The sequence below is a fragment of the Enterovibrio makurazakiensis genome (genome assembly GCF_050336585.1).
Taxonomy (GTDB): Bacteria; Pseudomonadota; Gammaproteobacteria; order Enterobacterales; family Vibrionaceae; genus Enterovibrio; species Enterovibrio gelatinilyticus.
In genome coordinates this window covers 173014-230684 of sequence record NZ_JAKJSE010000005.1, presented here as the reverse complement: position 1 = coordinate 230684, position 57671 = coordinate 173014, and the positions used below count along the sequence as shown (strand labels likewise).

General features: G+C 45.5%; 49 protein-coding genes and 2 pseudogenes (1 of these 51 running past the window's edge). 28 read left to right on the top strand and 23 right to left on the bottom strand.

The annotated features are described in order from the left end of the window. Positions 1-1662, bottom strand: the 5' portion of a protein-coding gene (locus L4D06_RS03215) for an eCIS core domain-containing protein (RefSeq protein WP_429737846.1). It extends 348 nt beyond the left edge of the window; the window shows 1662 of its 2010 coding nt (coding positions 1-1662); its start codon is at positions 1660-1662; the stop codon falls past the left edge of the window. A gap of 383 nt (positions 1663-2045) precedes the next feature. Further along, a complete protein-coding gene (locus L4D06_RS03210) occupies positions 2046-2957 on the bottom strand; it encodes a LysR family transcriptional regulator (protein ID WP_429737845.1) in 912 nt (303 codons plus the stop codon). Between the two features lie 283 nt (positions 2958-3240). On the opposite strand from L4D06_RS03210, the gene torT reads away from it, so the two are divergent. The 11 genes from torT to L4D06_RS03155 all read left to right on the top strand — a co-directional run bounded on the left by torT (position 3241) and on the right by L4D06_RS03155 (position 15606). Continuing rightward, entirely contained in the window at positions 3241-4332 is a 1092-nt protein-coding gene (gene torT, locus L4D06_RS03205; RefSeq protein WP_429737844.1) for a TMAO reductase system periplasmic protein TorT, read from the top strand. Between the two features lie 14 nt (positions 4333-4346). Further along, positions 4347-5864 carry a sugar ABC transporter ATP-binding protein gene (locus L4D06_RS03200; protein WP_429737843.1) on the top strand — a complete coding sequence of 506 codons (1518 nt, stop codon included), beginning with the start codon at positions 4347-4349 and terminating at the stop codon, positions 5862-5864. A 106-nt stretch (positions 5865-5970) separates the two neighbouring features. Further along, a complete protein-coding gene (locus L4D06_RS03195) occupies positions 5971-6969 on the top strand; it encodes an ABC transporter permease (RefSeq protein WP_429737842.1) in 999 nt (332 codons plus the stop codon). Between the two features lie 61 nt (positions 6970-7030). Beyond that, on the top strand, positions 7031-7777 hold the full coding sequence (locus L4D06_RS03190) for a LamB/YcsF family protein (protein ID WP_429737841.1): 747 nt from the start codon (positions 7031-7033) through the stop codon (positions 7775-7777). 31 nt (positions 7778-7808) lie between these two features. Next, positions 7809-8051 carry an acetyl-CoA carboxylase gene (locus L4D06_RS03185; RefSeq protein WP_429737840.1) on the top strand — a complete coding sequence of 81 codons (243 nt, stop codon included), beginning with the start codon at positions 7809-7811 and terminating at the stop codon, positions 8049-8051. Positions 8052-8130: 79 nt separating this feature from the next. After that, complete coding sequence (locus tag L4D06_RS03180) at positions 8131-9558, top strand: acetyl-CoA carboxylase biotin carboxylase subunit (protein WP_429737898.1); 1428 nt, start codon at positions 8131-8133, stop codon at positions 9556-9558. Positions 9559-9560: 2 nt separating this feature from the next. Beyond that, a complete protein-coding gene (locus tag L4D06_RS03175; protein WP_429737839.1) occupies positions 9561-10436 on the top strand; it encodes a 5-oxoprolinase subunit B family protein in 876 nt (291 codons plus the stop codon). Then, positions 10426-11403: a 5-oxoprolinase subunit C family protein gene (locus tag L4D06_RS03170; RefSeq protein WP_429737838.1), complete on the top strand. Its 978-nt coding sequence runs from the start codon at positions 10426-10428 to the stop codon at positions 11401-11403. Before L4D06_RS03175 ends, L4D06_RS03170 begins: the two co-directional genes overlap by 11 nt. An 11-nt stretch (positions 11404-11414) precedes the next feature. Continuing rightward, complete coding sequence (gabT, locus tag L4D06_RS03165) at positions 11415-12710, top strand: 4-aminobutyrate--2-oxoglutarate transaminase (RefSeq protein WP_429737837.1); 1296 nt, start codon at positions 11415-11417, stop codon at positions 12708-12710. After that, positions 12707-14155 carry an NADP-dependent succinate-semialdehyde dehydrogenase gene (gabD, locus tag L4D06_RS03160; RefSeq protein ID WP_429737836.1) on the top strand — a complete coding sequence of 483 codons (1449 nt, stop codon included), beginning with the start codon at positions 12707-12709 and terminating at the stop codon, positions 14153-14155. The genes gabT and gabD overlap by 4 nt, the downstream gene beginning before the upstream one ends. A gap of 284 nt (positions 14156-14439) precedes the next feature. Beyond that, positions 14440-15606 carry a porin family protein gene (locus tag L4D06_RS03155; RefSeq protein WP_429737835.1) on the top strand — a complete coding sequence of 389 codons (1167 nt, stop codon included), beginning with the start codon at positions 14440-14442 and terminating at the stop codon, positions 15604-15606. Positions 15607-16134: 528 nt separating this feature from the next. Here L4D06_RS03155 and L4D06_RS03150 read toward each other — a convergent pair. The 4 genes from L4D06_RS03150 to L4D06_RS03135 all read right to left on the bottom strand — a co-directional run bounded on the left by L4D06_RS03150 (position 16135) and on the right by L4D06_RS03135 (position 23819). Next, entirely contained in the window at positions 16135-19224 is a 3090-nt protein-coding gene (locus L4D06_RS03150; protein WP_429737834.1) for a calcium-binding protein, read from the bottom strand. Positions 19225-19508: 284 nt separating this feature from the next. Further along, on the bottom strand, positions 19509-21170 hold the full coding sequence (locus L4D06_RS03145; RefSeq protein WP_429737833.1) for a mechanosensitive ion channel family protein: 1662 nt from the start codon (positions 21168-21170) through the stop codon (positions 19509-19511). Between the two features lie 61 nt (positions 21171-21231). Then, entirely contained in the window at positions 21232-21981 is a 750-nt protein-coding gene (locus L4D06_RS03140) for a DUF4344 domain-containing metallopeptidase (protein WP_429737832.1), read from the bottom strand. Between the two features lie 557 nt (positions 21982-22538). Further along, positions 22539-23819 carry a CHASE3 domain-containing protein gene (locus L4D06_RS03135; protein ID WP_429737897.1) on the bottom strand — a complete coding sequence of 427 codons (1281 nt, stop codon included), beginning with the start codon at positions 23817-23819 and terminating at the stop codon, positions 22539-22541. 615 nt (positions 23820-24434) lie between these two features. On the opposite strand from L4D06_RS03135, the gene L4D06_RS03130 reads away from it, so the two are divergent. The 4 genes from L4D06_RS03130 to L4D06_RS03115 all read left to right on the top strand — a co-directional run bounded on the left by L4D06_RS03130 (position 24435) and on the right by L4D06_RS03115 (position 26470). Next, on the top strand, positions 24435-24947 hold the full coding sequence (locus tag L4D06_RS03130) for a DUF2589 domain-containing protein (protein ID WP_429737831.1): 513 nt from the start codon (positions 24435-24437) through the stop codon (positions 24945-24947). 48 nt (positions 24948-24995) lie between these two features. Beyond that, complete coding sequence (locus L4D06_RS03125) at positions 24996-25691, top strand: DUF2589 domain-containing protein (protein ID WP_274165362.1); 696 nt, start codon at positions 24996-24998, stop codon at positions 25689-25691. A gap of 112 nt (positions 25692-25803) precedes the next feature. After that, the gene (locus tag L4D06_RS03120; RefSeq protein WP_274165361.1) at positions 25804-26025 is read left to right on the top strand and encodes a hypothetical protein; all 222 of its coding nucleotides are present in this window, start codon (positions 25804-25806) and stop codon (positions 26023-26025) included. Between the two features lies 1 nt (position 26026). Further along, positions 26027-26470 carry a hypothetical protein gene (locus L4D06_RS03115; protein ID WP_274165360.1) on the top strand — a complete coding sequence of 148 codons (444 nt, stop codon included), beginning with the start codon at positions 26027-26029 and terminating at the stop codon, positions 26468-26470. 61 nt (positions 26471-26531) lie between these two features. Here L4D06_RS03115 and L4D06_RS03110 read toward each other — a convergent pair whose 3' ends face one another. From L4D06_RS03110 to L4D06_RS03100, 3 genes are all read right to left on the bottom strand, one after another. Beyond that, entirely contained in the window at positions 26532-27722 is a 1191-nt protein-coding gene (locus L4D06_RS03110) for a hypothetical protein (RefSeq protein ID WP_429737830.1), read from the bottom strand. Positions 27723-27755: 33 nt separating this feature from the next. Further along, complete coding sequence (locus L4D06_RS03105) at positions 27756-28658, bottom strand: hypothetical protein (protein ID WP_429737829.1); 903 nt, start codon at positions 28656-28658, stop codon at positions 27756-27758. A 129-nt stretch (positions 28659-28787) separates the two neighbouring features. Then, positions 28788-29567: a hypothetical protein gene (locus L4D06_RS03100; RefSeq protein ID WP_429737828.1), complete on the bottom strand. Its 780-nt coding sequence runs from the start codon at positions 29565-29567 to the stop codon at positions 28788-28790. A gap of 360 nt (positions 29568-29927) precedes the next feature. Here L4D06_RS03100 and L4D06_RS03095 point away from each other — a divergent pair, with 360 nt between their 5' ends. Next, positions 29928-30848: a LysR family transcriptional regulator gene (locus L4D06_RS03095; RefSeq protein ID WP_274165356.1), complete on the top strand. Its 921-nt coding sequence runs from the start codon at positions 29928-29930 to the stop codon at positions 30846-30848. 4 nt (positions 30849-30852) lie between these two features. Here L4D06_RS03095 and L4D06_RS03090 read toward each other — a convergent pair whose 3' ends face one another. Together L4D06_RS03090 and L4D06_RS03085 are read right to left on the bottom strand one after the other, a co-directional pair. After that, positions 30853-31302: a hypothetical protein gene (locus L4D06_RS03090; RefSeq protein WP_429737827.1), complete on the bottom strand. Its 450-nt coding sequence runs from the start codon at positions 31300-31302 to the stop codon at positions 30853-30855. A 459-nt stretch (positions 31303-31761) separates the two neighbouring features. After that, positions 31762-33063, bottom strand: a complete 1302-nt coding sequence (locus L4D06_RS03085) for a serine hydrolase domain-containing protein (protein WP_429737826.1) — start codon at positions 33061-33063, stop codon at positions 31762-31764. A gap of 104 nt (positions 33064-33167) precedes the next feature. On the opposite strand from L4D06_RS03085, the gene L4D06_RS03080 reads away from it, so the two are divergent. From L4D06_RS03080 to L4D06_RS03060, 5 genes are all read left to right on the top strand, one after another. Further along, positions 33168-34055 (top strand): LysR family transcriptional regulator, encoded by an 888-nt coding sequence (locus L4D06_RS03080; protein WP_274167058.1) that lies wholly within the window; start codon positions 33168-33170, stop codon positions 34053-34055. Positions 34056-34176: 121 nt separating this feature from the next. Continuing rightward, on the top strand, positions 34177-34788 hold the full coding sequence (locus L4D06_RS03075; protein WP_429737825.1) for a Crp/Fnr family transcriptional regulator: 612 nt from the start codon (positions 34177-34179) through the stop codon (positions 34786-34788). 129 nt (positions 34789-34917) lie between these two features. Continuing rightward, on the top strand, positions 34918-35649 hold the full coding sequence (locus L4D06_RS03070) for an SDR family oxidoreductase (RefSeq protein ID WP_429737824.1): 732 nt from the start codon (positions 34918-34920) through the stop codon (positions 35647-35649). After that, positions 35650-36096: a DUF2141 domain-containing protein gene (locus L4D06_RS03065; RefSeq protein WP_429737823.1), complete on the top strand. Its 447-nt coding sequence runs from the start codon at positions 35650-35652 to the stop codon at positions 36094-36096. Between the two features lie 8 nt (positions 36097-36104). Next, positions 36105-36767, top strand: a complete 663-nt coding sequence (locus L4D06_RS03060; RefSeq protein WP_429737822.1) for a TVP38/TMEM64 family protein — start codon at positions 36105-36107, stop codon at positions 36765-36767. Positions 36768-36917: 150 nt separating this feature from the next. Here the strand turns inward: L4D06_RS03060 and L4D06_RS03055 are convergent, their stop codons facing one another. Then, complete coding sequence (locus L4D06_RS03055) at positions 36918-38486, bottom strand: toxin-antitoxin system YwqK family antitoxin (RefSeq protein WP_429737821.1); 1569 nt, start codon at positions 38484-38486, stop codon at positions 36918-36920. 412 nt (positions 38487-38898) lie between these two features. Next, on the bottom strand, positions 38899-39378 hold the full coding sequence (locus L4D06_RS03050; protein ID WP_429737896.1) for a GNAT family N-acetyltransferase: 480 nt from the start codon (positions 39376-39378) through the stop codon (positions 38899-38901). Between the two features lie 82 nt (positions 39379-39460). Between L4D06_RS03050 and L4D06_RS03045 the strand changes: the two genes are divergently transcribed. Together L4D06_RS03045 and L4D06_RS03040 are read left to right on the top strand one after the other, a co-directional pair. Next, entirely contained in the window at positions 39461-39604 is a 144-nt protein-coding gene (locus L4D06_RS03045) for a hypothetical protein (protein ID WP_429737820.1), read from the top strand. Positions 39605-39999: 395 nt separating this feature from the next. After that, the gene (locus L4D06_RS03040; RefSeq protein WP_429737819.1) at positions 40000-40665 is read left to right on the top strand and encodes a protoglobin domain-containing protein; all 666 of its coding nucleotides are present in this window, start codon (positions 40000-40002) and stop codon (positions 40663-40665) included. Positions 40666-40839: 174 nt separating this feature from the next. Here the strand turns inward: L4D06_RS03040 and L4D06_RS03035 are convergent. Continuing rightward, a pseudogene (locus tag L4D06_RS03035) lies at positions 40840-41282 on the bottom strand (alpha-amylase family glycosyl hydrolase); the annotation flags it as partial. Between the two features lie 443 nt (positions 41283-41725). Here L4D06_RS03035 and L4D06_RS03030 point away from each other — a divergent pair. Then, complete coding sequence (locus L4D06_RS03030) at positions 41726-43843, top strand: hypothetical protein (RefSeq protein ID WP_429737818.1); 2118 nt, start codon at positions 41726-41728, stop codon at positions 43841-43843. A gap of 95 nt (positions 43844-43938) precedes the next feature. Here the strand turns inward: L4D06_RS03030 and L4D06_RS03025 are convergent, their stop codons facing one another. Beyond that, the gene (locus L4D06_RS03025; RefSeq protein ID WP_429737817.1) at positions 43939-44412 is read right to left on the bottom strand and encodes a hypothetical protein; all 474 of its coding nucleotides are present in this window, start codon (positions 44410-44412) and stop codon (positions 43939-43941) included. 413 nt (positions 44413-44825) lie between these two features. Between L4D06_RS03025 and L4D06_RS03020 the strand changes: the two genes are divergently transcribed. After that, on the top strand, positions 44826-45467 hold the full coding sequence (locus tag L4D06_RS03020; protein ID WP_429737816.1) for a glycine-rich domain-containing protein: 642 nt from the start codon (positions 44826-44828) through the stop codon (positions 45465-45467). 348 nt (positions 45468-45815) lie between these two features. Next, on the top strand, positions 45816-47078 hold the full coding sequence (locus tag L4D06_RS03015; RefSeq protein ID WP_429737815.1) for a hypothetical protein: 1263 nt from the start codon (positions 45816-45818) through the stop codon (positions 47076-47078). A 59-nt stretch (positions 47079-47137) separates the two neighbouring features. Here the strand turns inward: L4D06_RS03015 and L4D06_RS03010 are convergent, their stop codons facing one another. Continuing rightward, entirely contained in the window at positions 47138-48100 is a 963-nt protein-coding gene (locus L4D06_RS03010; protein ID WP_429737814.1) for a transposase, read from the bottom strand. A gap of 189 nt (positions 48101-48289) precedes the next feature. After that, on the bottom strand, positions 48290-48724 hold the full coding sequence (locus L4D06_RS03005) for a hypothetical protein (protein WP_429737813.1): 435 nt from the start codon (positions 48722-48724) through the stop codon (positions 48290-48292). Positions 48725-49191: 467 nt separating this feature from the next. Between L4D06_RS03005 and L4D06_RS03000 the strand changes: the two genes are divergently transcribed. Next, positions 49192-49422, top strand: coding sequence for a hypothetical protein (locus L4D06_RS03000; protein WP_429737812.1), 231 nt, complete (start codon positions 49192-49194; stop codon positions 49420-49422). Positions 49423-49611: 189 nt separating this feature from the next. On the opposite strand, the gene L4D06_RS02995 is transcribed toward L4D06_RS03000, so the two are convergent. The 6 genes and pseudogenes from L4D06_RS02995 to L4D06_RS02970 form a co-directional block, all read right to left on the bottom strand. Then, positions 49612-50148 carry a hypothetical protein gene (locus L4D06_RS02995; protein ID WP_429737811.1) on the bottom strand — a complete coding sequence of 179 codons (537 nt, stop codon included), beginning with the start codon at positions 50146-50148 and terminating at the stop codon, positions 49612-49614. Between the two features lie 254 nt (positions 50149-50402). Then, a pseudogene (locus L4D06_RS02990) lies at positions 50403-50564 on the bottom strand (alpha-amylase family glycosyl hydrolase); the annotation flags it as partial. 398 nt (positions 50565-50962) lie between these two features. Beyond that, a complete protein-coding gene (locus L4D06_RS02985; RefSeq protein ID WP_429737810.1) occupies positions 50963-51556 on the bottom strand; it encodes a hypothetical protein in 594 nt (197 codons plus the stop codon). Positions 51557-51922: 366 nt separating this feature from the next. After that, on the bottom strand, positions 51923-52399 hold the full coding sequence (locus tag L4D06_RS02980; protein ID WP_429737809.1) for a putative periplasmic lipoprotein: 477 nt from the start codon (positions 52397-52399) through the stop codon (positions 51923-51925). A 272-nt stretch (positions 52400-52671) separates the two neighbouring features. Next, on the bottom strand, positions 52672-55722 hold the full coding sequence (locus L4D06_RS02975) for an efflux RND transporter permease subunit (protein WP_429737808.1): 3051 nt from the start codon (positions 55720-55722) through the stop codon (positions 52672-52674). A gap of 3 nt (positions 55723-55725) precedes the next feature. Then, positions 55726-56841 carry an efflux RND transporter periplasmic adaptor subunit gene (locus L4D06_RS02970; RefSeq protein WP_489685840.1) on the bottom strand — a complete coding sequence of 372 codons (1116 nt, stop codon included), beginning with the start codon at positions 56839-56841 and terminating at the stop codon, positions 55726-55728. A gap of 206 nt (positions 56842-57047) precedes the next feature. Between L4D06_RS02970 and L4D06_RS02965 the strand changes: the two genes are divergently transcribed. Then, positions 57048-57644, top strand: a complete 597-nt coding sequence (locus L4D06_RS02965; RefSeq protein ID WP_429737806.1) for a TetR/AcrR family transcriptional regulator — start codon at positions 57048-57050, stop codon at positions 57642-57644. The last annotated feature ends 27 nt before the right edge of the window (positions 57645-57671 follow it).

Here is a 57671-nt window from a genome sequence, read left to right as displayed (position 1 = left end):
ATCACCTCGTACTGCAGTTCTCGGGATCGTTGTTCGACCGGGACCTACTGCATTCGTGCCTTCAGGTACAACGTCGGGGCGACGATGACCAGACTGCGCGTCGGCAAATTCTTCCAATATTTCAAGACGCCTTGCCTCATCACGGGTGAGTTCGGGCGGTGTTTCTGGCTCAGTGGTTCTTCTTCTGCGTGTTGATGATGATCCTGATGTACTGGATGACGATCCAGCTTCCTCTGCCACTTCTCGCGCTGCACGATTACCGCTGCCAAGTTGTGCTGAGTGTGCGGCCATTTGTGCACTTTGTTGAGCGAATGGCCCTAATCGACCCAGATCTAACGCTATGGCTCCGCCTCCACTCATTGCGGCTGCGCCTCGGCCTGAGGCTACTACAGCACGTGCAGGAAGAGGGGCTAATACGCTCGATGCTCTTGCAGGGGCAGCGGCTCCGCCTGTTCCCATTGTAGCGATGAAAATTTCAGCCTCACCAAACAGCCGTCCGATGTACCTTGCTTGTTCTTCCGGTGAAGCAGCCATAAAGGTGTTTAAGATCTGACGTCGATTCCGCCAGAATGACGCAATGGTTTGAGGCAATTCACCAATGCCACGAATAAAGCCGACAGGGTCTCTCACAAGATTAATCATGGATTCAGCCATCGCGACACCGGCCTGTCCCATTCCATGGAAGTAGGCGAAAATCTGATCGCGAATTTGACCTTCGGACAAATCTGTCCAGAAGCTTTGTCCGAAGGTTAATTCCTCGGGAGCCTCGAAATCGCGATAGTTTCGGGTACGGTTACGAAGAAGATAACGAAAGCGTCGTCCTCGAGAACCTTCAAGCTCATGGATCACGGCGGTAATACCACTGCGAAACTTGTAGCCACCAAACGCACCGGCAAAGTAGTGACGATTGTCTAGGGCACGGAGAAACAATTCGAATCGATAACGCGATGTGGCATAGCGTTCAATCGTCATCAGAATGACGGTTTCCTCTGTATCGCTCACGTGTGTTTCCTGAACCAAATCCATGATGCGCTGAATATCTCGCCGCATGGTTTCAGGGTTCGGTGTTTCTAGTCGTCTTCTTCTCGCTCTGCGCTCTTGTGGTGTGGGTTCTGGCTCGGGCTCTGAGGTCGTCATTCTTGCCAATGCTTCTGATGCCGTGTTTAGGTTTTCTTGTAATGCATCGCGATCGACCGAGCCCTCTGGAAAGTTCTCTATGTACACAACCAGTGCCTCTACCAATCGCTCGACAGTATCGACGTTCAGCCCTTCAAAGTCGGACGGTAAGAGTTGCTGTGTGAGTGATTTGTCGAAAATATCCGCTTGAAGGGTTGGCGGAGCGCCAGCTTGCCATTGCAGTACGTGAGAAAGTTCATGGGCAAGGGTGACATTCGGCTGAGTATTCACTCGCGAGCCTAGCCAAATGTGGTTTTCAATCGCAAAGGCCTGTGCGCCCAAGGCGCGAGTGGTGAGATCTGACGTGTGGTCACGATGAATTTTCACGCTGCTTAGGTCTTTCCCCATACGAGACTCATAGAAGTCTCTTGTTGTTGGGGGAATTTCAATACCACCAGACGTTAATGACCCCAAAGACGTATGACGACGCCTTGGTTCAGTCGGGTAGTGGATATGGCTGTCGCTTGGCTTGTAGATGGGTGCCATTAGATGAGTGGTCTGAGCTATCTGATCAGCTTGGTGTTCATAGTCAGACTTAGTGTTCCCCTGACCCAAAAAAAGAGGTGATGCCGCAGATGTTCTGGGCGAATTCGGTAGTGACCTGCTTCTAATGATAGGGCGTTGTTTTGGCGTTAGGGGGCGAATATCTTGTGTTTGATAAGAAAGTGAACGCGAAGAGTGACTCCCTGCGATTATCGCAGGTTTCGTGGTCTCACGACCGTGTTGTTTCGATTGCGGTTTCGAATGTGGTTTTGGTTGAAAGGCTAACACCTAAAAGTCCAAAGCTGCGGACGTACTCTTAAGCATATGCCATACGTTAAAAGTATGTGTCTTTTTTTGCGTGCTAGAAATGCCAATAGACATGAATGTCAGGAATTGATGCCTGCGACAACGGTAAGGCGCACGAACTCACAAAACGCCATTTCGGCGGGAGTGAGTTCTTTTTTCTTATTCCACGCAATCCCCACGTCCATGCCTGGAACAGAATCTTCAAGCGTATGCACTTCAACACGTCGACCTTCAAGTGACCAAGGTCGGTAAACCATGTCTGAGAGAATAGAAACCCCATAGCCATTTGCTACCATACTTCGAACGGCCTCAACAGAAGACGTGCGGAACACAACATTCGGTCGATATGACGTTTGATTCCAATAGCGCTGTGCCGTATTACTGGCTTCATCAACTGCCAACATGATGTAGGGTTCTTCAGCCACATCTTGCAAAGAGATATGCTTCTTTTCACGCAGAGGGTGGTTGGTGCTGAGCCAGAGTCGTCTCCTTGAACTGAGCAATACTTCAAATGCGATGTCCTCTTGATTAACAAGGTTTGACGTTAGCATCATCGCTAAATCGTATTGCCCCGATGCGAGCCCTTCTTCTATTTGCTCTCGCTGCGCTTCAAAGAGTTGTATTTCGACTTGCGGAAAGCTTCGTTGAAACCTGACAAGATAAGGGGGCGCAAAATACCCTGCCACAGTGTAAGACATCGCAATGCGTATTTTCCCCACAATCTTTTCATGGCTGCGGCTTGGAATTCTCATCGCTTCTTCTACTGCTGACATGATGTAGAGCGCATGTTGGAGGAACTGATTGCCCTCATAAGTGAGCGCCATACCTTGGGAGTGCCGCGTGAATAATGAGGTATCTAGCATTTCTTCGAGGGATTTTAATGACGTTGTAATGGCGGACTGAGAGACGTTCAAATCCATCGCTGCTTGTGACACCTGACCGGTGTTCGCGGTGGCAATAAAATATCGAATTTGGCGTAGTGTGGGCATCATTTCTGAAAAATCCTCTTAATAATTTCGAAAATTTGATATCTCAATTTTTAATCAGCGTATCGAATTCTTTGTAATTTTTTTCTTACCTATTGATATTTATGCTTATAAGTTAAATGTCTATATTTTCATTGATGATGTATGGGTATCTAAAAAATTAATAAAACTATTCAATTCTTAGAATTATACATATCGACATCGAAATAATAACATCTATTTAACGTTTGGTGCGAGTCTCATGCGAAATGAACAACCGAACTTTTTCGTTAATAAATGGATGGATGTTATGAACAGGAAATCTCTCTCTCAAATAGTAAGTGGTACGTGTTTATCTGCGGGTCTATTGTTTACCCATGTTGGGATCGCTAACGCAGATAATTGGTTTCCATACCCTGTTGAAGTTTGGAAACCCGCGTTTGATATGGAAAGTCCAAGGTCGGCTGAAAACTATACGCCGCAGGAATCAGCCGCTTCTGCATGGGATATCTGTGTTTCTTTTCCTCACTTGAAAGACGCCTATTGGACGTCGGTTAATTACGGTGTGATTGACGAAGCGCGTCGTCTGGGTGTGAAAGTACAATTGGTTGAGGCGGGCGGATACACCAAGCTGAACAATCAAATCTCACAAATTGAAGACTGCGTTTCCTCGGGAGCCGAAGCGGTTGTGATAGGCGCGATTTCTTTCGATGGTCTGAATAACCTCGTGGGCACGCTAGCTGAAAAGAACATTCCTGTTATCGATATTGTTAACGGTATGTCGTCATCGGATATTCACGCTAAATCCTTGGTTTCCTTCGGTGAAATGGGCTTTAAAGCGGGCGAGTACATTGCAGAGCGACATCCTGCGGGATCTGACCCCGTTAAAGTGGCGTGGTTTCCAGGACCTCCGGGCGCTGGCTGGGTAGAAGCAGGCAACGCGGGTTTTCAAAAAGCCATCCAAGGCAGCGCGATTGAGTTGGTTGAAACCAAATATGGTGATACCGGAAAAGAGGTTCAACTCAAGCTTGTTGAGGACACACTCGAAGCACATCCAGACCTTAAGTACGTCGTTGGCACAGCGGTAACCGCGGAAGCAGCAACAGGCTTACTGCGCGCGCGTGGTCTTTCTGATGATATCAACATCGTTTCCTACTACTTCACTCCCGGTGTTTACCAAGGTATTCGTCGCGGTCAAATCCTTGCTGCGCCTACAGATTCTTCCGTTATCCAAGGTCGAATCGCCATCGATCAGGCTGTTCGCATTCTTGAAGGAAAACCTTACTCAAAACACGTTGGTCCCAAGCTGTATGTCATCGATGAAAGCAACATTAATGACTTTGAAAAAACGACATCGCTTGCGCCGGATGGCTATAGACCGACGTTCTCTGTCGATCAGTAAAAGGAGTTCTGATCATGGGTGAGTTGCTTCGACTTGAGCATGTTTCTAAGCAATACCCAGGTGTGCTGGCATTAGATGATGTCAGCTTAACCCTGGAGCCTGGCGAGGTGCACGTGCTGTTCGGTGAAAACGGGGCGGGCAAATCCACACTGATTTCCATGGTGGCAGGGGTCATGCCACCTTCCAGTGGACAACTGATATTCAATGGGAAGCCCGTGCGTTTTAACTCGGTGTATGACGCTCGCTTGAACGGAATTAGTGCCGTATTTCAGGAGTTTTCTTTGGTTGAATCGCTGACGGTGGGAGAGAACTTGTTGCTGGGTGATGAACCCGTGACATGGCGCTTTATTGACCAAAAGGCCAGTCAGCAGCAAGTAGAGAAAGAGTTGGAAAAATTTGACTTTGATTTGTCGCCGACACAAGTCGTCGGGCAGCTTTCTCGGGCTGGCCAGCAAATGGTAGAGATTGCCAAAGCGTTACGCAGTGATGTGTCGGTACTGATTCTGGATGAACCGACAGCATCGTTGACAGAGAAGGAAACCGAACAGCTCTTTGAGCTTGTCGATGAACTCAAAGCGAAAGGTGTTGGCATTTTCTATATCACGCACCGTATGGCAGAAATCCACCGTATTGCCGATCGCATCTCTGTATTGCGTGATGGAAAACACATTGGGACGGTAAACGCCGAGGAAGTGACAGACGACGAGCTGGTGGAAATGATGACAGGAAGAGTCATCTCCCAGCTTTATCCGAATATTCCGTGTAGTCGAAAAGAAACTGTCTTGCAGGTGTCGGCGCTTCGTACGTCAGATGGCTTAGTGCAGAACGCCACATTTAGCGTGGCAGAAGGGGAAGTGGTTGGATTCGCAGGGCTAGTCGGGTGCGGAAAATCAGAAGCTCTCAGAGCGTGCTTTGGTATCGAAGCTATCGAATCTGGTCAGGTGACCTTCTACGGCGAAAACGTAACAGGTTTTCCGCCTCGGGAAATGCTGGAAATGGGCATGTTCTACAACTCTCGAGATCGTAAAGAAGAAGGTTTGATGATGGGGCGAAGCGGGAGAGAAAACATCGGTCTTGCCTCGTTAGATACAGCTCCGTTTAAAGCATCGGGTCACTTGGTGAATCGTCGCCATGAGAAAGACATCGCCGAACGTTTAGCATCACGTTTACGCCTCTACCCGATGGACACCGAAAGGGATGTTTCCCAATTCAGTGGCGGCAATCAACAGAAAGTATTGTTGGCCAAATGCCTAACACGTGGCGTGTCGTTGTACATCTTCGATGAGCCAACGGTGGGTGTTGATGTCGCCACACGTTCAGAGATCTACGCCTTTATCGGTGAGTTATGTGAACAGGGCGCAGCGGTCGTAATCATTTCTTCCGACTTGCCTGAAATCCTTCACTTAACCCATCGCGCGTATGTGATGCATGAAGGTGAAATCAAAGCACATTTTACGGGTGATGACATCACTGAGCAGAATATTTTGGGTCACTTTTTTCATCGAGAAGAGACCGAAGAAGCAGCAAGTTGAGCTCTCGACAAGTTGAGCATGGGACAGACAGGAAGTGAAGATCATGAACATACAAAACAATGCCTCGACGGGAAATGAACGTGTCGAGATAGGGCAAGGAAAGCCAATGAATAATATCAAATATCTTGCAAAAAAATGGTTTGTCACCCTTGGGGTTTTACCCTTCCTTTTAATCGCAGCGGTGGCCATTTTTGCCTCGGTATCAGACAACTTCCTCACTGTGCGCAATCTACTCAATGTTGTGCGTCAGTCCTCTTACCTCACGTTGGTAGCGGTGGGGCAAATGGTGGTGTTGCTGACGGGTGGTTTTGATTTGTCCGTTGGCACCATGATTGCGTTGTCATCGGTCGTCGGCGCAACAGCGATGGCTGCGAGCTATGCCGCCATGCCAGACATGGTTTGGCTGTGTATCACGATAGGGCTGATGGCGGGCATGTTGGCCGGCATGACCATTGGTGTTGTGAACGGTGTGGGTGTGGCTGTGTTGGGCGTATCACCGTTCATGATGACCTTGGGGATGGCGTCTGTCGGCTTCGGTGCGGCGTTATACCTCACCGGGGGAACGCCGGTTTACGGCATGCCACAGGCGTTTGGGGATTTATTTGGGTTTGGCAGTTTCTGGGGAATTCCAGCGCCAGTGTGCGTAGCGGCTATTGCTATCTCCCTTGCCGCCATTTTGGTGAACCGCACTCGACTAGGGCGTTATTTCTACGCCGTTGGCGGCAACATCAAAGCCGCACGTTTGTCTGGGATTAATACAAAAAGAACCCTGTTCTTTGCCTACACCATATGCGCAGCTTTCGCTGCACTGTCAGGGATGTTGCTGACGGCGCGTCTGGATACGGGTGAAGCGAATATTGGTTCTGCGATGCCGCTGGAATCCATCGCGGCGTGCGTGATAGCAGGGGTGAGTTTACGTGGTGGCGTAGGTCGTTTAGGAAATGTGGTTCTAGGTGCGATCTTTATCGGTCTCGTGCAAAACGGCATGAATCTGGCGCGGGTTGAATCTTATCTACAAACCGTTGTGATTGGGGGCTTATTGATATTTGCCGTGGTTGTTGAACAGGTACGTTTACGCATGATGCAAAGCCTTCACCAAGATTAATCGTGTCGGTATGAGCAGCAAAGTGGCAATGCATTTTTTGCGAGCAGGAGATAGAGAGTCAATGATTAATATTAATAGTGACATGGGTGAAAGCTTCGGCATATGGAAGCTAGGTGATGATGAGGCACTCATGCCGTTTATCACGGAAGCAAATATCGCATGCGGCTTTCATGCGTCGGATCCGAATCATATGCAGGTGACGGTGGCATTGGCGAAAAAGTACAACATTCGCGTCGGCGCGCATTTCTCTTTACCGGACTTACAAGGTTTTGGTCGACGTGAAATGAAAATGGAGAGGGCAGAGCTTTTCAACGTGATTGCTTATCAGGTTGGTGCGTTGAAAAGCTTCCTCGATATGGCGGGGGTTCCTCTGAACCACTTAAAACCGCACGGTGCGCTTTATGGCATGGCAGCCAGGCAGTCAGACATTGCGAATGCCATTGCAGATGTGGCGCTTCACTATCAAGTGCCAGTGTTTGGTTTAGCAGGAACGTGCCATGAGCAGGTATATACCGAGCGCGGTGTCACCTTCGTGCCTGAATTCTATGCCGACCTTGATTATGACGAAAAGGGAGGGTTGATCATTACTCGAAATCACCCTCACACAGACCCAGATGAAGCAGCAGAGAAATGTCTTCGTGCAGTGGATGAAGGCAAGGTTAAAACAGTTAATGGAAATTGGGTTCCTGCCACCGTGAGCACAATTTGTGTTCATTCAGACACACCAAACGCGGTGGATGTTGCTAGGGCGGTAAGAAAAAAACTTGGCGACCGCGTTGTATCGCCTTCTCCTGAATTCGTGCAATAAAACTTATTAATACCCAAACAAGGAGTTGTTTATGGACAAATCAGTGATCGTTTCTCCGCTACCGGGCATTTTTTACCGGACCCCTTCGCCTGACCAGCCGAATTACTGCGAGGTTGGGGACACTATCAAGGCTGGCAGTGTGATTGGCGTTGTGGAGGTCATGAAGTCATTCCACGAAGTACGTGCTGATGTGGGAGGCAAGATAGATGCCTTTCTTATAGAGAACGAAGATCCGGTGATGGCTGGGCAACCTCTAGTCAAATTAGAACGTTAGACGCGTTGAGTATGCCGGTAAACCACACTTTAAAAAGACACATGAATGAAGTAAGGAGGCCAACGTGGCTATTAAAAGGATGCTTGTTGCAAACCGAGGAGAGATTGCCGTTCGGATCATTCGGGCAGCACGAGAGTTAGGCATCGAATCTGTGCAGGTTTACAGCGATGCAGATGCAGATTCGCTTGCTGTGAAATTGGCGGACAAAGCGGTATGCATTGGTCCGCCTAAAGCGGCTAAATCATACTTAAACATCGACGCAATCATGGAAGCTGCCCATCGTGAAAACGTGGATGCGATTCACCCTGGGTACGGCTTTCTATCTGAAAACGCGGAATTTGCTGATGCAGTGGTCAAAGCGGGCATGACTTTCGTTGGTCCTTCTGGCCTTATCATGCGAAAAATGGGTGACAAAGCCACGGCGAAGCAAACCGCAAAACAAGCAGGTGTTCCCACCGTACCGGGTAGTGATGGTCGTGTCGAATCACTCGATGTCGCCACTGCTGTCGCTGCAGAAATTGGCTATCCCGTGATGATCAAGGCATCCGCAGGCGGCGGTGGTCGCGGCATTCGTGTTGTGCATTCGTTAGAAGAATTGGCCGAACAATTCCACCCAGCTCAAGCTGAAGCGGCGGCCGCATTTGGCGATGGTGGCTTGTATGTGGAAAAGCTAATTACTGGCTCACGTCATATTGAGTTTCAATTGTTGGCTGATGGAAAGCGTGCGGTGCATTTGTTTGAACGAGAGTGTTCACTTCAGCGTCGTCGTCAAAAAGTGTGGGAAGAAGCGCCGAGTGCCGTCCTGTCACCGTCGGTTCGCGCCAATATGGGAAAAGCGGCAGCGGCATTGGCTGAGTCGGTGGGGTATTGCGGTGCTGGAACGGTTGAGTACTTGTACAACGAAAAGAATGGCGAGTTCTACTTCATTGAAATGAATACACGCATTCAAGTTGAACATCCAGCAACAGAATGGATTACCGGCGTCGATCTCGTCAGAGAGATGATTTTAGTTGCTGATGGGCAACCGTTGCCGTTCACTCAAGATGAACTGTCGATTAAAGGTCATGCCATTGAAGTACGTATCAATGCCGAAGACCCAGCAAAAGACTTTATGCCGTTTCCGGGGAAGGTTGATCATCTCTCTATCCCCCAAGGCCCCGGTATTCGCTTCGATAGTTTGCTCTATCCCGGCTACACGATTTCCCCCTTTTATGATTCGTTGCTAGGAAAGCTCATTGTTTGGGATACGGACAGAGAAAAAGCGATTGCTCGTCTTGATCGCGCACTGGGCGAACTGTCTCTTGGTGGACTAAAAACCACCAAGCCGTTATTTGTTGCGTTGTCACGAGATCCGGATGTTCAGGCTGGCCGATTTGACACTAAATGGTTGGAACGTTGGCTGAGTAACTACGGTGCAACGCTTGATGACTCTGACATTATTGATAATACGGCAACCGATGACGAGCAAGCGTTCGATGCGTCAAATACACAGTCGATGAGGGCTTAGGGATGAAGAATCGTTATTCCTTTGGTGGAGATGAACACCTCTTTGTTGAAGTGGATGAAGAAATGTCGTTGGCAGCATTTTTCAAAGCGTTATCGATGACAGAGGCGCTGAAAACCATGTCGTTGGATGGTGTGGTTGAAATATGTCCGGCGAACGCTTCTTTCCAAATTAAATTCAACCCTGATGTTATTTCACCAGACGAGATCCTTACCGTGATGAAAGGCATTGAGAAAGCCGCGGGTGAAGACGAAAAAGCGATTGATACCCGTATCATCGAAGTACCGGTTTTCTACCAAGATCCTTGGACGCAAGAAACCCTGATGCGCTTTAGAGAGCGCCATCAAACACCGGACAAAACCGATTTGGAGTTTGCTGCACAAATCAACGGGTACGATTCGGTAGATGCGTTTATTGATGCGCACTGCGGGTCGCCATGGTTTGTCACCATGGTGGGTTTTGTCTCTGGTCTTCCGTTTATGTACCAAATGGTTGAAAGAGAGAAGCAGATCCAAGTGCCGAAATACCTACGTCCACGCACGGACACGCCAAAACATACCGTGGGGTATGGCGGTTGTTTCAGTTGTATCTATTCCGTGAGAGGCGCAGGGGGTTATCAAATGTTTGGGGTGACACCACTGACCATTTTCGATCCTAGCCAAAAGATCAGTTATCTGAATGACTTCATGGTGTTCTTTAAGCCGGGTGACATTATTAAATATGTTCCTGTTGATCATGCGGAATTCGACCGGATAACGGCTGCAATTGAAGACGGCACGTATCAGCCAAACATTCATTCCGTGCGCTTTTCTCTTGATGAATTCGAAGCGGATATGCCCGCTTATAACCGTTCTTTGTTGGAGGTGTGTCATGGCGGTTAATGTAATCAACCCTGGTTTGGCGACCTCGGTACAGGATTTGGGTAGACCTGGATATTTCCACTTGGGTATTCCGGTGTCAGGTGCGATGGATCATTTGTCCCTTCGTTGTGCAAATTTGTTGGTGGGTAATCCTGAAGATGCGGCGTGCTTGGAAGCGGTTTTTGTTGGGCCAACCCTGCAGTTCGAAAAAAACTGTGTCGTTGCTGTGACGGGCGGAGACATGACGCCATTGGTTGATGGTGTGGCGCAAGAAACATGGGCTGGCTTTGACGTACTGGCAGGGCAAACACTGTCTTTTAGTCACCTTAAATCCGGAGCGCGTATTTACATCGCTATCTCGGGTGGCATTGATGTCCCAGTGGTTCTTGGCAGCCGTTCGACCTACACCTTGGGAGCTCTTGGCGGTTTTCAAGGGCGGCTTTTGGCGAAAGATGATTGTTTGCCGCTCGGTGACAGCGCCTCATTCAGTCAAACCGCAGGCGCTCAACTTCCGGAAAACTTGCGCCGACAATTCCCGAAAGAACAAACGTTGAGAGTGTTACCTGGCTTGTACTGGCATCGAATCACAGAGGCCTCTGGTAAGCAGTTTTTCCAAGACTCTTGGACGGTTGCACCTGAAGCTGATCGCATTGGCTACCGTTTCAAAGGCGGCACCGCACTGGAATTTGTGGAGCGTGAACAGCCCTTTGGTGCCGGTTCAGACCCGTCAAACATTGTTGATGGTTGTTACCCTTATGGGTCGATTCAAGTCCCTGGTGGAACTGAGCCCATCATTTTGCATCGAGATGCTGTGTCCGGCGGCGGCTACTTCATGGTTGGCACGGTCATTTCGTCTGATCTTGACTTGATCGGTCAAATGCAGCCGAACACGAAAGCCCGCTTTGAATCGGTGTCGATGGAACAGGCACTGTCTGCTCGACGAGACTATCAACTTAACCTTCAAAAAATCCGCGAAATACTTATCTGACAGGAGTCATCATGACCACAAATCAACAACTGCTACAGCGGCGTCAAGCGGCTGTGGCACGGGGAGTTGCGTCCGCACATCCAGTCTTTGCCGCTCGAGCAGAGAATGCAGAGCTGTGGGATGTGGAAGGGAAACACTTTATTGATTTCACTGCGGGCATTGCGGTGACGAATACGGGGCACTGTAATGTTGCAATAAATCAGGCGGTTGCTGACCAAATGCTGCGCTTTAACCATACTGCGTTTCAGGTGTCGCCGTATGAAACTTACATCTCGTTGTGTGAAAAGCTCAATCAGGCCGCACCTATGCGAGATGCTAAATCGGTGTTGCTGACTACGGGGGCAGAGGCGGTAGAAAATGCGGTGAAAATAGCCCGCCATTACACAGGTAGAAGCGGTGTCATTTCGTTCACTGGCGGATTTCATGGACGCTCTTTACTGACCATGGGGCTAACTGGAAAAATTCTTCCGTATAAATCCGGTTTCGGCCCGTTTCCCAATGACATATATCACGTGCCGTTTCCGGTTGAGGTACATGGTGTCACGGTAGAGGAGAGTATTGCTGCGCTGTACAAACTCTTTAAAACTGACATTGAAGCGAGCAAAGTGGCCGCGATTATTCTTGAACCGGTTCAGGGAGAAGGGGGGTTTTACAAAGCACCCGAAACCCTCATGACGGCGCTTCGCGATATTTGTGACCTGCACGGTATTGTGCTTATTTTTGATGAAGTGCAGACAGGGTTTGGTCGAACAGGAAAGCTGTTTGCCAGCGAGCATTTCAGCGTGAAGCCAGATTTGATCACCGTTGCCAAAGCCTTGGCCGGTGGCTTCCCACTCTCAGGGGTTATTGGTAAACGCGACATTATGGACAGCCCAGGGCCGGGGGGATTAGGTGGCACGTATGGTGGCAGCCCAATCGGCTGTGCGGCAGCGCATGCAGTATTAGATGAAATTGAACGTTTGGATCTGTGTCAACGCAGTGAACAAATCGGCGAAATCATCAGGCAACGACTGACCAAGCTAAAAACCGCTTGCCCTGCATTGCCTATTGGTGACATACGAGGTTTGGGCGCAATGTCTGCATTTGAGCTGGTGACGACAGATGGACAAGTATCTGCGCCGGAATTGATAGGGCGTTTGGTGGCCCAAGCGCGAGAGCAGGGTCTATTGCTACTTTCTTGTGGATACTGGGGGAACACCATTCGTTTGCTTCCTCCACTCACGATTGAAGACACAACGTTAATGAAAGGTCTCGACATCCTTGAATCTGCACTGTTGGCGGAGTTTGTGGAAAAGGAGGAGGCATGAAATTAACGGATCATCGTTTGCTCAAACAGAGAGCTTACATTGATGGTGAATGGTGTGACGCAATCAGTGGTCTCACGTTTCCGGTATTGAATCCAGCGACAGGTAATGTGCTGGTGAATGTGCCACGTATGGGGCGAGAAGAGACAGAGCAAGCCATTCGCGCCGCAGAAAAGGCCCTGTCGGTTTGGCAAAGAAAAACTGCTAAAGAGCGTTCAGCGGTGTTGCGACGTTGGTTTGATTTGATGCTGGAGCACCAAGACGACCTCGCACAAATATTGACGGCTGAACAGGGTAAGCCCATTGCTGAAGCAAAAGGCGAAATTGCCTACGCCGCATCGTACATAGAGTGGTTTGCTGAAGAGGGTAAACGTATTTATGGCGATACCATTCCAGGACATCAAAGCGATAAACGTCTGACGGTGATTAAGCAGCCTGTTGGGGTAACAGCTGCCATTACACCATGGAATTTCCCCGCAGCAATGATTGCGCGAAAGGTAGCACCTGCGTTGGCGGCGGGTTGCTCAATGGTGGTGAAACCTGCTGAGCAAACACCACTCTCCGCGTTTGCCTTAGCGCAACTTGCTGAGTGGGCTGGCGTGCCAGCCGGTGTGTTCAATGTAGTCACAGGCGACCCGCGCGAAATAGGGGCTGAAATTTGTGAAAGCCCTGTGGTGCGCAAGCTATCGTTTACGGGCTCAACGGCTACAGGGGTTACCTTGATGTCGCAAAGTGCGCCAACGGTAAAAAAACTTTCCATGGAGTTGGGAGGCAATGCGCCGTTCATCGTGTTTGATGATGCGGATCTTGATGCGGCTGTGGAAGGAGCGATGCTTTCTAAGTTTCGTAACGCGGGGCAAACCTGTGTGTGTGCGAATCGGATATATGTTCAGCTTGGTGTTTACGATGCGTTTGCAGAGAAACTAACTGCGGCCGTGAAAAAGTTACAAGTTGGGCAAGGAACGGTGGAAGGTGTTACGACTGGGCCTCTTATCAATGAAAATGCTGTACTGAAAGTAGAGAAACACATTGAAAACGCGGTGAGCCAGGGCGCAGTCATTGCCACTGGCGGTCAACGGCATGCACTCGGAGGTACGTTCTTTGAGCCGACTGTATTGACCAATGTGCAATCTTCCATGGACGTAGCACGAGAGGAAACCTTTGGCCCGCTCGCCCCGCTGTTTTGCTTTGATGATGACGATGATGTGGTCGCCATGGCAAATGATACTGAGTTTGGTCTTGCTGCGTATTTTTATGCCAAAGACATTTCTCGTATTTGGTGTGTTGCGGAAAAGCTCGAGTATGGGATGGTCGGTATTAATACTGGCATGATTTCGACTGAAGTCGCGCCATTTGGCGGAATCAAAGCCTCGGGTTTTGGTCGCGAGGGTTCTCGCTACGGTATAGAAGATTACCTGGAAATAAAATATCTCTGTTTATCGGTGTAACTTATAAATTTAAACGCCTACTAATAATTAATTATATAACGATCCTGTATTTCAATTTCCCTATTTTAATTAGTTGATTCTCTCGCTGGGTTTTGACTGTTGAAGGTGTTTTATTGAATGCATCTAAGGGTTAAGTGTGACCGTTTTTAATTGAATGGTTGTTGTGCGGTTATTGAGTGGTTATTAGTTGGGTGTTTATTTTTGAGTGGGTGACTGCCTTTATTAGCATAAGGCGGGCGGTTTACCTGTATGTAAATGTTAGTGAAAAATAAATGGAATTAACAATGAATCATATTAATTATACTCTTAGTTCATGCGCTCTCTTTCTATTTTCTCACCATGTGTCGGCAATAGAAATTGAAACAGACTCTTGGATTTTCAGTGTTAACGGCAATGTAAATGGATTTTATAGCCACATTCAATGCGACGACAGTAACAGGGTTGTGAATGGCAACCCATTACTTTGCAGCGGCGATAATGCCTCGGCAGTGACTAATGGTTACTTGCCTGCAGCATTGGATATCGGTGTTGCTAGAGAAGTCTCAGGTTACAACATCAGTGCGCATATCATTTATGAAGGTGGCACAGTCAGCAATGAAGCCTTTAACAACGGCAGTTCCCAAGAAGCTTTTCGTGCGTACATGAACGTCGGAAATGACACAATTGGTAGCATCAAAATTGGCAAAGACTTCGGTCTATTTGGCATCGATTCCGTTTTCAATGATATGTCCGTGGTCGGCGTGGGTGCGCATGCGGTGGCGAAGAGCCCCCTCAATACAAGTTTAGGGGCTGTCGGGTATGGCTATATCTTTGCAGATCGCTTGACCATGATGAATTACACCTTGCCAATTCCTGGTGATTTCACTGCGACTGTAGGTGTATTTCAGCCCCTGGATCTTCTCACTTTAGGCGCACAAAATTCTACGACGGGTGACAGTGGTTCAACGGCACCGGGTTATCACGGAAAACTCAAGTATGGGTTTGATGGTGGCTTCGTCTCCACGTCGTTACTGACGCAGAAAGTCAAAAACCAGAGTGTGGATGATAATGCACTTGGTTGGGATGTTGCTGCGAAAATCACCTTGTTAGAGAACCTGAGTGTGTTTGGTTCTTATACTTCTTCGGAAGGCGTAGGTAACACGGGATTATTCTTTGATGCTTATGACGCACAAGGTGAGGCTCGAAAATCAAGCGGCTACTTTGTGCAATCAATGTATGACTTCGGGGGAACACGTTTAGGCGTTAATTATGGCGTGACGGACATTAAACGAACTGCCACTGATCCCGTCGATAACGTTAATAAGAACAGTAAAGTGACGCTTGGTTTATACCATGATCTATTCGAAGGCTTTATTTTGAGTGCCGAAGTTTCTCGTTACCAATCAGAAAGCTTTGCGGGCAATGAAATTGAAAATACAGGGCTGAGTGTCGGTGCCGTGTATTTCTTTTAATTACTCATAACGCTTTTATTGGACCCTGCATCTTCGGGTGTTTACCGTAATACGTGAATCTCATGGGTGTTTGGTGTAAAGGGCACTTAATGCGTGTTGACTGACATCGTTCTGTGCCTGTTTTTATGTTTTATCCCGCATTATTTTGATGACAATACTGGTGAAATGAGTCCCTTAACCACGAAACCAGTGAGTCATATTGATACCTGTATCACTGAGTCTATTGGGTATATGAAAAACCTCTGTGGTGATCAGAGGTTTCTTTTTTACGATAATCCTCTAGCAACTTGTGCCAGGAACTAAACGTCAGGCTCAATAACTGCAACCCCTTAATCTACGGGACAAATTTCCACTCGGCCTGCGGGAATTCAAGGGAATCACGCATTCCCACACAAAAAATGTGACTAATCTGAACTTGTTTTTTTCCGTTAACGAGTCGGTGTTGTTTGTTATGACGACATACATAAGCATAAATTACGCCATCCCCTTTAACGGAGGATGGCGAGTGGTTAGACATTGAAATGGTTATCAGGCTGAGTAAAAAAATTCAAAGTCATTGGCACTAACGTCACTGGCGTCTATCCCTTTGAGAAGCACGTTGACGTGGTCAGCTGTTACTAATTCGTCCCAAGCGGTGTATTCGCGGAACATCTGCACCAGAGTGTCACCTCCTTGTTGGGTGATGATGAAGTCATTGAAGTCCATTTGTTTGTGGAAGTAATCATCAAACGCGATTTTGTCTTCGCCGATGACGAAATCGGTGATGATGTCGGTTTCTACGCCGCTGGTGTAGTTGGCTCGTTCGTCACTCACCACGAAAGTATCGGCACCTTCACCGCCAGTGAGCGTATCTTCGCCAGCGTCGCCTTGAAGCCAATCATTGCCCTTGCCTCCTTCCAACGTATCATTGCCGCTACGGCCCATGAGTGTGTCGTTACCATCCCAACCGATGATGTGATTGGCGCTGTTTCGTCCGACGAGTGTAAAGTTGAATTGGTCACCAGAAATATCCGCCAGGTCGATGTTCTCGAGGGTCACTGTCACGTTCTTCGAAGCGTCTAGTAAGACGTCATCACCCACTTGCTCGAGAAAACTACTTGCTCGGAAAATGCCTTCGTCATCCAGGTATCTGGAAAGCGTTGTATTGTCTAGCACGTGCGTCATATTGATGGTGTCGCTACCTGCTTGAAAGTCAGTGATGGTGGCGTCGTAAATGATGTTTTGGTCAGCGGAGTTGTAGGCTCCAATTTCAAACGTATCTTCACCATCTCCTCCTGTTAGGGTGTGATTTCCTTGTTTTGTCACAAGAAGGTCGTTACCTGCACCACCGTCGAGTTCGTTGTAGCCACCTCCGGTATCGTAGATCTTGTCATCGCCATCGCCACCATAGAGCTTATCGCTGCCTGAGTCGCCCCATATTTGGTCGTTACCTGCACCACCAAAAATCGTGTCATTTCCACGTCCGCCATCGATAATGTCATCACCACCGTAGCCATGAATCGTGTCATGGCCATCGCGCGCCTCTATTTCGTTAGCTGCATCGTTTCCTAAAATCTCCTCGCTCCCGGAATTGCCGATTATGCCGAAAGAGATTTGCTCGTTTGAGATAGAGGAAATATCGGTGTTTTTCAGTACGACCTGGAAATAATCACTAAACGTAAACACAGTCGAAGAGCCGACTTGCTCAGGCGTGATGGTAGACAGATCGATGCCTTTTCGGTCAAACGAATAGAAGTTGATCGTTAGCGTGTCTACGCCAGCAGAATAATCTTCGACTTGCGTAATTTGCGTGTCATGCGAATCGCCATATTTTTCGATGCCGAACCTTTCGGAGATGACAAAGGCATCATTTCCTTCACCACCAACGAGTATGTCGTTTCCGCCTGCGGACACTAAATAATCGTTGCCTGCGCCCCCATCCAAGTATTCGCTACTATGGGTGCCGCTCGATAAACGATTGTCCTGATGGTTACCGAACAGCTTTTCCCCTTGGCTATGACCCAATGAAATATCTTGTTTGTTTGCGGTGGCGTAGTGCCAGTTTTCTTCTAAGTGAGTTTGCCAACCCGCGAGCAGATCGCTGTAAGTCGCAGTGGCTGTAAAGGCGAATGCAGAAGCACTAAGGTCAGTGGCGTCGGTATTGTTTAGGGTGATGGTTGAACTGTCACTCAGGGTAATGCGTGTTGTGGCGCCATATTGCTCAATGGCAAGATCATCCATACTTTGCGCTAGGCGGGTATGAATGCTGATGGTATCGACACCTAGCTCAAAATCGACAATTCGATCATCGCCGATGACAGGGGTTTGCGTTGTGGTTGTTTGGTCGGCGCGAAAGAGAGAATGGCCGAAATGAAACGTATCGGCGCCGCTGCCACCAAACATAAGCTGATCACCGCTGTTTCCTGAAAGGTAATCATTGCCTGTACCACCATAAAGGCGGGAGTTGCCCCCAACGGAGCCATCTGCTTGTAAGACATCGTTACCAGCGCCGCCGCGCAGTGTGTCGTCACCTCCCAAGCTGATCAGGACATCGTCGCCACTGCCGCCGCGAAGTTGGTCATTGCCATGACCTTCAAGCCAGTCATTACCCGCGCCACCAATCCCAATGTCTGCCGATTCTGAGTTTGTTGAGATGATGTCATTACCGCCACCACCGATGGCGAGTTCAGTTTCGCTGATGGTATCTTGACCTGACGAGCCATAAGCGAGATCGTCGCCAGAGCCTCCAATCAATATGTTAGTGCCTTTGCTCGCATAGAGAATGTCATTGCCTTGGTCGCCAAAAAGCACGTTATCCCCGCCTTGCCCATCAAGACTGTCATTTCCTTTGCCGCCATAGAGCCTATCGGTGCCATTGCCACCAAAGAGTGAATCGTTCCCGTCTTCGCCAAGCAATCTGTCGTTACCGTCGCCGCCGTAGAGCGTATCGTTTCCGGTTCCACCTTGGAGGCGGTCATTTCCTGTGCCTCCATCGAGATGATCATCACCCGCTTCGCCTAAAAGTGAATCATTTCCATCATCACCCCATAAAGAATCATCGCCGTCGCCTCCTTCCAATAAATCGCCATCGGAACCGCCATGTAATTCATCTGCGCCTTCGCCGCCGTACATATCGTCATAACCGCCGCCGCCGTGCAGGATGTCATCGCCTTCATTTCCATAGAGGTCGTCGCTTCCTTCTTCACCATAAAGCGTGTCGTTGTCTTCACCGCCGTGCAGGTAGTCGGTTTCTGTACCACCATAGAGGGTATCGTCGCCAGCTTCGCCATAGAGTCTGTCATTGCCATAGTAGCCATACAGCTCATCGTTGCCATTGCCGCCGTAAAGAGAATCGCCGTAGTTATAAACGTCGGAGGGGGAGTGTTCGTCATCGCCATAGAGCTTGTCATTGCCGTCGCCGCCATACAGGTAATCTCGCCGATTTCCTCCATATAGCTCGTCATCTCCTCCGTATCCATAGAGCTTGTCATTGCCCCCTAAGGCAAGAATGCGATCGTTTCCCTCTGTTCCTTCTAAGGTGTCAGGTTGAATTGTTCCGATGATCTCGTTGAACGATGCGCTTGTCGTGCTCACTGACATTGAATGTGTTTCTGTTGAACCTTCGTTTTCGTTGGACATACCTTTCTCCATGTGACGAGTTCCGCGCTGCGCGAGATGGGAAGCTGAAGACGCGAAAATAAATGCTGGAAATCGTGGCTGACAATTCTTGTTATGTTTACCACTCATTCTATTTGACGAAAGCAGAGGGTGTAGGTCTGTACTATTTGTTGGACAAAGACTGATCGCACTGTTTAACTTCACAAAATGAAGTCCATGGGGAGCACAAGAGGCACAAATCAAAACGGGCAGTTTGCTGCCCGTTTGTCAGAGAAATTACTGTGTAGTTTTGTTGACGACGCTTTCTACTCTGTCGATTTGTGAAGGTGAACATCGTGTTGAGGATAGGGGATAGTAATGCCTTTTTTCTCAAACTCTTCTTTTACCTCCCACGTGATATCCCAAAGAACATCCCAGTAGTCATCGGTTTTTACCCATGGTCTGACAATGAATTCGACAGAAGATGCGCCGAGCTTTTCTAGTTTGATGATGGCCTTAGGTGACCGGAGTATTGATGGGTGATTGTCCACAATGTCTTGTAGGGTTTGCTTAACGAAAGCAGATGAGTCGCCATAGCCAGCATTGAATGTCATGTCGACACGTCTAACACGTTCATGTGTCATGTTCTTGATGACGTTTCCCCAGATGCTGTTGTTGGGAATAATGATGATTTGGTTGTCAAATGTGCGGATAGTCGTATTGACCAAACTCATGTGGCCCACTTTCCCTTCAACACCTCCCGCAGAGACAAAATCACCGACATCGAAGGGGCGATAAATCAATAACATCATGCCTGAAGCGAAGTTAGACAGCGTATCTTGTAATGCAAACCCTACAATCACGCCCGCAATACCAAACCCTGTGAGAATGGGCAGAAAATCTATTCCTAATTGAGACAATGCCACGACAAAACCAATCAGGAAGATAAGTCTTCCGGTCATCGATACGAGGAAATCTTTCATCAGTTGAGGTATGTCGATGTTGTCTGAGGCAACCAACTTTGTCATGGATCGTTTAGCAATCAGTGACAAGTAGTACGTTAGAACGACGATGAAGACGATAATTAATATTTGAATGAAAAGTTTGGCTAGGTGTTCGGTAAAAAACTCTGAGATCGCGTCGAGTGAGTGCTGGAAGATGACTTTGATTACAGAGATAGAGAAAAGCTCTTTAGTGATTTCTCTTGTGGTTTCGAAGTGAAAAACGCGAAACTCGGTGGTGTCGATGTGTTGTTTGTCTGCCACCTTAATCATTTTATTGAGGCTTTTTGCGAGCATTTCTACTCGATACGTCAAGATCACTTTGTCGACTTCGATTAAGCTCTTTTCTTTGTCTGGTGCGACATCGAATTTTACGTCATAGATTCTTCTTTCCTGTTCAAGAAATTTAAGCGTTGTTGTAATGCTATTTAAACGTTTTAGCAAAACTTGATTGAACGCCAATGTTTCTTGAGCTGTGTCTTCACCGAGTCGTTGTAACCAGATGATATTTTCCGATGTGTCGACAAAAATACTATCGAATAAGGTCAAAACTTCGTTGTACTCGCCGAGAAAAGAAAGCTTATCTTGGCTTTCTGCGGCGTAAAGGTCGTCTGCAATTTCGTTGAGGAGTGAGGGCGCTTCGGCAAAAGCATCTGCTGAATCTGCTTGCTGGAAGGCGATTGCATCAAGCAAAATCTGTTTGTCTGCTAGCTCTAAAGTGATCGCTTTCTCAATTGCATCTCTTAGTTTTTCATTGACCGCATTCGCGTCTAAATACTTTTTTATCTCTTCCTCACCTGCCAGTGATTCTCTTGCATCTAGTGTATCAAGTAGTTGCTGTTGTAGGGTTTCAATTTCAGTGATGATTGGGTGCGATTCAGAAGGCGGAACAGTGGATTCTTCGCTGAATGCGAATAAAGGAAAAAAAGAAAGAAGAGACAATAAACAAACAAATAAACACCACTTGTTCGCTAAATAACTAGGCATAGGGTTCGACTCCTTTGCTTTGAGAGGAATACACAAAGAGCGTCAGCTCTTAGGTGAGACTTCACTGATTGCTGAGAATGATTTTGCCGAGATTGTAATTTTTGAGGTGAAACTCTTCGATACAGAATGTATCGCGTTCAATGCCTTTTAGTTCTTTATCCATAATGAAGGCGTACTTTTCTGGATCGCTACCGTAAATCAGACAGAGTGACTGGGTGTATCGTTGATAATCCAAGCTGTGCTCACCCCAAAGGTCGAGATCCGCTATCGTTTCTGTTTTTGTGTCTAACAATGCGTAAAAATCGACAGCAATATATGCCATGTCAGGGTCGTCAAAGACATTAAGCATGAGAAGTGTTGCAAATACGTCTGCAGCATCTTCTTCTTTCCCCAACAGGGGGACATCCCAATTTGCGAAGTATGCATGAGCATATTCGTGGAGCAAGACATGCACGAATATGTTCATTACCGTTTCGTCGAAAGTGGTTTCCTCGATTGCGAGCTCTTCGTTTTCGAAGGTATCAGAAATGAAGAAAAAGAATGAATAGGGGAAGTAAATCTTGTTTTCTTGAGGGTCAAACAGTGGGCCATCATCACCACCAATGACAATGGTGACATCTTGTTTTATCGGCACTTCGCTGTTGAGTACCTCGATCATGTCTTTCACGAGTGGCTCAAAGAGTATCCTAGCCTGTTTTTCTTCTTCTGTTGCTGGTTCAAATTGATAGAAGGTTTTTGCGGAAATGTGAAGAGGAAAGAGAAAAATGAACAAGGTGATAGCGGCAGTAAGAACTTGATTTAATAGCCTCATAGCAGTGCCTCTAATCCTTGAGTATCGGAATTCCACATGACTGGAATAATGGGTTCCAAATTTATTGCATGATAATTAACGGGTTGTTTTTGCCATTTATTGATGAGTTTACGACTTATCAATACTGGCGAGAAAGGAAATGTTATGTGTGTAAATGCATTTTCTCATTAAAGACACTACTGGCCACCAATAAGACAAAAACCACTCATAAATGAAGGGTTTTCTGTATCTTATTGTCTGAAAAAATGATTCTAGGCGGAATTATCCCCACTACTAGTCAGTGATAGTTGAAATATCATATTCATTTACAGTATGAGATGAAAAAAATGCAACGTGTCAGTATTTTGAGATGGCATATACCTTCTCTCAAGTTTGTTGACGTGTTGATAGACTGACACACGGTTTGAGCAGGCCAAAGCGACATACCCAAACAACCAATATCTTGCACCTTCAGGTCGTTTGGGCGTAACCCCCGAACGAGGGGGCTTTGTCGATCAGGAGTTCAACGCAGCCTGATGTCACACCGATTGAAGAAAGTGACATCGGAGGTGGCGACGCTAGGCAACATCGTCCTTTTTGTTCAGCATGTCTTCACGAAATGATTTGAAATGTGTGCTTTTGTCTTGTTTTGCTGCGTACATGGCGACATCAGCGTACTTAACCAATTCATCACTATCTGTTGTGTTGTCAGGAGAAACGGCTACACCAATGCTGGTTGATATATCTATTGCGTTACCGTTAATCATTGCTGGGGGTTCAAATGCACTGAGGATGTTTTGGATAACGCCTTCGGCATCTTTGGCACTTTTGATATTTCGAACGATCACAACAAACTCATCGCCACCGAGACGGAATACCGAATCGCTTGATCGCACTGAATCGTTTAGTCGGTCTGCGGTTATTTTTAGCACTTCATCACCCACATCGTGACCCAATGTATCGTTGATGTGTTTGAATAGGTTCAGATCTAAGAAGAGAACGGCCAGTTTATCTCCGTATCTTTTTGCATCGCCAATGGATGAGTCGAGTTCATCATAGATAGACAAACGATTTTTTAAGCCAGTTAACTCGTCATGGTGCGCTTTGTATTCAAGCGTTTTTTCTCTGTGATGCACCTTTTCGCTCATGCTAAAGAAGGTTGTGAGCAGGTGGCCCATTTCGTTATTTTCAACAATGTTTTTCACCTCTAGGCGTTTGCCTCTTTCAACAAGTTGAGTACTGGCAACGAGTAACTGTAAAGGTACGAAAAAGTTACGCTGTAGAAACAAGAGGGTAAATATGGCAAGGCCGACAAAAAATGATATTTCTACTGTGACCAATGTTGTTATCTGTGCTCTGTTCTCTCTGAAGTCACCTTTTCTTTGCTCTAGAAAGATTTGCTCTGTTTTGGTGAACTCATGGAGGTTGCGACGAATGTTGTCCATGTATTGTTTACCAATATCCTGATTGACAAGAGCAATAGCTTTGTCTTTTTCATTGTTCTGTGCCAACTTGATGGTTTGTTCCATCTCTTTGAATTTTGAGGAGATATCTTTTGAAACAAGATCCAGGATTTTCTGTTGTTCAGGATTACTTGTCGTTAGCGATTTGAGTGACTCTAGGTTTTCTTTTACCTGTGATATTCCGTTATGATACGGCTCCAAATAAGAGAGATTAGACGTGAGAAGGTAACCACGCTGGCCAGTTTCCACATCTTTCATTGCGCTCAGCAGGTCGTGTGTTTGATCCAGCACATCGTGAGTGTGTACAACCCAGTTTAATTTTTCCTCTCCTAGATTTTCTAACCTGAAAATAAATGCGGAGTTTGCTATTGCAGTTATAAATAAAAACGATAACAAGAGTGTGAGTTTAAACCGAATGCTCAACTGTATTCTCCTTTTATATTTTCACTTGATGCGTGACTGTGTTCAACTACAAGCTTTGTCTTGCTCTCTCCACCCACCACTAAGTGGCTTTCTGTTGGCTGAAACTCAATATATTCATGTGATAAATCAATGACAAAGCGGGTATGCGCCTCTTAGGTGTAGTTTAGTTTATAGTGCGCAATTTGTGCAGGGTATTATAAAAAAACAGATTCCAGCCACATATTTATATGTGAATCCAACCTAGATGCTACGACTAGAGCTGTTCTGAACTCACATGGCAACTATTATTATTCTCCAACCAAAATTGCCAGACGCCATACGCTAAATATTGTTCAAGCTGAGTGCGGCTTAATGTTGTTATACGCTGTTTCTCGGATGTGTTTCGGCATGTTCCAAAAGGTATTATCTTTCTGTTTATTTCTCATACTGCCCAATGATAATTTTTAGAGATGTCTTTGGGTATAATTCTATATTTCATCGCCTTACCGTCGAGTTTCTAACCTGTTATACCCGCCATTCCAAATCCGATTTGTGTTAATTGGATTTAAATTCAAAACTGACAGTGTCGAATTACATAAAGGAACAATCATGATTAATTTAAACTCTTTGGTTTCAGCCGTTCATCTGAGCGTGACTAAAGCCAATCAGGCTCTACAAAACGAAAACCAAGAGTTGATGAATCGTTTCTTTGACGCGGTGCCAAGCGATGATTCAGGAAGGGTTGATGGCAGTGAAGACTCTGAAAATAATAATAAAAATGTCTATCGCCCTAAATATGTCACCATCGAATATCCGACAGAAACATCTGATGGCATTCAGACAATTAGTGTCGATGTTCCCTTGCTCACTCTTGTTCCTTTGGCTAGCCCTCGAGTGAGTGAGGTGAAATTTAAAACGAATTTGGAAGTGAATGTGAATGAAGATAATGGGCTTGATGTTTCATTCTCTGGAAATAACAAAGGTGGTTTATTTAAATCGGGAGAGAATAAAAGTCCCACGGCTGAGTTGGAAATTACCATTAACGCCGATGAGCCGCCTGAAGGCCTGAAGAAATTAATTGAAGGCTATGAAAGAGCACTAAGAGCGCAGATCCCCGGTTAAATGGGGAAGGGCTTCATTTTGTAAATATCATCAATCAGGAGAAATATCATGCCAGACGTCAGCACAGGACCAGCACTAGTCTCCATGGCGCAGCAATTCGCAGGATTGCCAATGCGTTCATTAATCGGTGGCCCACTCAATGCCGCGGCACAAGCCAATAGCATGATGGCCGTAACCCAAACCAAGTTCATGTTGGACACTTGTTTCAATAAGAAATCCGATACCGATGGCAAAGGTAATGACTCGCTTGAACCCATTATGGTGACAATGCAAATTACTCGAGGAGTGATCTCCGAAGGTGAAGCGAAAGAGGGAGAACCGCCGGAAGTTAACGTAACAGAAGTCACTACCCAATTCGATGTGCCTCTTTTGACAATTGTTCCGCTTAACTCTTTAGGTGTCGATAATGTGCAGGTCGATTTTGAGATGGAAGTGAAATCGAGCTACTCAGACGAATCGTCTCAATCAACGTCCAGTAAAACCAGTGAACAAGGCAGTTTCTCCGCCAAACTGGGTGAGGGATGGTGGTCTGTGGAAGTGAAAGGCAGCATTAGTCATGACAGTCAGTCTGCTTCTGCCCAAAAGTCATCCTACCAAAAGAGCAACAACGCAAAATACACAGTGAGCGTTCATGCAGGACAGCTTTCGCTGCCTCAAGGCGTCACAACCATAATTCAAGCATTCACCAATAGTATCAGTCCTATCACGCTGGGCTCAGCAAAACCAGCAGAAAAATCGTCGTAATCTCGTCTTTATTTAATTGAATCCACTGTGTGATTTTATCCCCCGGCTGACCTCCGGACCGAGTATTACGCTCTTTTGTCAGCCGGGCTTTTTCTTCATAGGAGCATCATCGATGAAAAGCCAATTACCTTGCCCTGATTGCCGCACTAGCATCTCCTTTGATGTCAGCATGTTGTTGTCAGGCACTGCATTCTCATGTCCTTGTTGCGAATTGAGTTTTAGTTTGGACCCTAGTAGCAAACCACAATTGAGCAAAGCCGTGGAAGGGTTCGCGGAACTTAAGCGACTAAACCATGAAGCAAAACACTCGTCCGCTAGCGTGATGGGAGGCTGATATGAAACGTTCTTGTACTTCAAATCTACTCATTTTTGTCGCACCTGTTTTTGCCCTGGTGGTTTCGGGTTGTATCAAACAGGAAAGTGACGTTGAAAATATGGTGCTCGGTGCGAATCCGTCCTTGAAAACGGGATTGGTGATTCGGGCTGGGCAATGTTCAGCAACAGCGTTTAAAAACGGGAGTGGTGTTCATGTATCTAGCGATGGCGATACCATCTCTGGTCTGAGTGTTAACTGCACGACAAATACGAGCAATAAAAGCGTCTACTCCAATTACCTGACGGGTATTGGCGGATATAGCCAATATTGTGTTTCAACCGTGGCGGGGTTAAACGGGGTCGGTGCAAAGGTGGTGAAAGATCCAATAAAAGGAAATTCGGAGCACTGCTTGTTATCAGGAAAAGCGAGTAAAATTGCGGGCAAACTAACTAAATACCCCTAATCCGAATGTCGAGTTATCAAACGACGTTTAATCCTTTGGGTTAAACGTCGTTTGCGTTACGTCAGTAAACCTCGCTGAATCCTGCATTTTCAGGTTGTTTGAGTATATTGGTTTGTTCACCGGCAATCGCGGCCCAACTCATCATCACGCTGTTAAAACTGCTGTAAAAGCCACAGCGCTTATAGATGATGCCAGACCAATTACCACGAACAACATCCGATATTGGTAGGCCTGAAGCCGTGTGGGTCACAACGATAGGATCAGAAACATTTCGAATAAACGCATAACTGATGCCTGCTTGCTCAGCTTGGTGCGCTATCACTGCGTCATCCATTTCCAAAAAACAATAGGGTTTGCTCGGCTCTTTCCCTTCAATGAAATAAAAGTCAGTGGTCAACAACGCTTGGTCTTTACATACCTTTATCTGTGCTTGCTGAAGGTTTTCCGGATTAAGCGGTGCATTGATCAAATCATCATATGTGTAGGGTTTGGTCTCAGCAGTTTGATCGTTTTGAGAAGATTGATTCAGCTCGTTGATCGCTTCGTTGATGGTCGAATCGTTCCACACTTTGTCCATTGAAAACATCAAAGCATTCTGCGTTGCTTGGTACAAACTCTCTGAGGGAAACCAGCTATTGCATGTGAAAGTTTGGTGGTTGTAACCGCAATCTTCATTTTCTGGTTTCGCCAACAGGATATGGGCTTTGTTGGTCACAATGGCTGCGCCCAGCATGTCTGTGATGGCTCCCCCGCCAGCGGTACCGGTCGAAAGAATGTACTTTGCGCCCACATTTTTCAGCAGTATGTCGATGGCAGCCTCCAAACCTGAAATCCAAGGAGGGTGGGCGAGATGAACCTGAGATTTAACCAACAGCACGCGTTGTTGGTGACCGTTTGTGCTGCCAATCCCTACCAATTGGAAATAAAAAAGAGGGTCGATCTCAGGGTTTTCGCAATACGGTGTAATTTCTTGACTATCCGTGTAGCTATGCCAGTTGTTTCGCCAATCAATGTCTTCCGGATAGCGCGGTTTAGCGCTGTTCAGCATGACGTGATCCAGCGCTGACCACTCTGCGGATGTCCAAGTCATCAAGATAAAGTCGGCGTGTGGGAGTTTGCCATCTTCAATAGAGAGTGGCACAGGCGCTTCATGGCTAATGGTATGCCAGTCAATGACCGGCAGGGGCAGCGAGTGGGTTGTTGTCGCGAGCAATTGGGGGGAGCGTATGTCGATGTCGTCAAAACGGTTCACTGTGTTATCTCCCTATTGGAGTTTATGGATGGTTCAGTTTTGGAGTAGCAGGATCAACGTTCGGCTGCTGAGCTGAACGTTGTGTATTAGCGTAACGTCCTCAGCCTGCTGGGTTGATAGCGCCAACTTCCAGTCTTCGCAATTACCGTCAAAGCGATTGAATGTCATGACACCATCTGGCTGATACGTAAAGAAAAATGGGTTTTGGTTTGCATCATAAAAGGTTTGAACGTCAGACTGAGCTAGCATGGTAGGGGACGCAGCTTCGTTCAATACCGGATGTGAGCCCAACTCTATGCTGTCCATAAAATGGTCGATGTTGACTTTGAGGTACTTCTCGTTGGTTTTGATAAAGAAGTTTTCAGCGCCAAGACGGAAAAAAGCAAACCGAGTCCAGCCTTGAGCCCATGTAGCGGACCATACTTGTTGCGCATAGAGCGGCGAGTAGGCTGGGGCGACAATTTGGAACTTCACCACGTCGCCCGACGTTTTGTTGTAGGCAACAAAGAAGACATCGTTTCGGTAGTAGAGTGGCTGCACTGTCGTGAAGCCTTTTCCTATACGTATGGCGGTAACGGGCGTGATCGTTTTGCCATCAAAACGGTAAAACTGAACATAGTCAGAATCTTGGTGATACGAGAGTAACCAAGGTTGCCCGCCAAAGTAAAAGCTATGTAAAGTATCAATGGGGTATTCGCATGGGATAGAGATTTGATGCGAAAAGTAGGATTGTGACTTTGCGTCAAATGTTTTGCTGACAATGAGAACGCTTGGGTTCTGCAACGTAAAAATGGAATACGAACACTCGTTAATGTCGACACTGGTACTTGCAGTCACGGTTTGATCCTGAGACGCAATCTTAACTTGCGGTAACGGGGTCAACTCTAGTGTGTTGTCGGGCTTTACCTTAACCTCTATCAGCGTACTTGCTTTCATGATTCACTCCTTTTCCTCTTGGTGGAGATACCTATTGTGGAACGGTGATTAGCGGGTGCAGCCCTTAAGAAGAGCAGAGCCCTTAAGAAGAACAGAGCATTTAAGAGCGCACTTTTTTAGCGTGAATACTCAAGAGGACAGGCGTACATCCAGTGCTTGCCCTGCAGACACCTGAATACCGCTATCATCTTCACTAAATAGTGGTGAAATATTTGTCGTGTCGTGAAATGCCTGCATCACTACTGAGCATTGATTATCAGTAAGGGCTTGAATAATCGTGTCTGGCCAACTCAGTACGTCGGACGCGAACCAAATAATGCCGTAATTTTCCTGCATGACCGCGATCACTTCGAACAGATGATGGTTACTTGATATCGCTTTATCACAGGCGTTTAAAATGGTGGTGCTGCTTCGATAGGGGTCACACTTGCCGTCTTCTGGCCATGTCCACACAATCACGCCGATATACAGATCGTGCCAATCGATCGCTTCGCCAGAGAAGTAGTAGGGTGTTTTCCACTGAGATTGGGTGTGGTTGGAATAGGCCATGGGGAAACTGGAAAAACTGGACGGGACATCGCCTGGCGTAAAGTTAAAAACGGTTTCATGAAGGGAGGAGTAGGCTCGGCCTGCAACGGTTTGGTGGCTCGCTTCCTGGTAAGTTTCTTGCGAAGGATACCCAACCAAGGCGATTTCATCTGGGAGCTTTACAGTGTGAGAGACGTTAGGCGAAGAAACGACGGCGGGGTAATACATTCTTAGCCCCATCGGAGTCATAAGTTGTACGGTAATGGGAATGAATATTTGCCCCAACTTATTTAAGAATCCCTCTGTATTATCAATGAATTCTGGACGTCGATAGCCTTGCCAAACACGGATACCATTCGGTGTGATGAGGTTTGTTTTCATATTTAATTTCCGTGTTTTATCCAATAAATGCACGTCCAAGTATTGTTAGCATGCGAGTTGGAACGCAAATCCGATTTGTTATAACCCCTATAACCCCTGAGTGCCGACTTACTAAGCCAAATCCATACAAAGATCCATTACAAGGATCGATTACAAAGGTACCAATTCGCTTTCAGGCTGCACCGAAATTTAGAAAATGTATCTCTTTAGCGACACTGAGTGTATTGAGTAAATACTACACTCAGTTGAGGTGTTGCTTGGTGTCGATGTGATACAGCTTCTTTGTATTGCTAGATGTATATCGAGGCACACAAAATGCTCAGTGGCGCTCTTATATGAAAGCATATGAAGGAAGAGAAAATGATGCATTTAGACCCACGGCTTTTTCGCGCATTTAAAGCGGTGGCAGAATCGCGCAGTTTTAATGATGCAGCTGAAATGGCGGCAATGACACAGGCAAACATCAGCAAGCACATCCGCAGCTTGGAAGAGCAAGTGGGTTATGAGCTGTTTATCCGAACCCCTAAGTGCCCAATAATGACGGATGCGGGTAAGAAGCTCCTACTGCACATAAAAAATATTGAAGACCTCAATAGTGATTTTTCACTCGAAGTGCAAAGTGACTTTAGCCAAATCGAAGGCGTCGTCGGCTATGCCATGCCACCATCTTGCTTGTTGTCGCCACACTTTTCGATGCTCCTTGAACGGCGGTTGGATTACCCAAAACTGGAGATCGATTTAACACTGATCCATAACAGTCAGGTTTTCGACAAAGTCTTAATGAGTCAGGTTGATTTTGGCTTTGTCACAGAGAAAGTGGATCACCCTCGGCTAGAGTATTTTAGCTTTTGTCAGGAAGAATACATCATGGTGGCAGCGCCCAATTGTGGTGTGTCTGAAGTTAATGAAGACAATATTCTTGAATACAATTACATCGAATATCCCGGCATGGATGTGTACTTTAATTTTTGGCGTCGCCATTTCTTTCCTAGTCTTCACTCGGTCAGCGACTTATCTGTGCATTTTGCGGGGCGAATCAATAGCATCGAAGGGGCTATTTTAATGGCGTTAGGTGGGCTGGGAGTGTCCGTTTTCCCCCGTCATTGTGTGCAGCAATATATTGATAGTGGTCGATTGGAAGAGTGCAAAATACAATCAGCCGTTTCTGATCCAGTTTTCAATCATATTTACATCATCAAATTGAATACCTGCAGCCAACCAAAGCGCGTTGATAAAGTGATTTCGTGGTTTATGGAGATTGCAGAGGATAAGCATCACTGATTCATCAGCGTACATCATTTAAAGGCACATAATGGGTAACAAGATGCTGACCAAAAGCTGTTTCTTGAACTTCTAGCAGCATCAAATCGCCTTGATCATGTGCTGCCCATATTGATTTTGGCACCACCATTCTGAGCGTGCCAAACGATTCATGTTTTAAGTGTAATATGTACGATTGCCCTCTACTGAATGCACTCGTACGCTTCTCTTCTATGGGGACAATGACTTCAAATGGCTCACTTGTCGGTGAATAGAGAGAAAGAGATCCTACGAAAATAAGGGACACGCAAGCGTGCAAGTGCGGTTTTTGTCTTCTAAAAAAGCGCCTGTCATCATCAAACCTTGTGTAAAACTTGAGTGGGTCTTTTCGTTGATACAAACAAAAGCCAACGAAAAACCCCACGCTAACTGCCGTAAATACAACTTCAAATCCATTAAACAACGCGTTGTCCACAGTGACGCCTATCCAAGTAGTGAGGACAAAAAGCACAGAAAATAGCAGTAATTTCAGATTATCAGACAAAATAGCCACGATGTTATAAACGCACTTGAGTAGGTGACGATTAACGGTTGAGAGATGCGCAAAGGATATGGCTCAAAGGCTAGTCATTCACCTTTAATCCGTATCTTTGAGTATGGGAGCACTAACAGTATGCAATTGATAATATTGTTTTTTTCTTAGGGTGTCTGTCCCCGCTGTTCTCTGTTTGTCCCCGCTGTTCTCTGCCGCAGTACTGGACTGGGGCGTGGCGGCGATCGTGATGAGTGATAAGTGATAAGTGATGAGAGGGCGTCAGCTATTTAGAGTTTAATGGTTGGCCATCAACAATATGACAGTCACATCGTTTCAAAGCCAACCATTCATCTTAAATCTTCCTATCCTACGTGTTTTCCACGTTTAGTGCGCTCACTGCTATAGCGATTCCGCTAAGGATTCGAACGCTTGCATTTTAACCTTGGATGTTTCCCTAGCTGCGTTTGAGGCGCTTTCAGCTGAAGAGAACACAGCGATAACAACATCCTTTTCTTGGTTGATATAGAGGAACTGCCCGAATACGCCGCGATATGTCGCAATGTTCTTGTCTGAATCATGCACCCAAAGGAAGTTCTTATAACCTTCTAAGTGTGGGTCGAACACGTTTGCGGCTGCATCTTTATATACGCTGTTCATCATGTGTGTATTTTCTTCTTTGGTGATGTTGAAGCTGTCTTTCACCCACTTTTCAGAGAACACTTGCTCGCCGTTGTACTGACCATTGTTTGCCATTGCGAGGCCTACTCGAGCAAAGTCTTTCAATGTTGTATTAAAGCCGCCTGTCGCTACTGGGTTGTAGTTCATGTCTGTAATAAAGAACGCGTCATGATTTACACCGAGCTTGTTCCAAATATTATCCGCAATGAACTCGTTGAGTGGTTGCCCAGAAACGCGCGCGATAATCCAACCAATCACATCCACGTTTGGGCTATGGTATTCAAACGCATGATTTACGGCTAAATCTTCGTTCTGCTTAAACTTTGGCGCAAAGCTCAACAAATCACGTGGTGTGTCTGTTTTCGTTGGATCTAATGCCAGTAAGTCGTAGGCAGGAATAAACCCTAAGCGGCGGAAGTACTCATAATGCACATCGCCTGGCGCCATGTTTACGTAATCTTCATTGTAATCAATGGCGGTTGTCATGTTTAGTAGAGTACGGACGGTTTGTTCACCAAAGTGCGAGCCTTTGAGTTCATCAATATAGACACTGACTTTTTCGTCAACGTCGACTTTGCCTTGTTCGACCAACAAACCCAACGCCTGACCAACCAGAGATTTGGTGCTTGATGCCCACATATGATGGTCTTTGGCAGTGAAATCCCCGAAGTACTCTTCGTGAAGTATCTTGCCGTCTTTCAAAATGATGTAGCCGTCAGTGTTGTCATGAATCATGGCATCACGGAATGTCAGTGTTTCATTACCGTAAGTAAATTTGTGTTCAGCAACGTCCGGATTTAGCGCCTGAGGGATTTCATTTATGGCGCCATCACGAGGAACCATAACACTTGGGTGAATGCCCATATTTTGGAAAGCCCACTGGTTAAACGGCGCGTGAGTCCAGTTACTTAGTGTGACTTGTTCATCCGCCTGCGCAGGCACCGTAGACATTGGTTTGATATCCGCAAATGCGCTTGTAGAAAAGAGGCCCGTGATGATAAGAGTGATTATTGATTTTTTCATTTGAATTCCCCGTTAACAATCTTATGTGTACGGGAGTAGATTAACTTGTTAAATTCGAACATATAAATCCAAAATGTACGCTTCAACAGTACAAAGGGGTGGCGATGATTTCGATGGAACAAGTGGCTTGCTTCACCAGTGTTTACGAGCTGCAAAGCTATAGCGCTGCCAGCAACAAATTGGGGAAGGCTCGCTCAACGGTGAGAGAGCGCATCAATGCCCTTGAAGATATGATGGGTGTAGAACTATTTTCCATCGAGGGAAAGAAGGCCGTACCGAATAACATAGCGCACCGTCTTTACCCGCGAGCAAGGCTATTGGCAAGGCAATCGCTGGAGTTTGAAAACATTGCTCTGTCGGCTTACAAAGGCGAATTGAGCAATATCACCGTGTATCACGACAGCGCCATTCCTACCAACCTGTTGTTGAACATCGAGTTAGAAATCAAATCCCTTCATCCACACATTATCATTAATTGGCTTCAGAGAGACAGGCACCATTGCCTACAACAAATTGAAGACGGAGACGCGCTGTTCGCGATCATGCCGGGGATGGGCAACCTTCACCCAAGTGCGGGTATCGGTAACATCAACCTTGGTGAGTTTCCATTGAGTATCTTCACATCTGTTCATTCAAGCATTCCAAATGCGCCGGTATCTATCGCTGAATTGGCTACGTTTCGACAGCTTGTCACTGAGAATGATATTGCCAATCAACTCAGGCACACTAAGGTTAGCCACGAATATGAAGTAGTGACCTCACAAAACTTACTTATTGAAAAACTCAAGCAGGGCGGATGGACAGTATGCTCACCAGAACTGATGACGCAGCATATAAAAAACGGAGATATTCGAGAAGTCGAGTTAGAAGAAGCGCCGAGAGCAGTGCGACAAGACTGCATCTTGTTCTACAACCTGTCCTCCAAAGCCTCTGAACAAGAATCGGAAATACTTGATGTGGTAGCGAAGGTCGCAAAGAAACTAGATTTGTAGCAACGGATTGGATCGTAGAGACTGAAGGCGTCGTATCACTTCTGTGAATAGCGGAAAGTGCATGATACGGAACATGAACGGTATGGAAAATGGATGAGTAGATAAATGGATGGCTAGAGAAATGGAAGACTCCCAACCCCTAAGTCTTTTTGAAAAGGGCTTTCGAAAGCGATTTACGCTTTCAGATGAAGAGTGGAATGCCTTTATTGAGAAGGGAATGCTTCGCACATTTACAAAAGGGGAGGTACTTTTTCACGCGGGTGATGTTGCGGATAAACTCCGATTCGTCTGCTCCGGTACATTTTGTAATTACTACCTCACGCCAGATGGAACACGAAGAAACAAATCGTTTTTGCAAACGGGTGATGTCTCAGCGAGCCTCTCCTCATTTGTGGCATTACGCCCGTCACGATTCACTTGTGAAGCGCTCACTGACGGCATGTGCTTTGAAATCTCTGCCTCCTGTTTAACGCAGTTGAGCGAGGGTAGGTCGGGGTGGAAAGATGCGTTTCTTGCCATGGTAACGGCTCTTGCAATGAAGAAAGAGCAAAGGGAAGCGGATTTACTGCTCCTATCACCCACTGAACTGTATCTTCAATTTGTCGATGGTCACCCTGATTTGGCCGATTCTTTACCGAATTACCATATTGCCTCGTACCTTGGGATCACTGAAGTATCGCTGTCTCGTATCCGCGCGAAACTCGGGATGCAAAATGCTTATCAACGTCAGTAGCTTTCTTCGTTGCTAGACCTAAAGTTAGCGCTTCACGCACAGAAAATTCTCGCGTTTTAACATGTGTTAATTTGTTTCGGTTTTTGGTTCATTACGATGAGTGTCATATCATTCAGATAGGGACACTTCATGAAGCTAACCAACAAATGTATTGTGCTGACAGGCGGCACTTCCGGCATCGGGCGAGCGCTGGTGGAATGCTTGGCCGAGACAAATCAATTGGTCGTGATTGGTCGGGACGCCAAGAAACTTGACCAACTGAAACGCGATTGGCCATCAGTCGTCACATACCACACCGATCTTTCCGATGTAAAAAGCGTCCATTCCGTCGCACATTCTATTCAGAAACAGCACCCCAAAATCGATGTTTTGATAAACAATGCCGCGGTTCAATTTACACCATTTTTTACCGATGATCGGTTCGAGTTTGATTCCATTCAGCGCGAAATCGACACTAACTTCACCTCGGTGTGTGCATTAACGCATGGCTTGTTGCCTTCACTGTTGGCAGCGTCCTCATCGCGTATCGTGAATGTTAACTCCGCCCTTGCGTTAGTGCCTAAAGCATCGTCTGCGATTTACTGCGCGACCAAAGCTGCACTCAATATTTTCTCTCAAAGTTTACGTTATCAATTCGAAGGCTCAGTAATTGGGGTTCAGCAGGCATTTTTGCCGCTGGTGGATACAAAAATGACCTCAGGTAGGGGTAAAGGAAAGATCAGCGCGTCGGCGGCGGCGTTAGACATCATTGGGGGTGTCGAGAGGGGAAACAGGGATTTTGATATTGGGATGACGCGGTTTTTAAGAGTACTGCTCGCTATCGCCCCCTTTGCCGCGAAAAAGCTGTTGAAGGGGTCATAAATGACGTTGAAGCAAACAGTGATTGCCATGATTTTAGGAGGAATATCGATGAGTGTTGATGCGTTAGAAAACAGTGTGGAAGTGCGGGTAAAGGGGATTGATACCAGCCGACCAGGGCAAATATTGGTGATGTTGTTTCAAGAGGAAGGGTTTCCTAAAGCGCATGATAAAGCACTTCTCATTCTGCGTTATCCGTCTACAGAAACTGAGCGTGCTGTGGTGCTTAAAAACGTCCCCACATTGTTCGCGATTAAAGTGCTTCATGATGAAGACGAGGATGGCAAAGTCACCAAAAATTGGACGGGCATCCTTCCCAAAGAGGGCTTGGGGTTCTCCAAAGGGGCACGTATCACCTATAAAGCGCCGAGTTTCGCTAGCGCACGCCTATCTGTTGCGGACCTTGAAGAAAGCAATACGCCACATGACATCACAATGCGTTATCCCTAGGAGGGCATATGACATCTCTCATCAAACTCATGAGCCTCATGGCCATCTTTTTTGCCTCGACGTTTTTAGTGGTCAACGGCCTTGGTTGGCTGTCGATTGAAAGCATCGAACGCTGGCTGACAGCCGCAGAGTCTGTGAATGCCTTGGTGGTTGCAGCGATTGTAATTTCACTGCTTTTCTTAGACCTTTTTATCGCCGTGCCGACGCTTTCAATCATGATGTTAGGGGGCTACTTTGCAGGGCCATACATTGGCGCTCTGGCAGCATTTATCGGCACATTCTTGGCGGGTGTGGTGGGCTATGGGTTGAGTTATTTTTTTGGAGACCGACTGCTCAATGTGGTGATTAAAGACAATGCCAGACAGCAAGATCTTCGTCAAAAGTTTCGCGAACACGGCGTGCTGATGATTCTTCTGTCCCGCGCATTGCCGATTTTGCCTGAAGTGACTGCCTGTATGGCAGGTATCAGCCACATGAAGTTCCTGACGTTTGTTCTATCATGGATCACGGTAACATTGCCATACACCATCATTGCGGCTTATGCGGGTTCAATCAGTTCGTTAGATAACCCTAAACCTGCCATTTTGACTGCCGTCGCGCTCACGTCTTTCTTCTGGTGTGGCTGGCTACTGTTGAACCGCTATGGTTTTCGCAAAGTAACTAATTCCTAGCATTGACTGAAGTAGGGAAAGTGACAGCGTCGCTTTCCCTAATCTAATTTGGTGGGCGGATAACTTGTATTGTCTCTATGATAATTTCAATGCTAAATAAATCCAGTGAGGTGCAGAATGACCGAAAATCAATCCGTACTTTTATATTGGTTAGTTATCGAGAGTGTAATAATCTCTATTTGCTACATCCATCACTGGAGGTTGGTTAGGTATAGCGTTCATCTCATCCTTCATTCGAATGAAACTAAAGCCTGTCTGATAGAATCGTAATTCGGTCTGTTGACCGTCTCGATCATAGTAATACCATAGATTGATTCTCTCGTTATACTTATAGCTGCCTTTTCTATGTAGTTGACCATTGTCATGATAATACAACCAATCACCATCATGATCTGAGCCTGTGATGGCAATGATGCTGCTATTACCATATGCATCATCTGTATATCCAAATTGGCTTTTGTAGTGTCCTTTCGACTCCAAGGTGCCATTTTCATAATAGCTTTCGAAATAATCTATGAAATGGCCGCGACTATAGTTTGCTTTAATATAAATAGCACCGCTTTCATAGTAATTTGTTACTGGGCCTTCTTTGTAACCACCTAGGAAACTTCCTTTTTCTGCCACTGTATTATTTTCATGGTAAATAGTGTATTGACCGTTACATTGATCATTTTGCATCGTGCAGTGGAAGAACAAATTGCCATTAGGATAATACTCTTGGAGGTCACCTTGACGAAGGCCACGCTTATAACTTGATACTATATGCTTGTTGTCATCGCGGAAGGTAAGCCAGACTCCCTGTTTCACTCCATTTTCAAAGGCGCCTTGTTTCTCTAATCGCCCCTGAGTATCAAAGTAGTTCCAGTTTCCCACTTTCATATCTTGATGATATTGCCCTTGCTCTTTAGGTTGTCCATTCATGTGATAAGAGCTGTATTTAGAGCGCTTTTCTGTTAAATACTCATGCCTTTCCAAAAGAATGCCTTCTTCATAGGTATTCCAAACACCAGTTTTAACATTTGCTAGATAGCTGCCTTTTTCAGTAACTCTTCCTTCAAAGTCGTAAACAATCCATTCACCTTCTTTTGATCCTTTGTTATAGTGCCTTTTTTCACCTAATGTCATGTTCTTGTGATAATACAAATACTCTCCGTCTAGTATTCCGTTAATGTGGTTTGCGTGAACTTTAACATTTTTCAATTCGCTTTTTGAAACTTCAATCTGAGTATTTTGAGCAAGCCCTTCGCCTTCAATGCAATAGAATTGATAATAATCGCCGGTTAATTCATTATCTTTGGTGTAGTGTTCTAATGAAGATGTGCTCCCAGATTCACAATATTTCTTCTCACTATAAGTTCCAGTTTCATGTAATAACTTAACAGAATAAATTGTATCTGACCATTGGCTTAAATACTCAACCCAAAGCCCCACTGGTTGTCCATGCGAATAAGATCCATGTAATCTTAACTTGCCATTATACCAGTACGACTTCCACTCTCCATGAAGTTCGCCATTTAAGTATTGACCTGTTTCTGCTAATACTTCATCATAATGATAACGTTGATAAGATCCGTCAGTTTTGGGTGGTTTGGGAGTTTCAGGTGGCAAATAGGCGTAACCTTTTTGTGGACTGTCGAAGATGAAAATCACAACAACAAGCGACATTGCTAATGTAATAACCCCGATGAAAAGCCATTTTGCTAATTCTCTTTTTCGCATGATATTTCAAAATCCTTTTACCAATGGTGATGGCTCACTTTTTACTGTGGTTTAATATTTGGATGCTGACAGAGTCTACAAGATTAATTTAAATGGAAAAACCTAAACCCAGTTACATCATATAGATATCACATATCTAAGACATTGGGCTATGTAACTAGCATCCTTGATGGGGCAGTTCAAACCTTGAGGTGAAGTTGCGCACGATCTATTTAGTCGTGCAGTGAAGTATTAGGAGTCTTCAAATATATTGTTTACCAGACGCCATAATAGTAAATTTTCTTAGATGGTAGACAGCAAGAAGCGAAGCAAGCTGAAATTAGTGTATAGCAGGCTTGGGGTAGTAATCATCGAGATGGTTGTTTATATCCTAGCCTTATGAATGTCATCGCAAAACACAATGTAGGCCGACTCAACGAGATAACTTCTTCTTCATATTATGACTCACCACTTGATAACCCATGCTTGAATAGAGTGCCTGAGCCGCTGAATTATGGCTGAAAACGTGAAGGCCAAGGCTGGATGCACCAAGCTCAGACGCTACCGTTTCGATGCAGCGAAGGGCTGATTTGGCAAAACCTTTGCGGCGATGTCCCTCGAATATTCCAACGTCATAGATAAACGCAGATTTCTTCCCAAAATGCGTTTCGATTTTCACCCAGATATAGCCAACGTTAATGTTACTCGCGTTTTCAATGATGTTGAATAAGTGGTCATCAGGGCTGTTCAATCCCTTTGGTAAAAGACGTGCGTAGTCCATTTTTGCTCGCTCTAAGGCGTCGGATTGATCCCACCGACCTGACGCCACATTGTCACTCGCGTAGACAGGAATAACCCACTTCAAATACGCTGAGAATGACGCTGCACTCATTGCTTTCAACGACACGTCCATACTGTTCACTTCTAATCTCAGATTGTCGCACTAACTTACTGACTAATTGGAAAAAAATCCATATTGATAGGTAGGTGTGAGCGTGCAGTGGTGCGCATTGTTGGGCAAAGTAGCCGTTGAACGAAATCTAGCTGGCGTATTTTCATGGGCATATCAGCAAGACAATGGCGACTTACTCAATGCGATGAACGTCGGTATTGGAAATAGGGTAGATACACAGAAATGATCCCAGAACACAGCCAAAATTAGCTTGGCGTCGATGCTGACTAACAAGTTTAGTCAAAATGGTTGGTAATAAAATGATAAAAGAGGATGTCGTTATTGCCAATCATTCATCATCATTCAGTGCCTTTTATCTTGAGGGAATCAATCATATATCACTGATAATATTTTAGTTTTATAAAGGTGCCTGTCCCTGTAATTCCCATAACTCCCACTGTCGTTCCATTTCTAGCCTTCGCTTAACTTGACAGTATTTGAATTTTCATATAGTTTCGATTCGATATGTTATGGTTTTGAGTCGACACTGTAATGTATCGTTCCTCCCTGAATTGGTAGGACAGGTAAGAGTTGATAAAAACATGAACTAGTTACTTAAAATGGAAGCAATGAGAGGCAAATATGAAGAGAGCAATATATGCAATTTTTAGTATTTCCATACTGTTGGGGTGCACAACTACTGTCAGTGCAGGAAATAGCGGGAAAGGAGTGCCAGGCTACGATGCGGATTCCAAATCGCTAGAAACGTCTCCCGTATCACAGGAAGAATTCGCACTTTTACAAAAAACGATCTTTTTTGGACCTGATGATGTGAAGGCTCTTCGTCAAGCTCAAAAAATTCTCAAGCCTCAAATCAATGAAATTTTAGATACATGGTATGGGTATGTTGGTGCGAACCCTCATTTACTTTATTACTTTTCGAACAAAGACACCCATGAAGCAAATGGCGAGTATTTATCACGTGTCCGTGCGCGTTTCGAGCAATGGATACTTGATTTGACGAGTGCGAATTATGATCAGCAATGGCTGGATTATCAGCATGAAATTGCGAAACGCCATCATCGTGTGGGTAAGAATCGCGCTGATGATGTGAACTCCGTTGATCATATTGACTACCGCTACATGGTTGCGTTTATTTATCCTATCACAACCACAATTAAGCCGTTTTTAGCAAAAGGTAATACTTCACAAAAAGAAGCGGATGCAATGTACGAAGCGTGGAGAAAAGCGGTGATTTTGTCTGTGGTGCTTTGGACTCACCCATATATTAAAGATGGCGATTTTTAGGCGAGGTTTATTGAACGTTAGGTTTAAACGTTAACGGTAAACAGAAAATACAGATGTACAGCCCTCCCAGTTTATTGTGTGGGGGGGCTATTTTCGTAGCGTAATATCAGTTCATACACAGAAGAAAGAACGTAACGCTGCCCATTAGTTATCACTCTGCCCACGCTTGGCTTTTTTAATGCGATCTTGCAAAAAATGACCGGTATATTTGTCCTCTCGGTTAGCTTCTGAGGCAATGTATTGATTCAACAACGGCATGAACCAATTTATTGATATTAGGCTCTCTCGCCATACTTCAATCATATAGATACATCTTTCCGCTTCCGACTCTGAAAACTCATCTTCTTGAAAAACGTTGAGCGCTGGTTGGCATTCTCAAAATTGCTGTGCAACACCACATGATAGTGGTTGCTCATGATGGCATACGCACAAACGTCAATGCAGAAAGCACTCGCCATCACTAACAGACGTTTCTCTATCCACCTTCTGCGGTGTTCATAGGATTGCTGGGTTTGTTCATCATATCCACACAGAAATGAGCGACGAACACAATGTGAAACGTAATGGTAGTAAGGGGTTACATCGATACTGATTAGGGATGAGCGGGGCTTAGTCATTAGCAGTCAAAATGGTTGGCAATCAAACAATATGAAAAGCATATCGGTCTAAAGGCAACCATTCATCTTTACTAAACGTCTTTGAGTTTGAGGGCGCTGAATGCATGCAACTGATAATATTGCGCTTTTCTAGTAGTGCCTGTTCCCCTTTACTTTTTATTACCTTCCCCCTTATTAATCAAACATTCAATGGCGACAGTGGCGGGTTCTGTTTTCATTCTTCATAAACAGAGGCAATTCTAAATTAGAGATGAGTGAATTTGTTGGGCTGTGATTTTGGAAAGACTTAAATGCTTTTTGAAACTGATAATAAAGTCAGTTTTATTTTTGGCAGAGGTATGTTTCTCATTGGTGATAAATAAAGATGTGAGCGATGTATTATGTTGTAAAAACAAGGTGATGAAATTAAGATGTCGACAATTTCATACTATGGACGTTAATAAATGGATTTTTTCATATTAGTAAAGATCATATTGATCCTGGTCTCCATTGTTGCGTATTTTTCTTTCCAAGGTGACAAGAGGGAAGCGGAAAGTAATGCTCAAAAGCTACTCGACAATGATGAGGAGGGGGAAATCTTCGCGACCGAGGAGGAGGTAAGGGCGTTAGAGAAAACTCACGATATCACATTGCCAGACTCGGTACCCATTATCCATGCGAATGGTCCTGTGGTTGTTACGACACTCACGACCACGGGCGCAACTGCCGAGACGCTAGTGACCATCTGCGGCATGAAAGTACATATGCCTTGTTCAATTTTTTTGTCTGCTGAAACCGTGCTTCCCCCTGATGGTGTAGCGAGACTGGCCAAAGTCGACGACAAACTTTACGTCCTAGCAATGGGTGATTATTCGTTAGTGAGCGATGTCCATAGCGACGCTCTCAATGACGCGACGGTTGATGCCATCGGTGCCGGTAAGCGCGGGAAAATTGAAACATTGCCACTAGAAGTATTGGGACAAAGGGACGCGTCAGACATTGAACGCAGGTATTACGACGCACCCACTCAAGGCAAAAGATACGCCATTCCAATGATGTTAGTTTTCATCGCGAGTGCCTATTTACTTTATGGCAAAGATGAAGCGGCTGGCTGGCTTGTTTCATTCGGTTTAACTTTTATTGTTGGCTTTGGTTTTTGGTGGCGGGAACTAAAGCGTGAACGGGAAACGTATAAAATTACGCGTCTACAAGGACGAGTAAATGAAGTGGTTAATAACGCGCTTGAGCAATACATTCGAGTGTATGACGAAAGCGAAGCGAAAGGCTCGGTAACATTTCAATTGCCGGGGCATTGGACGAAGGATATTCATCTTGATACCGAGGTGATTTTTGAAGTGTGCAATGAAACCCAAACATTGGTCAGCTATCGTCACACACACTCTTTAGAGCGTGACATCAAAGTCGACGGACAAAAAAACGAGCCTTATTTAGGTTGGATGGCGGGCACGACAGCGGTCATGGCGCTATCGTTGTTTTTCACGCTATACATGCCACATGCGGTATTGTCGGTTGATATGCTAAAAAACCAACAGACTGTGAATATTGAACAATTCAGTGACTGGGATGGCGTTGTTGATCGCGGACAGCGTATTTCATTATCAAATGCTCATCGACAGTGCAGAGCGGAAATGTCCGCAGGTGGCGATGACATAGACTGGCCGAATTTCTGCTCGACGTACGTCGTTGTCTCGTCATCAGTGCCAGTTGACCTTATGGAAACGCTCACGCCAACCTTAGACGAACTCAGCACCTTTGAAGATCAGCTTTCTTTTCCCGAGATCCCATTCTCTCAATATTCGATGCTAAAGCTCTACGCTTCTTTAGCGGGTAACGACATTATTGCCCACGAAAATATCGCAGATGTTCGTCATTCGAGTTTGCATGCGTGGGCTGTTTGGCTAGAAAAAAACACGGAGCGGTCGGACTATGATCAAACCAAAGCGTTGTTGTTGTCGCTTTGGGCGGAAGCAAAAGAAATTGACGTTTGTGAGGCGCAATGTTGGTCAGAGCTACTCACTGCTAACTTCGACACCGAGGGTCAATATTCAATGCTTAAAAGCCGATATGAACTTGGTAATTTAAGGGATATAAGAAGAGACCATGTTAACAAGCATTTCCGAGATGAGCTAAACCGATGGGCAGAAGGGCTTTCGTCAAACGAGTTACAAAGTAATAGTAATACTAAGATCTCCGTGACGAATGCAGAACCGTTCACCGATATTTGGGACGAGGTTCTAGGTTATGGTGGTTTCTATAGTAGCCGCTCTGCTGAGGGCTATCGCACAGCGTTGAGCGATGCAGAAAGTGTTCTGGCTGAATTTCAAAACAGTACATTGGATTATGCCGTAGTGACGTCCGTAGAAGCGTTGGACGGCGGTAAATCAATTATGTTAGACGTCAGTATGACGGAAGCACGTTTCTACAGTTACATTGCGCAATTGGGTTTGATGCTACTTGGCGTGGTATTGAGTATTGTGTTTGTGGTGATGTTGATGAAACAGTCTGGGCGTCAAGATCACGTTTCACGCGGATCACTCCAAAGTAGCTCTTCACTGGGTTAGAGTGAAACCAAGCTGGATGTGAGCTTGAATTTAACATGAACAAAAAGCTCGCGTGAATAATAGACCTCTTGGGTAACAATGGGGTCTATTATCCCTCAATCCGGCAATGAGTGGGTGTTATCCTCAAGCGTCGCGATAAGCTTTTGTAGATTATTCTTGTTCCTTCCCATCGTGATTAACGACGGACGTCTTAATGGAGAAGGGCGACTATTGACCAAAATACCTGAAGACGTGAATAAGACCGTGATTAACTCCCCCCAACTCGACAGTGACGCATTCGTTTCAAACTCCAATTTTACCATGTCTATTTCACTGACGGTGTGCCATCCATAGATAATGGCTGCGTTCTTGCAGTTATGAAAATTGGTTTTGCTAGGTGGGTATTTGGTATTCAGTAGAATTAAATTGTGCTTAGATTTCCAAAAAAACACCACGCTAATCAATAACGAAGAGAGGGAGAGTAAATAACTAGCGCTAAGCAGAAAGTAGACTGATGCGAGGAGTCCAGACGTTGGCACCAATAGCCGAACTAAGGATTCATTAGTGGTCGGAGAAATGTAGTTCTTCACGAATATTCATCCTTGTGAACGCTAAGCAACGAAATGAAGTTTCTTGGTACGTCCCGCAATATGCATTTAAAACCTGTCGACAATGGTTCGTTTGATACGTGGATAGTTGAATTTATGCTATCAGCATCAAAACGCATGTTAGTTATTCATTTCAGAGGCTTACGAACGGAATCACACTTTGAAGCTTCCTCAGTATCACCGTAATGGAATGTTTAGCGACTCAAGCTGAGATGCAGTGAAAACAGAGTCGGTCGGGGAGATAGAGGGGATAGCACTCTGACGGTCTTAATTTCCCCTCTTAATTCAATTGCCATTCGGTTGATGAAACCTCATTAATTGTTTAAGAAATCAGGCGTTTATTGTTAGATCTAGATACGATAGCCTAGTCGTACATAAAGGGAATGGACGAGTTGATGAATATAGGGATATTTCTCATCGTGTTGGTGAGCATTTTTTGGGGTGTGTTTGCCTACAAGAAAAAGCGAAAAGCGCAGTTGGTTTTTATTGGCACTTATCGTTTTAATTCAGTGATTAAAAAGAAAGTCGCGAAAAAATACCCGCATCTCACTGATCAAGATTTGATGTTGGTGATCGATGGCCTCAAGGATTATCTCACCATCTGCAATCAGGCGAACAAAAAGCAGGTTGCGATGCCTTCACAGGTGGTTGATGTTGCTTGGCACGAGTTCATCTTGTTCACCAAAGAATACCAGCAGTTTTGTGATAAAGCGTTTGGACGGTTTCTTCACCACACACCAACAGAAGCGATGAAAACACCCACCTCCGCTCAAGAGGGGATCAAACGTGCTTGGCGCTTAGCCTGTGCAAAAGACAGCATTGACCCTATTCACCCGGCTAAATTACCACTGCTTTTCGCCATTGATGCGCAGCTCGATATCGAAGACGGCTTCATCTATTCGCTTGACTGTCAGAACACGTCATCATCGACGAATGGCATTGGTTACTGCGCCAGCCATATTGGCTGCTCTTCTGGCTGTGCGGGTTCAAGCTGCTCGAGTGGCGATGGCGGAGGAGGATGTGGTGGTGGGGATTAGTGTAAGTATCAAGTCATTTGCAGTCAAAATGGTTGGTAATCAAACAATATGAAAAGCATGTTGTTCCAAAGCCAACCATTCATCTTTACTAAGCCTCTATGAGCCTGAGGACACCGAATGTATACAACTGATGATATGTTACTTTTCTAAAAGTATTTGTCCCCGTTATTCAATTGTTCACTCATTGTTTGATTCTAGAAAGCGAGATAAGTTAGTTACAGACAACAGGCTAAACTCGTTCGAATGACAAGGAGTCGTCAGGTTGTGCCACTAACCGTTCCATATTTGTGAAGCGAGAACCGTCAGATAACGTCGATATAATAAAATGTGAAGGAGTACAATATAACAATGAACAGTTTTCTGCCCTCAAACAATGCGGTTGGCTTTGTCCGAATTTTTCTTTCTTTTGTTTTGCTGATCTCGCCGTTGAATACTTCAGCTAACACGGACATCGAACGTGTTCTGGACGCAACAGAAGCGTTAAATGACAACACGGTCAATATATTGGCTGACGCTGAGAGAAACACTGAGGAATTTGGGGCGATTTTGAACAAGATGGACGAAGTCGAGCAACAAACTGATTCAGCACTGACGGCGATTCGTAGCGGTAACTTCGGGAAACTGACTTTGCTCGCTCTAGATAACGCAAAGCTTGGGGAGTTATATGTCGCCGAGTATCAAACTTTTTTAAAGCATGTCGGTCAAGATTCTTCCTGTTACCGCCCTCATGTTATTGGTGAGTTCAACGAAAGTATCGCGAAATTGAAAGCGTATGCGGCAAGGGTTCCGCAGCTACAAGCCGTATCGTCAGAAGAAGATGCATTGCTTTCCATTATCGAACTTAACTTAAAAAGCGGTAGCTTTTTTGCAGTGCCTGCCATGTTCCATGTGACTACGCTTTGTATCGTCGGTGATGCAGAGCCAATCTTAGAGCAATTCAATGCGATGGAAGGTGATGTCGTTGCAGGATTTCTTGCTCAGGCGATGCAGGGAAATGGTTTTGAAAATGGTGATATACCGCCTCTGTCGGATGACATGATCGAAATGTTAGAAGAGGAAGATGCATGGGAAGCCATTCCTTCTCGCCCTATCAGTGATATTCAGTTTAGCGACCCTAATGTCGAAATTTGTGTGAAAGATTCCGCAGAGATGTTTGGAGCAGAGATGACAGATGAATTACCAGAAGTGATCTGTGATTTTCCAGAAGGTGAGCCAGTGGCTTTAGAAGATTTGGCTAAGTTTCAGGCGCTCGAGCACGTCACTATAGAGGGGGCAAAAATATCTTCTTTGTCTTCGTTGAGCGGGCTACCTTACTTAAATTCTGTTGTGATTGAAAACAGCGTACTCTCTTCGGTTGCTAATCTATCCGATATGGGTGGCTCACTTGTTTTGTCCAACACAGAGGTAATAGGTTGGAGTGATCTTGCTCAATCTGGTTTTGACACCGTCAATATTGAACAACTGAAAGACTGCAAAAGCCTGTCTGCTTTTTTAAAAAATGATTCGTTGATCATCACTTTTGTAGGAACAGGAGAGTTTGAAACCTTGGGAGATATCGATGGCAACGGCATGAGAGTAGTGACCGATTGCACCAAAGACAGTGTGTTTTAAGGAAGGTTGGGCAATGAAGATTAAAGCAACGTCATCGTCATGACCGTGGTTTGGTGGCGCTAACTCGCTGGTATACGAAATCCGCAAAGTCGTTTTCGCCCGAGCAAAGGCAGGGCGGCTTTAATGGAGGGCTCTGCGCCAACCATTGTTCCTCTTTCTACTTGCGCATAGGTATCAAACCATTCGGCAGATTCAAACCCAAGACGCTCGAGAATATCTGGTATACGACAATCAATATGACCACGTTTATCTTCCCTGCATTGGCGTCCCGTCCAATCGACCAGTTCGAGATAGTCCATTAATCGAAAGGGGATACCATCCGGCATGTTTTCTTTTGGGTTTCCGGCAAAGGGGAATAAACAAGGTGCGCTGGCTTTACCATTTTGTAGTGATTCAATGCGTGTTTTAACGGATGTGTACTCGGAAGTTTCTGGGGTTTYTGCAATTGCAGCRCGKACTGGGTTCAAATCAACATAGGCCATTGCAGCGGCGAGRGCTTTTTCATCGAGTAACGCCTGGCTTTTAAACCGGCCTTCCCAGAAATGACCAGTACATTTGTCCTCTCGGTTAGCTTCTGAGGCAATGTGTTGGTTCAGCAGTCGCATGAACCAACTGATTGACATGAGGCGCTCTCGCCACACTTCTATCATGTCACAACATTTTTCTGCTTCCGACTCTGAAAGCTCATCGCCTTGAACAAAACGTTGAATGAGGGAGGGGGCTTGATGAAAAGCCAGCCAACGCTCAACGACTTCATGTTGACTCAATTTTTTGGTTTTCTCAGCATTGATGTGCAATACCACGTGATAGTGGTTGCTCATGATGGCATACGCACAAACATCAATACAGAAAGCACTCGCCAACGTTAACAGGCGTTTCTCAATCCACCCTCTACGGTGTTCATAGGATTGCTGGGCGTTTTCATCATACCCACAAAGAAATGATCGCCGAACACAACGTGAAACACAGTGGTAGTAAGGGGTTGCGTCGATACTGATGAGAGATGAACGGGGTTTAGTCATTAGTAATCAAAATGGTTGGCAATCAAACAATATGAAAAGGATATCGTTCAAAAGGCAACCATTCATCTTTACTAAGCGTCTTTGAGCTTGAGGGCACTGAATGCATGCAACTGATAAAATTGTGCTTTTCTAGGAGTTACTGTCCCCGTATTGTTTTGCCGTATTGTTTCTTACGGCGAGTAAGTAATTCTAGTTAGCGATACTTTCATATTGACTATCTAGGTCGAGGCGAATCTTATTTTCACCAACATCATTACATTCAAGCTCATACGTGTTCCCAGCTTCTAACTTCATTCTGGCTGATAGCCATGCACTGACTGTTCCCATTCCCGTATAAGCATTGCACTCTACATTGATATAATAATTTCCAGGAAGTAGGTGAAGCGCTCCAGGGTAACCGATAAAAGCGTCACCGACTTTTTTGGGCTTTTTATCAGCACCTTGCCCTAAAGCTGCATATTCCAAAAAGAACACACTATAGAAGTCATCCTCCACACCTTTTACTATCGCATAGTTTTCTAAGGGCAAGCCCTTGTCATCAAAATTTTTAGCCACTCGAGCTGCGCATCCACTCAAAGCACTAATAGCTAAAATAGCCGCAAGGGTAATAAGAGCTTTTTTCATAAACTTACACCATTTCCAATAAAATAAAGAACTTAAAGCGAATTCAGAGTGGGGTATGTCAATACTCCGTTTTTGGATGCTTTAAGGCCACAACCAACGTCGAACTTAAAAAATGACTATTCAGGAGTCTATTGTGCCCCACTTGGTTACGAGTCAGTTGCAGCATCGAAATAAGCTGAGAGCCTTTTCGCAAAAGCCCTTGCTTAGCTTTCAGCGGTTACTTATAAACCGCGCATTTTTTCGCACTGTGACTCGCGCTCGAACTAGATACAAGTGAGGAAAGTGATGGAGGAAAGTGATGGGACAGGCGCTATAAGAACTGAATGCATACACTTGATAATGAAGTTACTTTTCCAAAAGTGCCTGTCCCCGCTATTCTGAAAAAGCCAACCATTCATCGTTACTAAGCGTCTTTGAGCTTGAAGGCACTGAATGCATGCAACTGATAATGTTGTGCTTTTCTAAGAGTGCCTGTCCCCGTTATTCCAAGAGAAAGCATTAACCCCATTCACCCGGCTAAATTACCACTGCTTTTTGCCATTGATGCGAAGCTCAATATCGAAGACGGTTTCATCTATTCGCTTGATTGTCAGAAAACGTCATCATCGTACTGCGCCAGCCATATTGGCTGCTCATCTGGCTGTGCGGGTTCAAGCTGTGCAAGTGGCGATGGCGGCGGATGCGGTGGGGGGGATTAGTGCCAGTCTCAGATCATTAGCAATCAAAATGGTTGGCAATCAAACAATATGAAAAGGATATCGTTCAAAAGCCAACCATTCATCGTTACTAAGCGTCTTTGAGCTTGAAGGCACTGAATGCATGCAACTGATAATGTTGTGCTTTTCTAAGAGTGCCTGTCCCCGTTATTCCCTAATTTAGCAAAATGACTAGTTCGAAGCGCTGAATTGATAATTCCATCCGTTATTAAATTTCCTCAAACCAGTTTCCGTTGTCGAATATGTGATTTTCTTTGTGTAAAATGGTTTTGAATCCAAAGTATTGTATGCATGTAGCGTTAGGGAATAAGTTCCACGGCGGCCCATGATCTTAATTCCATCATCCGGAGCGTAAAATGCAATTACATTAGAATAAGAACTTCTTCCATTTATTGAAATTGGAACGAAACCACTTTCAATTATATTGTGTTTTCTAAAAAATCGTGCAGAAAAAACTTCTGTATCTCCGGTTGGTAAATGTTCGGCTAGAATGTCCATATGCTGAACCACACTAGGCACCGCCCCTCTATTAGTGAATGTAAGTGGTACTGTTATAACATGGTTACCTGCAGTGCTATCTGGGCCTGCCTCTAAGTATTTAGCTATAAATATATCAACATTATGTTCCATGTGAAATGTCAAATAAAATGTTGACAGGGATATGGAAAATGCTGCCATGCTGATTATATGGGGAATGTACTTTTTCATTATCTACTCCTTTGCCTAATGATGTACATTTGGGTTTTATAAAAAAATTTTAATAAACAATGAAAAGGAAGTATAGTGTCGTGTTTTGCTTGAATGTGTCTCGATAACAACACGTTCAAGTGAAAGTAATTACAGGTTCTTGATGACTAGATTATACAAGAAACGTTTAAAGGTCAGTGTCCCACAATTAAAAAACGAATTAATTAATTGGTGTTTTAAATATGATTGATAATTAATACGATGGATTCAACCTTTAGTGAAATTTGTTGCTTCTCAATCCACCCTCTACGGTGTTCATAAGATTGCTGGGCGTTTTCATCATACCCACAAAGAAATGATCGCCGAACACAACGTGAAACACAGTGGTAGTAAGGGGTTGCGTCGATACTGATGAGAGATGAACGGGGTTTAGTCATTAGCAATCAAAATGGTTGGCAATCAAACAATATGAAAAGGATATCGTTCAAAAGCCAACCATTCATCGTTACTAAGCGTCTTTGAGCTTGAAGGCACTGAATGCATGCAACTGATAATGTTGTGCTTTTCTAAGAGTGCCTGTCCCCGTTATTCATTGGCAATCAAACAATATGAAAAGGATATCGTTCAAAAGGCAACCATTCATCTTTACTAAGCGTCTTTGAGCTTGAGGGCACTGAATGCATGCAACTGATAAAATTGTGCTTTTCTAGGAGTGCCTGTCCCCGTTATTTAAAGCCAACCATTCATCGTTACTAAGCGTCTTTGAGCTTGAAGGCACTGAATGCATGCAACTGATAATGTTGTGCTTTTCTAAGAGTGCCTGTCCCCGTTATTCTTACGATCCCCCTGTATTGACGACTGCCAGGGTCGGTTCATATGCCTTTAACGATGAAAGTAGTTCTGGATAGGTTTTTGAAAGATAATTTTCCATCTCTTTTTGTTTGTACGTTTTTTTCAAGGTCCAAGATAGCTTTATATAATCATAGTCAAAATCTTTAAAACTATAATCCCCTATGTATAGGACATCTCCTTTCTTAGTATGAAAAACATCCATTTCATCGCCTTTGCAGTAAAAATGTATCGCATTTGAAAGAGGGTTTCCTTGATATGATAGCAGGACGAATGCTTCATCCTCTTCTATTTCAGGTAGTTGTATAACTACATAATCTTCAATTATCTTTGCAGAATATACAACCCATATTAGACTTGATCCAGTAGTAACACCATTTTCTATTGAAACTTTTGCTAAATTAATGGTTGGAGAAAAACCGCCATCAAGTAGACTGATTAGTGGGACATCGCCTGCATTAAAACCCATAACCAAAATGCTTCCTTCTTTTTCATCTATAGAAGTTTTAGGCTTTACATAATTTGCAGAAATACACCCTTGTAATAATAAGCATACTGCTAAAACTTGAATAATTCTCATGTATATCCTTAGTTTTGGGTTTTAGTAAATCGTAAATTTTTTAAAATAATCCATGAATGTCCGCTATATTAGGATGTGATATTTTTATAGAAAAATATGTATCATAAGTGGGATAGGAGATTGTAAAAAGAGAAGCAGGCTGAAACGCAGTGGCAATAAAGGGTCGCGTTGACGTCTGATGAGGGATTCGCGGGCTTTAGTCATTTGTAATCAAAATGGTTGGCAATCAAACGACATGATAAGGATATCGTTCAAAAGCCAACCATTCATCGTTACTGAGTGTCTTCGAGTTTGAGGAGGCTGAATGTATATTGTTGATAATATAGTGTTATATAAACTATCTGTCCCAGTTGCTCCACTGAGTGTTCATTCAACACCAAATGGTTTAGCCGATATCTTCATATGGTTTATTGAATCTATGAGACGTTGACCTTTCTCCAAGCTTCTAGTGTAGAAACGCTTAACAACCCGCTGTTCATCATTTATTAACTGGATGATGAACCAATCACGTTTACTATAGAGTTCTAACTTGGATATTGAATTAAAGTAATACCTTGAGTTGATGTCAGATAATTTTATATTTGCCGAAGACACGACTAAATTTGTACTGTCATTGTGATTACTTACAGCTACACCTTTTGAATTGCTCCCCTCAGACAATCCTATGTAAGACGTGCTCACAATGATGCCTTCAGGCCGAAATTTAGCTGGTTGCTCCATGACTACTTGCTCAATCACACTGGCGGCGAGTTCCTTACTGGTCATATCGACTGATGAATATGGAATCTGTTGAGCCGCACATCCCGTTAATAAAGCAGCCAAAAATACTAAAATTTTTTTCATTTAAAGTCTCATACTTATCAAGAAACTAGCTTTTTTAGATAAAAAGCGGGATATGCATTTAAATGCAATTAACTATACAAATTTACGCTTTTAATTGAACTGTCACCATAACTGTTCATTAACCCTACGAATAGTACAGTAACTTACGAAATTTGATGCAAAAAAAGTTAGCTCCCCAACACATTTTTGACCAAAATCACTGCGCTTTCAGCACCTACAAAAACGCCACGCATTCACGTGGCGTTTTGCTTTCTAAATTTCTGCTCTAGCGCTTAAATCGCTTCCACCTTCACCCTAAAGAAAATCGCATAGAACAGCGGGATCACCACCAAGGTCAGGATGGTTGCGAACAGCAGACCAAACATGATGGTGACGGCCATACTCTTGAAGAACGGGTCTACCAAGAGAGGGGCGACACCTAAGATGGTGGTCAATGCGCCCAGCAATACTGGTCTTGCGCGGCTGAGTGCGGCGTCGATAATCGCGTGGTAGGCGGTTTTCCCGTCTTTGATTTCCACATCTGCTTGGTCGACCAATACAATGGCGTTTTTCACCATCATCCCGATCAGGCTCAAGAAGCCAAGTATCGCCATAAACTCAAACGGCGTTTGGAAGATGATCAAACCGACCGTCACACCAATGATGGCGAGCGGGGCAGTTAGCCAAATCACCAACGGCTGACGGATCGCGTTGAACATAAAGATGACCGACAAAATCATCGCGGCAAAACCGTATGGTGCTGAGATTGCCAAACCTTCGTTCGCATCTTTTGATGCCTTGTATTCGCCGTACCATTTCAGGGTATAACCCGGTGGCAATTCGAGGGCTTCAATTTCCGTGCGAACTTTGTTGAACGCATCCGCCGTTAACACGCCAGGGGCGGGGTCAGCTTGCACCAGAATGGTTGGGGTGCGGTCTATACGGCGCAGCATGTCATCTTGATACACCACATCGACAGATTCCACGACTTGGCTGACAGGAATGAATCCGCCAACGGTGTGGCTAAACACTTCGGTGTTTTCAATCGCACGCTCGTGGTTGCGTTCGCCTTCTGGCGCGCGGACGACCATTGGGATCAAATCGTTCCCTTCACGGTAAACACCCACATTGCGGCCTGATAACGTCTGGGCAATCGCTTGGTTGATGTCTTGCGTCGTCAAGCCATAGCGTTGTGCGTCTTCTGCTGAATACACAGGGCGAAGCACTGGCACTTGCTGACGCCAGTCGTCTTGCACGGCAATCAAGTTCGGGTCGTTCAGCATGATGGCTTTGGCTTTTTCCGCCAGTTCACGCAACACGGCACTGTCTGGGCCTTTAAAGCCCGCTTCAATTTTCTTGCCGCCCCCGCGACCGAGCATGAATTTCCATACCTTGATTGATGCATCTGGGTATTTCACGGAAAGCGCGTGTTGCAGTTCTCCCAACAATGGCGCGATTTTCTTGTAATCGTCGATGTCGATCAACAATTGACCGTAACTTGGGTTACGCGCTTCTGGAGCGTAGGTCAGCATGAAGCGCAAACCACCGCCGCCAATGAAGCTAGAAATATTGGTGATGCCTTCTTTGGCTTGAACGTCTTTTTCAATGTTCGCGACCAATGCTTCGGTGCGTTTGATGTCAGAGCCTTGCGGCAAGTAAACATCAACAACAAACTGCGCACGTTGCGATTCAGGCATGAAACCCGGCGGCACGAACTGCACGCTCCACATTGCGGTGGCGAGTGTGCCAAGCAGCATGAGCGAACTCAGTGCGCGATGCGCCAATACCCATTGCAGCAAGCCTTTGTAGGCGGTGACGACGCGGCCCGGTTTTTGTTCGGCTTTTGCCGCTTTCACTTTGAGGAAATCCAAGCAAAGCATCGGCGTAATGGTGACGGCAAACACCCAGCTCAAGAACATGGAATACAAGATCACCCAAAACAGGGAACCCGCGTATTCGCCCATGTCGGAAGGGGACAAACCAATCGCACTGAACGCACAGATGCCGACTACTGTGCCGCCAAGCAGTGGCCATTTGGTGGCATTCACCACCTCTGACACGATGGTTTCACGGTCTTCATCTGGGTTTTGCTGGAAGCGCACCAGAATACCGTCGGTCACCACGATGGCGTTGTCCACCAACATGCCTAGCGCGATGATCAACGCACCCAATGAAATGCGCTGCATCGCGATGTCTTCGATTAACATCACACACAGTGTGCCTGCGACGGTAAGCAGCAGAACAAAGCCGATGATCACGCCAGAGCGCACACCCATGAACAGCAGCAACACGACAAAGACAATGGCGACTGCGGCAATCAGGTTATCAATGAAGTTGGTGACAGAATCGCGCACCGAGTCGGATTGCATGGAAATGACATGCAGTTCCATGCCCAACGGACGTTGGTCATCCAACTCTGCAATGCGTGCTTTCACGGCATCACCCATGTCGACCACGTTACCGCCGGTGACATTGGATATACCAAAGCCAATCGCACGTTCACCGTTGTAGCGCATCAGCATGGATGCCGGTTCTTTGTAACCGCGGGTGACGTCAGCAATGTCGCCCAAACGCAGCACGGTATTGTTGTTGCCAACGGCGATTTGCAGGTTCTTCAAGTCAGCGAACGAATCAATGCTTGAACTTGGAATAACCGGAATACGCATGGCATCGGTTTCGATACTGCCTGCCACGGTCACCATGTTCTGCTTTTGCAGCACTTGGTAGACTTTCTCTGCCGATACGCCGAATTTCGCTAAACGTTCGCTGGAGATCTCAACAAAGATGGTTTCTTGTTGTTCGGCTAACGTGGCGGTTTTGGCAACCCCTGGCACCAGCACTAAATCACGACGTAATGTATCAACGTAATCTTGCAGTTGCTTGTCGGTAAACCCTTCACCCGTGACGGCAAAGAAGAGGGCATACACGTCGGCGAAATCATCGTTGACGATCGAAGGGCCAGCGCCGGGAGGGAGTTGTCGCTGCACATCGGAAATCTTGCGGCGAAGTTTGTCCCACACTTGCTGTAAATCCGCCGCGCTGTTGGCGAATTCGAGTTTGATTTCGACCGTGACTTCCGACATGCCTTGTTTCGACACGGATTTCACTTCTTTAAGTTCTTGAAGCGATTGCACCGCGCCTTCAATCACGTCCGTGACTTCGTCTGACACTTCTTGTGCCGTTGCACCTGAATATGGCGTATTGATAACAGCCTGACGGATAACGAACTCAGGATCTTCAAAGCGCCCGAGCTTCAAATAACTGATGTAGCCACCCAGCAGCGTGAGGGCAATCAATACCCAAACACTGGTGCGTTTGGCGATGGTAATACGTGCTAAATCCATCGATTACGCTCCACCATTATTTTTAGCAGACGCTTTGTCTGTGTAAGGACGCACTTCCAAGCCTTCGCGAATACTCGACACACCTGCAATAACCACACGCTCTCCTTGCGCGAGGTGACTTTTGACTACGATACGGTTTTTGCTTAGTGCGCCGACTTCGATAAAGCGTTTTTCAGCTTTGTTGTCAGCGTTGATCACCCATACAAACTGTTTGCCTTGGTTGTCAGGAACGACCGCAGTCAATGGCACTGTCAAAATGTGGGCTTGTTCTTGCGCATCGCTCGCGTCAGCAGGGACGACTTTCACCGCCATACCCGGCAAGGCGCGGAAGCCTTTCATATCATCAAAGCCCAAAACAACAGGGTAGGTTTGGGAAACAGGATCGGCTTCGGTGGCATAAGTACGAAGAACCAGCGGGAACTGTTGGCCCGGAATCGCAGACAGTTCTGCCAACGCCTTGGTTTGATTCAAGCCAGACAGCATCACTTTGTGAGGAATGTTGATCACCACTTCCAAATCATTCAAATCTTGCAAAACTACAATAGTTTCATTGGCTTGAATTTGAATGTAATTATCCACGAATTTGCGACCAATAATACCGTCAAACGGGGCTTTCAACTCGGTATATTCAAGCTGACGTGTGGCGTCCTCTACGCGGTTCTTTGCTAAGTTATAGCGCGTCGTGATAGCGTCCAAGTCGCTTTTGGAAATGGCTTGGCTCTTGTCGAAAATTGCCTTTGCTCGACGGTACTCGACTTCGGTGTTTTTCAGTTCTAGCTTGGCGGATTCCAACGCGGTTTTCGCATCACGCGCATCAAGCACAGCCAACACTTGGCCTTCTTTTACTTGGTCGCCTTCTTTCACGAACACTTCAGTTAGGCGTCCACCAATGCGAAACGCCAAATCGGCACGTTCCGCAGCGCGAATAACGCCATTGAAGCTCAGATCATCACTGGCGCGTGCTGACACCAATTCGGTAAGGGCTGGTTTAATCACAGGCGCAGCAATTTGCTGAACCTCTTTCTCGCCACATCCACTCAATAGAAGTACAGACACCGCGATACTCGCGGCGAGGGTATTGGCTTTGAATGTTGCCAATGCAGACTTTTTAGAAACCATGTTCACCTTTTTCTCCTTAGAAAGAAGGGTCAGGCGCGACCACTGTTTGAAGGTTTTTGTGTTTATTGGTTATTTCCGACGCAATAGATGGGCGGAAGTAAACTCTGGAGTTTATTTTATGTATGTTTTGCCAAAAGGTAAACTCAAAAGTGTACTTTTAAGATCTGCCTTGCTAAAGTTGACGCATCGGTAAACGGAGAAATGCAATGACACGCTCGGAACAAAAACGTCTGGCCATCATCAACGCGGCGAAGGAAGAATTCATTCGATACGGTTTTATCGCAGCAAACATGGACAGGGTCTGCACCTCGGCAGAAGTGTCTAAGCGCACGCTATATCGGCATTTTGAAAGCAAAGAGGTGTTGTTTGAATCTGTACTGACCATTATTCAAGAGTCTGTACAGGAAAAGGCTAGCTATCCGTTTGACCCTGAAATCAGCGCGTATGAACAGTTAAAAGCGATTAGCCGAAAGGAAGTCGATATTCTCTATCACTCCTACGGTATTCCGCTGACACGCGTCATCCTGATCGAGTTTCTTCGCCAGCCTGACATGGCTCAAGCCATTATCACCAAGCTCTATAACGCCAAAGCGCTGGCTGCATGGTTTGCGGGCGGAATAGAAGCGGGCAAGTTAAGCAACATGACACCAGAGCTTTTCACGAACACCTACTCGAGCCTGTTCAACGGTATGTTCTTATGGCCACAAGTATTCGAAATGCGTGCCATCCCAGAGGGGAAGGATATCGACGACAACATCGAGCATGTGGTGAATGTAGTGCTTGGGGCGTGTGGGGTGGAGTAGAAAGACAGGGCTGCAGAAGTAGGGAAA

Excerpts from the sequence above, each read along its gene's own strand:
- L4D06_RS03105 (WP_429737829.1), bottom strand. The coding sequence starts at position 28,658 with ATGAAAGCAAGTACGCTGATAGAGGTTAAGGTAAAGCCCGACAACACA.
- L4D06_RS03120 (WP_274165361.1), top strand. The coding sequence starts at position 25,804 with ATGAAAAGCCAATTACCTTGCCCTGATTGCCGCACTAGCATCTCCTTT.
- L4D06_RS03200 (WP_429737843.1), top strand. The coding sequence starts at position 4,347 with ATGGGTGAGTTGCTTCGACTTGAGCATGTTTCTAAGCAATACCCAGGT.
- L4D06_RS03030 (WP_429737818.1), top strand. The coding sequence starts at position 41,726 with ATGGATTTTTTCATATTAGTAAAGATCATATTGATCCTGGTCTCCATT.
- L4D06_RS03095 (WP_274165356.1), top strand. The coding sequence starts at position 29,928 with ATGATGCATTTAGACCCACGGCTTTTTCGCGCATTTAAAGCGGTGGCA.
- L4D06_RS03140 (WP_429737832.1), bottom strand. The coding sequence starts at position 21,981 with ATGAGGCTATTAAATCAAGTTCTTACTGCCGCTATCACCTTGTTCATT.
- L4D06_RS03070 (WP_429737824.1), top strand. The coding sequence starts at position 34,918 with ATGAAGCTAACCAACAAATGTATTGTGCTGACAGGCGGCACTTCCGGC.
- L4D06_RS03005 (WP_429737813.1), bottom strand. The coding sequence starts at position 48,724 with ATGAAAAAAGCTCTTATTACCCTTGCGGCTATTTTAGCTATTAGTGCT.
- gabT (WP_429737837.1), top strand. The coding sequence starts at position 11,415 with ATGACCACAAATCAACAACTGCTACAGCGGCGTCAAGCGGCTGTGGCA.
- L4D06_RS03015 (WP_429737815.1), top strand. The coding sequence starts at position 45,816 with ATGAACAGTTTTCTGCCCTCAAACAATGCGGTTGGCTTTGTCCGAATT.
- L4D06_RS03175 (WP_429737839.1), top strand. The coding sequence starts at position 9,561 with ATGAAGAATCGTTATTCCTTTGGTGGAGATGAACACCTCTTTGTTGAA.
- L4D06_RS03150 (WP_429737834.1), bottom strand. The coding sequence starts at position 19,224 with ATGTCCAACGAAAACGAAGGTTCAACAGAAACACATTCAATGTCAGTG.
- L4D06_RS02975 (WP_429737808.1), bottom strand. The coding sequence starts at position 55,722 with ATGGATTTAGCACGTATTACCATCGCCAAACGCACCAGTGTTTGGGTA.
- L4D06_RS02965 (WP_429737806.1), top strand. The coding sequence starts at position 57,048 with ATGACACGCTCGGAACAAAAACGTCTGGCCATCATCAACGCGGCGAAG.
- L4D06_RS03190 (WP_429737841.1), top strand. The coding sequence starts at position 7,031 with ATGATTAATATTAATAGTGACATGGGTGAAAGCTTCGGCATATGGAAG.
- L4D06_RS03050 (WP_429737896.1), bottom strand. The coding sequence starts at position 39,378 with ATGGACGTGTCGTTGAAAGCAATGAGTGCAGCGTCATTCTCAGCGTAT.
- L4D06_RS03155 (WP_429737835.1), top strand. The coding sequence starts at position 14,440 with ATGAATCATATTAATTATACTCTTAGTTCATGCGCTCTCTTTCTATTT.
- L4D06_RS03040 (WP_429737819.1), top strand. The coding sequence starts at position 40,000 with ATGAAGAGAGCAATATATGCAATTTTTAGTATTTCCATACTGTTGGGG.
- L4D06_RS03185 (WP_429737840.1), top strand. The coding sequence starts at position 7,809 with ATGGACAAATCAGTGATCGTTTCTCCGCTACCGGGCATTTTTTACCGG.
- L4D06_RS03125 (WP_274165362.1), top strand. The coding sequence starts at position 24,996 with ATGCCAGACGTCAGCACAGGACCAGCACTAGTCTCCATGGCGCAGCAA.
- L4D06_RS03085 (WP_429737826.1), bottom strand. The coding sequence starts at position 33,063 with ATGAAAAAATCAATAATCACTCTTATCATCACGGGCCTCTTTTCTACA.
- L4D06_RS03195 (WP_429737842.1), top strand. The coding sequence starts at position 5,971 with ATGAATAATATCAAATATCTTGCAAAAAAATGGTTTGTCACCCTTGGG.
- L4D06_RS02980 (WP_429737809.1), bottom strand. The coding sequence starts at position 52,399 with ATGAAAAAAATTTTAGTATTTTTGGCTGCTTTATTAACGGGATGTGCG.
- L4D06_RS02995 (WP_429737811.1), bottom strand. The coding sequence starts at position 50,148 with ATGAAAAAGTACATTCCCCATATAATCAGCATGGCAGCATTTTCCATA.
- gabD (WP_429737836.1), top strand. The coding sequence starts at position 12,707 with ATGAAATTAACGGATCATCGTTTGCTCAAACAGAGAGCTTACATTGAT.
- L4D06_RS03060 (WP_429737822.1), top strand. The coding sequence starts at position 36,105 with ATGACATCTCTCATCAAACTCATGAGCCTCATGGCCATCTTTTTTGCC.
- L4D06_RS03075 (WP_429737825.1), top strand. The coding sequence starts at position 34,177 with ATGGAAGACTCCCAACCCCTAAGTCTTTTTGAAAAGGGCTTTCGAAAG.
- L4D06_RS03100 (WP_429737828.1), bottom strand. The coding sequence starts at position 29,567 with ATGAAAACAAACCTCATCACACCGAATGGTATCCGTGTTTGGCAAGGC.
- L4D06_RS03145 (WP_429737833.1), bottom strand. The coding sequence starts at position 21,170 with ATGCCTAGTTATTTAGCGAACAAGTGGTGTTTATTTGTTTGTTTATTG.
- torT (WP_429737844.1), top strand. The coding sequence starts at position 3,241 with ATGAACAGGAAATCTCTCTCTCAAATAGTAAGTGGTACGTGTTTATCT.
- L4D06_RS03065 (WP_429737823.1), top strand. The coding sequence starts at position 35,650 with ATGACGTTGAAGCAAACAGTGATTGCCATGATTTTAGGAGGAATATCG.
- L4D06_RS03020 (WP_429737816.1), top strand. The coding sequence starts at position 44,826 with ATGAATATAGGGATATTTCTCATCGTGTTGGTGAGCATTTTTTGGGGT.
- L4D06_RS03055 (WP_429737821.1), bottom strand. The coding sequence starts at position 38,486 with ATGCGAAAAAGAGAATTAGCAAAATGGCTTTTCATCGGGGTTATTACA.
- L4D06_RS03180 (WP_429737898.1), top strand. The coding sequence starts at position 8,131 with ATGCTTGTTGCAAACCGAGGAGAGATTGCCGTTCGGATCATTCGGGCA.
- L4D06_RS03115 (WP_274165360.1), top strand. The coding sequence starts at position 26,027 with ATGAAACGTTCTTGTACTTCAAATCTACTCATTTTTGTCGCACCTGTT.
- L4D06_RS03080 (WP_274167058.1), top strand. The coding sequence starts at position 33,168 with ATGATTTCGATGGAACAAGTGGCTTGCTTCACCAGTGTTTACGAGCTG.
- L4D06_RS02985 (WP_429737810.1), bottom strand. The coding sequence starts at position 51,556 with ATGAGAATTATTCAAGTTTTAGCAGTATGCTTATTATTACAAGGGTGT.
- L4D06_RS03170 (WP_429737838.1), top strand. The coding sequence starts at position 10,426 with ATGGCGGTTAATGTAATCAACCCTGGTTTGGCGACCTCGGTACAGGAT.
- L4D06_RS03130 (WP_429737831.1), top strand. The coding sequence starts at position 24,435 with ATGATTAATTTAAACTCTTTGGTTTCAGCCGTTCATCTGAGCGTGACT.
- L4D06_RS02970 (WP_489685840.1), bottom strand. The coding sequence starts at position 56,841 with ATGGTTTCTAAAAAGTCTGCATTGGCAACATTCAAAGCCAATACCCTC.
- L4D06_RS03210 (WP_429737845.1), bottom strand. The coding sequence starts at position 2,957 with ATGATGCCCACACTACGCCAAATTCGATATTTTATTGCCACCGCGAAC.